Annotated in this window: 38 protein-coding genes (1 of these 38 running past the window's edge); 17 read left to right on the plus strand and 21 right to left on the minus strand. The window is 33.4% G+C overall.

Annotated elements, in window-relative coordinates; translation table 11 throughout:
- Positions 1–263: 263 nt before the first annotated feature.
- Positions 264–1,412: a glycoside hydrolase family 26 protein gene (locus PL77_RS14700; RefSeq protein ID WP_052444438.1), complete on the minus strand. Its 1,149-nt coding sequence runs from the start codon at positions 1,410–1,412 to the stop codon at positions 264–266.
- A gap of 295 nt (positions 1,413–1,707) precedes the next feature.
- On the opposite strand from PL77_RS14700, the gene PL77_RS14705 reads away from it, so the two are divergent.
- Positions 1,708–3,009, plus strand: coding sequence for a glycoside hydrolase family 2 TIM barrel-domain containing protein (locus PL77_RS14705; RefSeq protein WP_052444439.1), 1,302 nt, complete (start codon positions 1,708–1,710; stop codon positions 3,007–3,009).
- Between the two features lie 71 nt (positions 3,010–3,080).
- Here PL77_RS14705 and PL77_RS14710 read toward each other — a convergent pair whose 3' ends face one another.
- From PL77_RS14710 to PL77_RS30635, 6 genes are all read right to left on the minus strand, one after another.
- Positions 3,081–4,265, minus strand: a complete 1,185-nt coding sequence (locus PL77_RS14710; protein ID WP_044206757.1) for a T9SS type A sorting domain-containing protein — start codon at positions 4,263–4,265, stop codon at positions 3,081–3,083.
- 271 nt (positions 4,266–4,536) lie between these two features.
- Positions 4,537–5,829: a glycoside hydrolase family 26 protein gene (locus PL77_RS14715; RefSeq protein ID WP_052444440.1), complete on the minus strand. Its 1,293-nt coding sequence runs from the start codon at positions 5,827–5,829 to the stop codon at positions 4,537–4,539.
- A gap of 92 nt (positions 5,830–5,921) precedes the next feature.
- Positions 5,922–6,890 (minus strand): PKD domain-containing protein, encoded by a 969-nt coding sequence (locus tag PL77_RS14720; protein ID WP_044206760.1) that lies wholly within the window; start codon positions 6,888–6,890, stop codon positions 5,922–5,924.
- A 161-nt stretch (positions 6,891–7,051) separates the two neighbouring features.
- Positions 7,052–8,584, minus strand: coding sequence for a RagB/SusD family nutrient uptake outer membrane protein (locus PL77_RS14725; protein WP_044206763.1), 1,533 nt, complete (start codon positions 8,582–8,584; stop codon positions 7,052–7,054).
- A gap of 27 nt (positions 8,585–8,611) precedes the next feature.
- Positions 8,612–11,728 carry a TonB-dependent receptor gene (locus PL77_RS14730; RefSeq protein WP_172665866.1) on the minus strand — a complete coding sequence of 1,039 codons (3,117 nt, stop codon included), beginning with the start codon at positions 11,726–11,728 and terminating at the stop codon, positions 8,612–8,614.
- 1,503 nt (positions 11,729–13,231) lie between these two features.
- Positions 13,232–15,226, minus strand: a complete 1,995-nt coding sequence (locus tag PL77_RS30635) for a sugar porter family MFS transporter (protein WP_156152373.1) — start codon at positions 15,224–15,226, stop codon at positions 13,232–13,234.
- Positions 15,227–15,439: 213 nt separating this feature from the next.
- Between PL77_RS30635 and PL77_RS14740 the strand changes: the two genes are divergently transcribed.
- The 3 genes from PL77_RS14740 to PL77_RS14750 all read left to right on the plus strand — a co-directional run bounded on the left by PL77_RS14740 (position 15,440) and on the right by PL77_RS14750 (position 20,633).
- Positions 15,440–18,310: a LuxR C-terminal-related transcriptional regulator gene (locus PL77_RS14740; protein ID WP_044206770.1), complete on the plus strand. Its 2,871-nt coding sequence runs from the start codon at positions 15,440–15,442 to the stop codon at positions 18,308–18,310.
- Between the two features lie 381 nt (positions 18,311–18,691).
- Positions 18,692–19,708 (plus strand): alpha/beta fold hydrolase, encoded by a 1,017-nt coding sequence (locus PL77_RS14745; RefSeq protein ID WP_044206774.1) that lies wholly within the window; start codon positions 18,692–18,694, stop codon positions 19,706–19,708.
- A 259-nt stretch (positions 19,709–19,967) separates the two neighbouring features.
- On the plus strand, positions 19,968–20,633 hold the full coding sequence (locus tag PL77_RS14750) for a hypothetical protein (RefSeq protein WP_044206777.1): 666 nt from the start codon (positions 19,968–19,970) through the stop codon (positions 20,631–20,633).
- Between the two features lie 101 nt (positions 20,634–20,734).
- On the opposite strand, the gene PL77_RS14755 is transcribed toward PL77_RS14750, so the two are convergent.
- Genes PL77_RS14755 through rbsK form a run of 3 tightly spaced genes read right to left on the minus strand, consistent with a single transcriptional unit; the run spans position 20,735 to position 24,007 of the window.
- A complete protein-coding gene (locus PL77_RS14755; RefSeq protein ID WP_044206780.1) occupies positions 20,735–22,090 on the minus strand; it encodes an ADP-ribosylglycohydrolase family protein in 1,356 nt (451 codons plus the stop codon).
- A gap of 18 nt (positions 22,091–22,108) precedes the next feature.
- Positions 22,109–23,092, minus strand: coding sequence for a nucleoside hydrolase (locus tag PL77_RS14760; RefSeq protein WP_044206783.1), 984 nt, complete (start codon positions 23,090–23,092; stop codon positions 22,109–22,111).
- Between the two features lie 18 nt (positions 23,093–23,110).
- The gene (rbsK, locus tag PL77_RS14765; protein ID WP_044206785.1) at positions 23,111–24,007 is read right to left on the minus strand and encodes a ribokinase; all 897 of its coding nucleotides are present in this window, start codon (positions 24,005–24,007) and stop codon (positions 23,111–23,113) included.
- A 306-nt stretch (positions 24,008–24,313) separates the two neighbouring features.
- On the opposite strand from rbsK, the gene PL77_RS14770 reads away from it, so the two are divergent.
- Entirely contained in the window at positions 24,314–24,679 is a 366-nt protein-coding gene (locus tag PL77_RS14770) for a nuclear transport factor 2 family protein (RefSeq protein ID WP_044206787.1), read from the plus strand.
- 387 nt (positions 24,680–25,066) lie between these two features.
- Positions 25,067–26,965, plus strand: coding sequence for a biotin/lipoyl-containing protein (locus tag PL77_RS14775; RefSeq protein WP_044206789.1), 1,899 nt, complete (start codon positions 25,067–25,069; stop codon positions 26,963–26,965).
- 78 nt (positions 26,966–27,043) lie between these two features.
- On the opposite strand, the gene PL77_RS14780 is transcribed toward PL77_RS14775, so the two are convergent.
- From PL77_RS14780 to PL77_RS14800, 5 genes are all read right to left on the minus strand, one after another.
- Positions 27,044–27,478, minus strand: a complete 435-nt coding sequence (locus tag PL77_RS14780; RefSeq protein WP_044206791.1) for a UPF0158 family protein — start codon at positions 27,476–27,478, stop codon at positions 27,044–27,046.
- Complete coding sequence (gene mutT, locus PL77_RS14785; RefSeq protein WP_044206793.1) at positions 27,475–27,888, minus strand: 8-oxo-dGTP diphosphatase MutT; 414 nt, start codon at positions 27,886–27,888, stop codon at positions 27,475–27,477. Before mutT ends, PL77_RS14780 begins: the two co-directional genes overlap by 4 nt.
- Before the next feature lie 4 nt (positions 27,889–27,892).
- On the minus strand, positions 27,893–28,516 hold the full coding sequence (locus PL77_RS14790; RefSeq protein ID WP_044206795.1) for a class I SAM-dependent methyltransferase: 624 nt from the start codon (positions 28,514–28,516) through the stop codon (positions 27,893–27,895).
- 110 nt (positions 28,517–28,626) lie between these two features.
- The gene (locus PL77_RS14795) at positions 28,627–29,109 is read right to left on the minus strand and encodes an arsinothricin resistance N-acetyltransferase ArsN1 family B (RefSeq protein ID WP_044206797.1); all 483 of its coding nucleotides are present in this window, start codon (positions 29,107–29,109) and stop codon (positions 28,627–28,629) included.
- A 140-nt stretch (positions 29,110–29,249) separates the two neighbouring features.
- Positions 29,250–30,107, minus strand: coding sequence for an AraC family transcriptional regulator (locus tag PL77_RS14800; RefSeq protein ID WP_044206799.1), 858 nt, complete (start codon positions 30,105–30,107; stop codon positions 29,250–29,252).
- Between the two features lie 195 nt (positions 30,108–30,302).
- Between PL77_RS14800 and PL77_RS14805 the strand changes: the two genes are divergently transcribed.
- The 3 genes from PL77_RS14805 (at position 30,303) to PL77_RS14815 (ending at position 32,364) form a co-directional block, all read left to right on the plus strand.
- A complete protein-coding gene (locus tag PL77_RS14805; RefSeq protein ID WP_044206801.1) occupies positions 30,303–30,605 on the plus strand; it encodes a DUF1330 domain-containing protein in 303 nt (100 codons plus the stop codon).
- Positions 30,606–30,687: 82 nt separating this feature from the next.
- Positions 30,688–31,488 carry an SDR family NAD(P)-dependent oxidoreductase gene (locus PL77_RS14810; RefSeq protein WP_044206803.1) on the plus strand — a complete coding sequence of 267 codons (801 nt, stop codon included), beginning with the start codon at positions 30,688–30,690 and terminating at the stop codon, positions 31,486–31,488.
- Positions 31,489–32,364 carry a radical SAM protein gene (locus PL77_RS14815; protein WP_044206805.1) on the plus strand — a complete coding sequence of 292 codons (876 nt, stop codon included), beginning with the start codon at positions 31,489–31,491 and terminating at the stop codon, positions 32,362–32,364. It abuts the gene before it with no gap.
- Positions 32,365–32,432: 68 nt separating this feature from the next.
- On the opposite strand, the gene PL77_RS14820 is transcribed toward PL77_RS14815, so the two are convergent.
- Positions 32,433–33,098: a hypothetical protein gene (locus PL77_RS14820; RefSeq protein ID WP_044206808.1), complete on the minus strand. Its 666-nt coding sequence runs from the start codon at positions 33,096–33,098 to the stop codon at positions 32,433–32,435.
- A gap of 1,015 nt (positions 33,099–34,113) precedes the next feature.
- The gene (locus PL77_RS14825) at positions 34,114–36,045 is read right to left on the minus strand and encodes a hypothetical protein (RefSeq protein WP_044206811.1); all 1,932 of its coding nucleotides are present in this window, start codon (positions 36,043–36,045) and stop codon (positions 34,114–34,116) included.
- Positions 36,046–36,932: 887 nt separating this feature from the next.
- On the opposite strand from PL77_RS14825, the gene PL77_RS14830 reads away from it, so the two are divergent.
- A complete protein-coding gene (locus PL77_RS14830; RefSeq protein ID WP_044206906.1) occupies positions 36,933–37,694 on the plus strand; it encodes a S9 family peptidase in 762 nt (253 codons plus the stop codon).
- Positions 37,695–37,954: 260 nt separating this feature from the next.
- On the opposite strand, the gene PL77_RS14835 is transcribed toward PL77_RS14830, so the two are convergent.
- A complete protein-coding gene (locus PL77_RS14835; protein ID WP_082026547.1) occupies positions 37,955–39,040 on the minus strand; it encodes an aldose epimerase family protein in 1,086 nt (361 codons plus the stop codon).
- A 380-nt stretch (positions 39,041–39,420) separates the two neighbouring features.
- On the opposite strand from PL77_RS14835, the gene PL77_RS14840 reads away from it, so the two are divergent.
- Both PL77_RS14840 and PL77_RS14845 read left to right on the plus strand, forming a co-directional pair.
- The gene (locus PL77_RS14840) at positions 39,421–40,224 is read left to right on the plus strand and encodes an SDR family NAD(P)-dependent oxidoreductase (protein WP_044206814.1); all 804 of its coding nucleotides are present in this window, start codon (positions 39,421–39,423) and stop codon (positions 40,222–40,224) included.
- 20 nt (positions 40,225–40,244) lie between these two features.
- The gene (locus tag PL77_RS14845; protein WP_044206817.1) at positions 40,245–40,820 is read left to right on the plus strand and encodes a Crp/Fnr family transcriptional regulator; all 576 of its coding nucleotides are present in this window, start codon (positions 40,245–40,247) and stop codon (positions 40,818–40,820) included.
- Between the two features lie 97 nt (positions 40,821–40,917).
- On the opposite strand, the gene PL77_RS14850 is transcribed toward PL77_RS14845, so the two are convergent.
- Positions 40,918–42,717 (minus strand): long-chain fatty acid--CoA ligase, encoded by a 1,800-nt coding sequence (locus PL77_RS14850; RefSeq protein WP_044206819.1) that lies wholly within the window; start codon positions 42,715–42,717, stop codon positions 40,918–40,920.
- A gap of 223 nt (positions 42,718–42,940) precedes the next feature.
- Between PL77_RS14850 and PL77_RS14855 the strand changes: the two genes are divergently transcribed.
- The 5 genes from PL77_RS14855 (at position 42,941) to PL77_RS30645 (ending at position 53,111) form a co-directional block, all read left to right on the plus strand.
- Entirely contained in the window at positions 42,941–43,540 is a 600-nt protein-coding gene (locus PL77_RS14855) for an outer membrane beta-barrel protein (protein ID WP_044206822.1), read from the plus strand.
- 13 nt (positions 43,541–43,553) lie between these two features.
- The gene (locus PL77_RS14860) at positions 43,554–46,034 is read left to right on the plus strand and encodes a M1 family aminopeptidase (protein WP_082026548.1); all 2,481 of its coding nucleotides are present in this window, start codon (positions 43,554–43,556) and stop codon (positions 46,032–46,034) included.
- A gap of 324 nt (positions 46,035–46,358) precedes the next feature.
- Complete coding sequence (locus PL77_RS30640) at positions 46,359–49,253, plus strand: T9SS type A sorting domain-containing protein (protein ID WP_052444442.1); 2,895 nt, start codon at positions 46,359–46,361, stop codon at positions 49,251–49,253.
- Between the two features lies 1 nt (position 49,254).
- Complete coding sequence (locus PL77_RS14870; RefSeq protein ID WP_052444443.1) at positions 49,255–52,170, plus strand: glycoside hydrolase family 2 TIM barrel-domain containing protein; 2,916 nt, start codon at positions 49,255–49,257, stop codon at positions 52,168–52,170.
- 380 nt (positions 52,171–52,550) lie between these two features.
- Positions 52,551–53,111: a hypothetical protein gene (locus tag PL77_RS30645; protein ID WP_156152375.1), complete on the plus strand. Its 561-nt coding sequence runs from the start codon at positions 52,551–52,553 to the stop codon at positions 53,109–53,111.
- Between the two features lie 249 nt (positions 53,112–53,360).
- On the opposite strand, the gene PL77_RS14880 is transcribed toward PL77_RS30645, so the two are convergent.
- Positions 53,361–56,336: an efflux RND transporter permease subunit gene (locus tag PL77_RS14880; protein WP_044206829.1), complete on the minus strand. Its 2,976-nt coding sequence runs from the start codon at positions 56,334–56,336 to the stop codon at positions 53,361–53,363.
- Positions 56,337–56,341: 5 nt separating this feature from the next.
- A protein-coding gene (locus PL77_RS14885; RefSeq protein WP_044206831.1) for an efflux RND transporter permease subunit crosses the window boundary here: on the minus strand, positions 56,342–57,671 show its 3' end. Its footprint extends 1,706 nt past the window's final position; only the last 1,330 of its 3,036 coding nucleotides appear in the window; its start codon lies off the right edge, out of view; it ends in the stop codon at positions 56,342–56,344.

Raw genomic sequence — 57,671 nt, forward strand, 5'->3', positions numbered from 1 at the left:
AATCATAAGAGAAATGAAGAAGAAGGAAATTTGAAAGTAAAACCTATAAATGCTTGTTGAAAAGCTAGTTGAAAGTTGACTATAATTTAGTTTACAATGTAGTGTTCTCATAAAATAAAAGACACACAAAGGACATTAACCCCTCATGTGTCTTATGGAAAATCTGTTTGTTAGTCTTTGCAAGAAGACTATGAATCGATAAGCATTACACTACTTAAAATGAATTACCTGTTATTTATAAACCTTATTGAATCTATTATTAACTACTTTACTGTGTATTTTTTGTATAAATCTTCAGAAGACATGATATATCTTTTGTCTTGAAGTTTTGCTTCCCATTTTTTCTTGAGATTCTTATTCACTTGCAATCGAGCGTCAACCAATTTGAACGTTGGATTATCAAACCACATGGGGTGCGATTTCCAGTTACAGTTGATGTATGAAAATGCTTTTACAACATCATCGTTTTTCTCAATTGTATCAAAGAAAGGAACAAACCATTCGTTCCATGCTAATTGAGCCTCGTCTTCATTATTTAAGTCCATTGGTAATGTTTGGTTATCAAACTTCATAAAAGGACCTGAGACAGTTGGTGATGCCTCCGCAATAAATACAGGCTTACCTTTCGCTCTTGCAAATTCAATCATTTCTTGCTCTCGCCACCTTGCAAAAAATGAAAAACCACACCAATCCACATATTCATCCCCAGGATACCAATCTTCCAATTGACCAGGAGTAGAAACAAATCCTGTAGACTGCCATACGTATGCCACGTTTTCAACATTTTCTTTGTCTAAGACATCTTTTACTCTTCTATATGCCTTAAGATAATCTTCTCTCTTGTAATGGTTCCATAAGTGACCATCAAACTCGTATCCTACTCTTAAAAATACAGGACGAGGTGCAATGGACTTTATAAACTTACCTAATTCAATAATCATCTCATCATGTTCACCATTCGCAACTTTTGTTTCATGGTTTACCATTCCAAGACCAATGGCCAACATCATATTGTCATAATCAGAATCCGCCAACTGAAGACTCGCATTATAGACACTATCACCCCAGTTGTCGGAACTATAAATACCATCTAATCCTTTGTGTACAAATCCAAATGTGGTATCTCCAGGTGTTAAGAAAGAGTAAGAAGTAAATCCAGCAGGACGCTCCTTGAAATGATCTAAATACCCATCATTATATTCCTCTAACCCACCAAGGGCTGAAATTTCTTGTCCAATAAAAACCAAAACTTTCCCATCTTCGGGTTCATATTTTGCTAAAGGTCTATCCACTTTTGCCGATGTATTAGGAGAAGCAACAGCACTTTTAATAAACGTTTTATCAGTTGTCTGTTCTACACACCCTATTAAACCTAAAGCAAAAGAGACAGCTATAAAATAAACTGTTCTCATTATCATACTTGTAAAAATTAAAGGATGACCAATCCAAAAAATTTACTCTGTTTAAAGTAAATAGTCTGCAATATTCTTTCTTTTCGTTGAGTAAATGATCAATGGTTTTGAAAGACAAAACTGTTGTTCAATTACCTATTTCAAAGGTCATTATTTTTTTTAATATGTAAACTACTACAACTACTCTCGACACTACTTCACAACTACTTCAAACCGCCTTTTTGATATCAAAATCAGCATTTTATAAATGAATAAAAGTACTTTTGTTTATCAACAAACATAATTGCGATTAGAAATGAAATGTAAATTAAAATCACTCTTCTTTTTGTTACTTCTCTTACCCTATATAAGCCGTGCTCAAGGCAATGAGAGGTTGAAGTTATTCAACGAAGAGCACTTCTTCATTAAAGGTGTAGGCATTGATAATAATGTAGGTCTCACCAAATTTGAACTCTTGGCTCAATCAGGTGCGAATGCATTTAGAACTTGGAGTACACAAAATGCAGAAGCAAAATTTGACTCCGCCCAAAAGTATAATCTTAAAGTCGCTTTAGGAATTGCAGTTGAACAAGAATTGCATGGGTTTGATTATAATGACAAAGAAGCTGTAAAAAAGCAATTGGAAAAAATCAAAGCTCAAGTACTAAAGTATAAGGACCGACCCGAATTAATGTGTTGGGTTGTAGGAAATGAATTAAACCTTCTTTTTGACGAACATGGACAGCTTGCTCTAGTAAATCCAAAAGTTTATGATGCATTGGAAGAGATCATTCAATTTATCCATAGTGTTGACCCTATTCATCCTGTAACGACAACATTTGCCGGCATTACGAAGGAACATGTCGTTCGAACTTTAGAAAGAACACCAAGCTTGGATATCATCTCATTTCAAGTGTATGGTGATTTATTAGTTTTACCTCAACGTGTAAAAGAACTTCACTTGAAAATTCCTTATATGGTCACTGAATATGGGGCAGTTGGACATTGGGAAAGACCTATCACACCATGGAACAGAGAAGTAGAAGAAACCTCATTTGAAAAAGGAGAAGGCCTAGCAAACCGAATTCAAAAAGGCATGGTTGAGAATCAAGACCCGCTATTCCTAGGTTCTTTTGCTTTTTATTGGGGACAAAAACAAGAGAGAACACCTACATGGTATGGCCTCTTTACTGTATCAGGAGAAAGTGACGCTCGCATTGATGAGCTTACTAAATATTGGTCTGGAAAATACCCCGAAAATAGAGCTCCTTCCGTAAAAAGCATACAGCTAAACGGAAAAAAGGCAAGCGATTTTATTGTCATAAAGGATGAAAAAATACTGACTTCCAATATTGAGCTATCGGTGCCAAAAGCAGAGAATTTAAGTTTTCATTGGGAATTAATGGAAGAAGTGAAAGTTAAAAGTCAAGGGGGTGCTTTTGAACAAACACCTCCCAAAATAAACCTCCAAATCATTGAGAATAAAGAAATTGAAATCACCTTCAAAACACCTCAAAAGGAAGGAGATTACAGGCTTTTTGTTTATGTCTATGATGGAAAAGGAAAAGTAGGAACAGCCAATATCCCCTTTTATGTCGGAGACTTGAAAGATATGTAATAAAACATCCCCTATCCATAAAAATATGGTATAGGGGATCTGTATATATTAAGTGCTGTATAATAGTTAGATTATTGTTTTACGAATTTTGAAGATTTACCATCTATAGTTAGTATATAGATGCCTTTATCTAAATCAGCAACATCAACTGAAGTTTTGGATGTAAATGATTTCGACTTGACTTCAATGCCATTAATAGAATGTATTTTCAAAGCTACTTCTCCTTCCGAAGGATAGGAAACATTTAATACAGATGTTACTGGATTAGGAAAAGTAGAGAAAGTTACATTTTCTTCAACCGAAGTATTACGAGTTCTTGCATTTGAACCTACATAATAATATGGAGTTCTATGAGAGTTTCCATAATTATCACTATAAATCATAAAGTATTTATAAGAAGGTGTGTAAGGATAACTTGTATACTTTACCACATTTGGCACCTTACTGATTGGATACGTTGCTATCGAACCTCCATAATTAGGTGAAGACCAGTAAATCGTCACCGTACCTGTTCTGTCTGTATTATTTTCAGTGAATTTAAAAGAGGTGTTAGAATAAAACTTTGAAATGACTACGTTATCAGGATCTTCAAACGGAGGTCTAAGTTTTAGCTTATGAACCTTTACAAATTTTTCACCACAAGTATTAATGGCTTCTGATTCAAACTGAAGTTCAACATCTTTTAAAGAACTATTATAATTTGTGTTTAATATTAGCTCATCTCTATACACTGTTAAATACGGCGATAAAGATTTAAACTTAAAAGATGTCACTGCTGAAGATGAAAAACCTCTATATTCAACTTTAACTCTGTCATTTTTGTAAGTCAATGAACTGTTTAACTCACTTTGGTTTGTGATATAGACATTGAGATTGTAGTTAATTGTAGTACGTTTAAGGTTGATTTCATCTTTACCACTACCACTGTATGAAACTTCAATTCTAACTGGTTTCGTACTTGTTACATAAGGAAATAGTAATAAAATCTTCGAAGAGGTATCATTATACTTATTAATTGGTGTTTCCCTTACTAACGTCTCAGTATAAGAATCTACTTCATAAATTCTTGCATAATAAACGTAAGTATTTGGCTTGTTGAATTTTAAGTAAATGGAGCTTCCAACTTGAACTTCACCTTTACAGTTTAATCCAAAAATAGTAAAGTTTCCTTTGTTAGAAGTAGCAGTGTTAGCTTTTGATGAATTCACACCTAGTACAAGTGTGAAAAAAATAATTAGTAATGTTAGCTGTTTCATTTTTATTTAAATTAGTTATTAGCACTTAACATATATATTTATCGCTTAAGTCTCCTTATTTCTATTGAATTGGAGCTAATTTGGAGCCCAGGCTCTAAGAGTGAATTTTCTATATTTAAAGTTGAGTTAAATAGTAGTTTACAGGGCATTGTATTGATAGACGTACTTTATCTAATCATTCACCATCAGAAAGGCTCCAAAAAACTCTAAACACTAATCGCATTTTAAGAGAGGACACACCAAAATGAAGTCCTCCTAATTTTCACACTTATTATTTCTTAGTGTGTAATACTTTTTTGATGATTTGATTTCCTTTATCATCATACATTATGATTGAATATAAACCTGAATCTATTGGTAAATCTATAGTTTGGGAATGCTTTTCCATTTGCATTTCTTCCACAATTTTACCGGATCCGATTTCGATAATCATTAGTTTTGAAATAAAGATAGATTCCAATAATTCTATCCTTAAACCAGCATTACTAGAATAAACTTTGACTTTACTTTCCAATTGTTCATCTTCTAAAGCAGTAATTGTTGCAAAACAATCTTCTTCTGTTGAAAAAGGATAACCAATAGAATCAAACAAATTACTTGTACTTTTCAACCAAGTACCATCATCGATTGCAGTCTTCCAATTTTTAGTAACTACTGCATTAGCCTGTATTCTTGAATCTCCCCAATTGATATCACTATCTCTCCACATGGGTTGTGCATTCCAGTCGACATTGATATAGGCTAACGCTTTTATAGATTCATTATTATTGATAAGATCGAATAAAGGTTGAAACCAAATTGACCATACATTTTCAGTCGTAGCTTCCAAATCATATCCCATAGGAGTGGCTTCAGCAATCATAACAGGCTTACCTTTTTGTTTTGCAAAACTAATTAAAGAGGCTCCCGCTCCTCTTCCAAAATAAGAAAATGCCATCCAATCTACATACTCATCGCCTGGGTAATAGGCATTTAAAATATTTGCGGCATGTACGCCATCTGATTGCCATACAAAATCGCAATTTAAAACTCTTTCTTCGTCAAACACATCTACAATATGTTGGTACATCTTCACGTAATTTGATGGGTTGTAATTATTATGGGGACCATCAAATTCATACCCTATTCTCAAATACACTGGACGATTAGTGTTTTTAATCCAATTCGCTAATCTTCTGATATTATAATCTCTTGTTCCCTCAATTACAGCTGTTTCCTGCCCTACCAAAAACAAGCCTAAAGCAATTGTGGAGTTTGTAAAATTGCTATCATCGATATATTGTTGTGCATTCACATCACCTGCACCATAGTTGGCTTTACTCATTAAGCCCTGTAAATTCACAATGTTTGTATAAGAAGTAACACCTGCTGGATAATATTCAAAAGCATCAACATATCCATCCGTATAATTTGATAACCCACCAACAGCACCTAGGTCCTGCCCTATAATTAGTAATTTTTCTCCATCAGAAGGAACAAATTTGGCATTTCCACCAAAACATGCTGACCTTTCCTGAGCGTATAACTGATGAGTTAATAAAAAAATAAATAAAAAATATCTCATGGAGTATTGATTAAAAAGTTACAAAAAGGGAGGTACTCCTCTAAGAGAAATACCCCCTTCTCACATTTGTTTAAGAATGCTATTTCTTTGAATTACTCAGCTGCAGGAGCTGGTTCTTCTTCTACAACATCTTCTTGAACGAACTTCAAGTAACGGTAGTTTATACCATTTTCTGGTTCGTTTTTATTAAGTACATTCAAGTATCTAACGTACAATTCTGTTTCTGTAAGAGATACAATCTCATATTTAGAATTTACAACACCATCTACTGTTTGCTTATAACCAAGGAATCCTCCATCCATGATTTGAAGAAACATTGCACCATCCTCCTCAATTATAGATACAGAGTAAGAGTCTTCACCCTCATAAACTGATTCAAAATCTTCGTAATCTTTTGCTGTAATATCTTCTTGCCAGTTATTGATTTGATGTGTTGCTTGTACTTCCATTACATTAGGGAAGAGACCAAAAGTAAAACGAGACTTAAGTGCTTCAGGCATAGAAATACCTTCACCGTTGTTACCACCCCAGTGGTTGTATTGTGAACCCCACCAAATTACGTTTTGATCAGGATTCCAATCACCATGCTCAGGACCAGGACCTACTTGGAAAGCACCTGGAGCAATAGAGAATTTCCATGTTTTTCCTAGACCAGGACCCCCGTCTTGACAACCGCCAGTCAATAATTGGTAGTAATTATTATTACAAATTACATCTGACTCTGCATCAGTTACAGTTAATGTACCTGTTACTTCAGAAACACCTTGAGCTGAAGTTAGTACTACACTTACAGTAAACTCACTATTCCATAAGTAAGTATGTGAAGCCTCTGGACCTTCAGAATTTACAGTGTTTCCATCTCCAAAAGAGAATACATAAGATAAAACTCCTGTTGCCTCTTCAACTTCAACAGTCACTTTTGAATTATCATCTGAATCCTGAGTTATTTTAAGAACAGCTGCAGGAACATCTACAGTAGATGAATCATCATCAGAACATGATCCGAAAGCAAGGGCAATTAAACCTAAAATTAATAATTTTAATAAATCGAATTTTCTCATTTCATTAAATTTTATGAATGTAAAAAGAATAGTGTGTCTCTATTGAGAGCGTTAAAAAATAGGCAGTAAGGTGCCAGCTTGGTAAAAAACTACCAACGAAAGAAAGAAATATCTTGAAGGTGTCAGCTAATACTGAATATTAGCTGACGATTATTTATATACTAGTTGCTAGGATTTGGTTTGATGATACCATTTGTCAAATCAATTTCTGATTGTGGTATCGGGAACTTTTCGTGAGTTCCTTTCACAAAACCTTCATCCAATAATCTTTGTGTGATCTGGCCTGTTCTTACTTGATCGAAGAAGCGGTGACCTTCCATTGCTAACTCCAAACGTCTTTCAGCATATACTTGATCCAATGTAGGTGCACCAAGTGATGGTAAACCTGCTCTAGTTCTTACTGCATTAAAAGGAGTTGCAGCTTCACCCGCTTTACCTACTTTAATGGCTAACTCCGCTTGGAATAAAAGTAAGTCTGCATATCTAAACATTCTGTAGTTAGAAGGTCCATTACATCTATGGTCACCAATTGATGATTTTGTTTGCTCGCTAAGTGGTAAGAAATACTTTTGAGAAGCTAATCCTTCTGTGTTATTCCAGTTGTCTGACGGTTCACTTGGAATTTCCATTGCAAACCCATCTTGAGGGTACACCACTTCACCATCGTAGATCAACGTTTGCTCTCTTCTGATATCATCACCCGCAGCTCTATACAATGCATCTAGTTCTTTGTTTGGAATATTGAAACCCCAACCTTCACCAAATTCACTGTCAGTACCCGCTCTTACAGAAGTCATCATGTTAGAGTAAGAACCTGTTGATTGTAAATTCCAGTTATGGAATGCTGAAGGCTCAAATTGTACTTCAAAAATAGAATAATCACCATTTTCGTTTTCAAGTCTCCAGATTTTCTCAAAATCAATCAGTGCATATTGACCTGAAGCAACAACCTCTTTTGTGAAATTATAAGCCTCATCATAATAAGCCGTTTCATTAGAATATAAAGCCGCTTTAGCAAAGTACGACTGCGCCATACCTTTTGTTGCTCTACCTAAATAATTACCATCGTACTCCGCTTTTAATTTAAGATGAACTTGTGCTTCTCTGAAATCAGTTAAGATAAAATCATATGTTTCTTTCTCTGTAGCACGAGCAATTTGAGTGATGTTGATATAATCATCTTCTGTTTGAAGTAATGGCACTCCACCAAACATTTTTGCAAGTTGGAAATAATGCCATCCTCTTAAAAACCTTGCCTCAGAATATCCTTGATTGTAATCCTCTTCTGAGATTTTATCTTTACTCGTTTCTAATGCAAAAAGTGCGTTATTTGCTCTAAAAACACCTGCAAAGTGCTTTTGCCAAACTAATTCATACATTGGATCACTCGCATTCCATTGGAACTTTTGGACAGATTGCATGTAGCCCAAGTCACCTTCAGTCAAACCTCCTTTTGAAGCATCATCAGAAGCTATATCACCAAAGATGAAATAATTATAGAACTGAGATTGTTGAAAACTCCATAACATCGGATTGTAAGCTGCAATCAACATTCTATCAATATTAGCTGGATCAGATACGAATACAGAAGCAGTTTCTCTTGCTAATGGCTCTCTTTCTAAGAAGTTAGAACAACTTGAGGTTCCAATTCCTATTAAAGCTCCTGCAATTAATGATTTATATATTTTTTTCATTTGAAATTTCTTTATCGTTTTACAAAATTAGAATCCAATATTTACACCTGCTGTATATATTCTAGGTACTGGGTAGTTACCTCTGTCAATACTGAAATCAATTGTTTGTCCTTGAAGGTTTTGTCCAATTTCAGGATCAAAGCCAGTGTATTTTGTGAAAGTATAAAGGTTTTGACCTGCAATGTATACTCTGAATTTGTTGATGCCCATTTTGTTCGAAATGTGCTGAGGAATTGTGTAACCCAATTGAACATTTCTAATTCTTAAGAAATCACCGTCCTCTAAGTAATAATCAGAATATTGTCTGTTGTTTTCAGTACCCGTTACTTTTGGATGCTCATTTGTTGAGCCTGGGCCTGTCCATCGATCACCTTCAAATACTGATGCAAAGTAATTAGAGTTGGCTTTGTTTGAGTTGAATCGGATACCATTGAAGATTTTATGCCCCCCCATACCTTGTAAGAAAAGAACTAAATCAAATCCTTTGTATGCAAAGTTAGCTGTAACACCATAGTTGTAAACTGGTAGAGAGTTGCCTAAGATCTTACGGTCATCGCCATTGATTTTCTTATCTCCATTTTGATCAACATAGATTAAATCACCTGCTGTCACTGAGTTGTTCAATGGTACATCACCTGCTGCACCGTCAGGGTCTTGCTGATAGATACCGTTCGTTTCATATACGTAGAACGATCCAATACTTTCACCTTCTGTAGTTAATAAGATATCTTGTCCCCAAAGAGTTGCTGTGTTGTAAGGTGTTTTAGCACCAGTATCTAACACTTCATTTTTGTTGTAAGAGAAGTTACCTGTAACTCCGTAAGAAAAACCGCTTTCTCTTTCATCATTCCAACTTAAAACTAATTCAATACCTGAGTTTCTTACAGAAGCACCGTTTGTCCAAGGGTTTTGAGTATATCCTGATGAACCTACTACATCTGCTTGGAATAACATATCAAGTGTTGTTTTTTGATAGAAATCGATCGTTGTTGTTAATCTGCTGTTCAAGAAAGAGGCATCAACACCTACGTTAAGTTGTTCTGATGTTTCCCAAATAAGATTTGTTGTAGGACCTGTAATCAATGAAGCACCATCTTGAATAACTCCTGCTCCACCAACTGGGTAACGAAGACCTGTTGTAATTGTTGAAACTGTCGGGTAGAAACCTAAGTTATTTGGCATTTTGTCATTGGCAACTTGTCCCCAACCACCTCTAACTTTTAAATCTTTTACAAAGTTCACATCACTCATAAATGCTTCATTTGAAACTTTCCAAGCTAAGGCGAACGATGGGAAAGTACCCCAACGGTAGTCTTTCGATAATCTTGAAGAACCATCCATACGGAATGAAGCAGTTAGTAAGTAACGATCATCATATCCATAGATAAATCTACCTAAGTAAGAGAAAATTCCTGCGTCTTGTGCAAAGTTAGCTGGAGCAATATCATCTTCCGTTGCAATACCCGAATCCAAGTATCTTAAGTATTCATCATTTGGCATCCCTGATTTACCACCGTTAAAGAACTCGTGATATTCGTTGTATAATGATACACCTCCTAAAACTGTGAAATCGTGTTTGTTTCCAATGTTTCTTTTGAAAGTGACTGTGTTATCCCAAGTGTAAGAGAAGTGTTTTTCTTGGAAGATACCCATTCTTGCTGTTTCTCTTGTCAACTTCACGTTTCCTTTATCGATAAACTTAGGGTTGAAGATTTTTCTCTCCTGATACTGTCTATCCATACCGAACATTGTTTTGAAAGTCAAACCTTGAATTGGCTCATACTCTGCAAATACATTGGCTAAATATCTGTCGATGACAATTTCATCGTTGATCAAGGCCAGACGACCTACAGGGTTTGTAAATTCATCTGAAATTGAAGAAGTAGAATAAACATAATCAGGGTTAGTTTCTGACAACTCATGATATACAGGATCGGTAGGTGAAGAACCTACAGCATGCATAATCGGATCTTCGTACTCATTGTTTTGAGGAATCACACTCTGATTCGATCTTGTCATCACCAAATTTGCTCCTATTGCAAACTTCTCACTTACTTGTGACTTTACATTCAATCTACCTGATAATCTATCATAAGCAGATGGTGCAATAATACCTTTTTGGTCAAAGTAGTTCAAACTCATCAAGAACTGAGATTTTTCATTACCACCACTTGCTGTCAATTGATAGTTTTGAATTGCTGCCTCACTTGGTTCTGAGAATATTTCTCTTTGCCAATCTGTCCCACCTTCTTGTTGGAATTTTTGCAATTGTTCAACACTATACTTGTTTGAATGTCCATTGTTTCTCAATGATTCATTTCTTAAGAAGGCATATTGATAAGCATCTGTAAGTTCAATATAATTCCCTACTTGTTGTACACCTGCATATCCATCAAATGTAACATTAACTTGTCCACCTTCTTTTCCTTTCTTCGTTGTAATGATGATGACACCATTTGCACCTCTTGAACCGTAAATTGCTGTTGCTGAAGCGTCTTTTAAAACGTCCATTTTTTCAATATCAGCGGGGTTTAAGAAAGAGATATTTTGTGTCAAAATTCCATCCACTACATATAATGGAGTCGCATCACCGATTGTACCTTGACCACGAATAGTGATGGTAGATGCTGAACCTGGTGAACCTGAACTTTGTGATACTGACACACCTGCCACTTTACCTTGCATGGCCATTTCAGCACTTGATTCCACTGCTACTGTCAACGATTCATTGTCCACTGAAGCTACAGAACCAGTTACGTCTTTTTTACTTTGTGTACCATAACCAATTACAACAAGCTCTTCCATTTGAGTAGTCTCTTCTTGTAATACAAAATCAAAAGAAGTGAGCTCGCTTACGGGATGTTGCTCTGTCTTATAACCAATATAAGTAATCACCAATACAGCATCGTCAGTTACAGAAAGTTGATAACGACCGTCAAAATCAGTTACAGTTCCTTTTGAAGTACCTTGAATCGTGACATTCACACCAGGAATTGGTCCAGTTCCGTCTTTAATAGTACCTTTAATGACTTTTTCTTGAGCAAAACTTTCTGCTAGAATAACTGAGAAAAAAGTACTGATCAAGGCTACTTTCCTTAGTATATTAAGTAAAGTAGAATTTGAATAGTTTATAGTATATTTCATTGTCATACAGTTTTCTTCAATAGATTAAAATTTAGTGTAGATCAAAGAATAATAGATAGTGCTTACCGGTTAAAACTTCTATTTATAAGGTTTTACCCTTGATTAATGAAGCTGGCACTTTCATAAAAGTTTTAACCTTTTGCATACCGCAATTAAGGAATATTTACACTCAAACATCAAAAAATAATATACTTCAACACTACTTCAAGCGTCACGCAAACTTACTTCACGTGTATTTTGGACACTTTTATACACTACATCAGATACTTCAATACCTCAATGGATGTACTAAAGCACAAAACACCCTCAATTTGTATGAATATTTTGGTACTTAATGAGATAAATAATTGATTTACTATGGTTTATTTCAGGTTATTGATAGTTGATATTATTCTTTAAAAGGTTCAATTCCATTCACCACCATCTCCAAACACTACTTCTCAGAGCAGTTTTTGAACTGACTTTTATTACAGCATTATAATTTCGGAAAGGATTTCATGTTTTCTCGATCTAAAAATGAATCAAACCCCTACTTATATCATTTTAACACCTATTTCCTCTTTTGATCTGAAAGTTTGAATTATTTATACTACATATTTGAAGCGTTAGATATGGAATTTAGTTTTGGGTTTCTAAGTCTAGATCTTTATATTTTACTCATTTGATAATACCTAAAATAAAGTAAAGGAGAACATAAAAAAGCATATCAAATTATCACTTAATCGTTAATTATAATACAGATTAATATGTAATGAAAGAATTATTTTAAACATGAAATGAAACTTAAGGGCATAAGAGATTTACATAATCAGAAACGTTAGATAGCATAAAGATGTAGACGCTACTCGATAAGGTTATTGTATAATACAAGTACATTGTAAACTAAGTTTTCGTTAATTCATGTAATTCCTTTTGTGAAGGAGAAATGGTAGTGTATTGTGGTTCGCGAGGTCGTTGCAATGCAACGACCCTACAGAACTGCTTTTAGAAAATGAGTATAAAACCTTAGTCTTTTGACATGTAATCAGGCAATCATTTAGTAGTAACACCCCCGGCCTTGAAGGGAAAAGCGTTCAGAATTCCATGTATTGAGCCGTTAAAAATGATTTTGTTGTTTGAGCATCTCAAAACGATGAAGTTTTGATCGAGTTAGCCTTTCAATAGGCGAGAGAAATGGAATTTAGCTTTTGACTTCAAAGCCTTGAATTTTTTGCTTCGTTTTTGTTTCAAGACAAAAATGAAGAAGAAGGAAGTTTGAAAGTTGATCCTATAAAAACTGGCAGAAAGGTTGATTGAAAGTTGACGATAATTTAGTTTACAATGTAGTTAGTTATGATTTTGTATTTGAGTCTCTGAAAACAATGAAGTTTTGACTGGGTTATCCTTTCAATTTTGGGAATAAAAAAAACGGAAGAATCGATCTCCCGTTTTTAAAACATAAAATTGTCCTTAAATCTATATTAAATCTGAATGAAACTTTGTTTTTTAATAATCTATAAGAATTTAATGTGCTAGTGGTGCTACAACGTCAGCAGTATCATCATCACTGCTTACTTTTTCACCAATTAACTCTTCTTCTATTTGCTCTAATGACTTACCCTTTGTTTCCCTCACAACAAAAACTGAAAAGGCAAAACACAATAGCATACATATTCCAAAAATCACAAATGTAGTTCCTGCTCCAAACAATTCTAATTCCAGTGGAAAAACAGTGGCCACTAGAAAACTTGTTGCTGAGTTAACACCTCCAATGATGGAAATACCAATACCTCTCAAATGATTTGGTAAAATCTCAGGTAGCATAGCCCACATAACGGGTCCTACAGAAATTGAAAATCCGGCAATAAAACCGAGGATACCAAATAGTACAAAAAATGAGTTAATATGAATACTGTGGTTCAACAATATGGATTGATATTGAGACGAGAAGGTCGCATTTATAGATTTCTGAAATGCTTTTTTATAATCACTTCCCTTCAATAAATCATTCTTTGCTGCTAAGAAAAACGGATCTCTTTCAGTTTGAGGGCTAATGGCGTGTTCATTTGGAAATAACTGAAGGAAAAGATCGCTTTTCACCTCTTTATAAAGTTGTAATTCTGAATCAAATTTAAAGCCTACTGTTTTATTAAGGCTTACTTTAAGCATACTCACCTGGGCTAATTCAGCAAAGATTTTTTCATTCACCCCACTAGCAGATTGAGTAATATTTCCATTTTGTAACAATTGTAACTTATCGCCCATAATTTTGTATTCATCAAAAGGCAATAATTCTATATTCATTCTTTTGAATTCTTCTGCTAAAATACCCCTCTCTAAAGAAGTGCCAATCTCAGAAACGTTTTCTTTAGTTATACTGTAAGTCGCATCATAAAAATAATAGGCTGTAAAAAATAGAGAAAGGGTCATTACAGAAGTACCCATAATCAACAGTGGTTTTCTTCCCAACCTATCAATTAAAAGCATAGAAATAATGGTCATTACCACGAATACAATACCTATGATAATAGATTGCATAAATGCACTATCTTGCCCCTCACCTGTCATTTCAAAAATCATTGGAGCATAATATAAAATGGCATTGATTCCTGAAGTTTGTTGGAAAATAGCCAGACCAAAGCCAATAAATAATACTAATTTCATCCTTTTGTGGAATAATTCCCCTCTCAATGCTTTTTGATTGGTAGATTTAGATTGTTTTGAGAGTGATGAATTAATAGTACGCAACTCTTCTTGAGCATACTCCTCTCCTCCAACTTTCGCCAATACTTTTAATGCTTCTGTCTCTTTTTGTTTCTGTAACAACCACCTTGGGCTTTCAGGTATGATCAATAGTAAAAGAGTATATAAAAGTGCTGGTATAGCTCCTACTCCTAACATCCATCGCCAATTACTATTCGGATCTTCCACTAATTGTAAAATATAATAGTTTGAGAAGTACGCAATAGAAAGCCCTAATACAATATTTAATTGGTTGAAAGTAACCAACCAGCCTCTTTGCTTTGGTGGTGCAATCTCAGAGATATACATTGGTGCCACAAGGATTGCAATGCCAACTCCAAGACCCGCAATAAGCTTACATAATATAAAAACGAAAATATTAGTAGCCATAGCTGTTCCTAAAGCCCCTATTGTAAACAAAATGGAAGTCAACATTAAACTAGGTTTTCTACCGAATCGATCACTAATAGACCCTGCCGTAAGATTACCTATAAACGCTCCTAATATGATCATACTACTTGAGATACCAATCAATAAAGGTTGATCTGATATTCCAAAAGTGTATTTATAAAAAGGAATTGCCCCTGAATTGACAACGCCATCAAATCCTAATAAAAATCCTCCAATTGCAACAATTGAAGCAACCATTACTGGATAGTATACTTTTTTGATTTTCTCCAACATAATAATTAATTCATTTATTTCATCACATCCAATAAAAATTAGTAGACGACCTACTCTTGCCAGCTCATTTTTGTGATATATCGATATTAGCACTTTTGAATGTCACAAAAACACTAAAACATGCGTTTCAAAAGCTTTAAGTAGGTGTTGAAGTATATTTGAAGTAGTCCAAAAATACATTGACGTAGTACTCTATACGTTATTTTAACGATATTGCAGCTACACGTTAAATAAACGCTCTACTACTTCAAGCATGCAAAAAACCTTTATGTATGCCGACTTTTTGAAACACTATAAAACTATCTTATGAAATATCAATTATTACTTATTTTTATAATTAGCAGTTATTTCAACATTATTTTAGCAGAAAACTTGACCGTTGGAATTCCAATTGTAAATACTTTTCCTGCTACTACGTATAAGGCGGGTTCACAAAATTGGAGTATAACTCAGAATCAAAATGGGTTTATTTATATCGCCAATAATTTCGGCCTTTTAGAGTTTGATGGTGTATCGTGGAAAACGTACACATTGAATAAAGGGAACAATAATTTAAAAAGCGTTTATGCTCTCGGCAATAGAATTTATGTAGGAGGGCAAAACGAATTCGGTTATTTTGAAAAAAATGAAAAGGGACAATTGTCTTATCAATCCCTCCGAGGAACTATTGATGAAAATGTCAGTTTTGATGAAATCTGGAACATTTATCAAGGGAAAAGAAGCAATGAAGTGATCTTCTGTTCTCATAAAAGAATCTTTGTCTATTATGACGGTAAAGTAGAAACACTTATCCCTCCAAAAAATATTCGATATAGTTTCTATATCAAGGGAGATTTCATTTCTAGTTCACCCACTGTTGGGCTGCTCAACTGGAATGAAAAAAGAATATTGCCACAATACGATGGTACAGAAATTCTACACGGGCATATCTTAAGATCCATCATCAATTTTCCCAATGGTTCTCTATTGGCCCTGTCGCATGATGGAAAATTGTTAATCAACAACGGTGAAGGGTTCAAACCTTGGATGCCCAATATTTGGTCTACCTTTGAAAAAGCAAAAATCAATCAGGCCACTTTATTAAAGGACAATACTATTGCCATCGCCACTCAAAATAACGGTTTATTTATATTAAACGAAAGCGGGGAAATAGTACTTCACCTCAATAAGAAAAACGGGTTGGCGGATATGACCGTTTACAATATCTTTCAAGATCAATCTGAAAACTTGTGGCTTGCACATCGCAATGGATTATCTTATGTAGAGTTGCACTCTCCTTTCCGATTAATTAATGAGAAAATCGGCATCGAAGGTGGAGGTTATGCTGCTACCTCCTTTCAAAATGAACTTTATTTGGGAACCACTAATGGAGTATATAAATACAGCCCAAAACTCCCTTATAATGAACCGCACTACCAACGTTTAAACATTGGTCACACTTACAATTTGACGGGCATAGGCAATCGCCTTTTTCAAGGACAGCATGAAGGTTTATATGTTATCAATGACGAAAAAATAGAACCCGTTTCTTCCATCAAGGGAGCTTGGAATGTCCTTCAAGTCAATAAAAGGAAAGATATATTCCTTAGAGGATCATATGATGGACTATACATTCATGAAAAGGTAAAGGATCAATGGATTACACACAAAATAGATGGTTTTGAGGAATCCTCCAGACTTCTAGCACTCGTCAATGATAATACATTATGGATCAGTCATGGTTTTAAAGGGGTGTATAAACTCACAATTGATTTTGATAATTACAAGGTGAATTCTGTTCAATTTTACGGAAAAGACAAAGGCTTTTATTCCAATGTTTTAATCAATCTTTTTCAAGTCAACAATGAACTCCTATTTTGTGGTGAAAATGGTATTTTTAAATACAATGCCAAGAAAGACGTTTTTGAAAGAGACCAAAAGTTCACTGACATCTTGGGAAGAGATAGAGTGTCTTGCCTGGTCAACGACATACATGGCAATATCTATTTTATTCAAAATAACAAAGTAGGATTAATTTATGACCTCAACTCTGACAGTCCCTATGTGGAGAGACAACTTTTTGAACGCATCAATAAATATATCAGTGATGACTTAGAAACAATCATCTGCATTGATCCCTCCAATGTGTTGATTACAGCAAAAGAAGGTTTTATCTTATTTAACCCTAGGTTCAAAAGAGGTGTCCAAAAAAGTATTCCTTTGTCAGTAAGAAACTTTCAAAACACCAATGGAATTGAAAGTAATACCATTCATATCAGTGATGAAGAACCCATTGAAATGCCTTATGAATTTAATGATGTAACCTTCTCCTATTCCACTCCTTATTTTGATGGCTTGGAGTATAATACTTACCAAACTTTCTTAGAAGGATTTGATAAAATTCCAAAACCTTGGACTACTCAGAATGCAAGTGTTTATACCAATTTAAAAGAAGGGAATTATACTTTTAAAGTCACGGCAAAGAATATTTATGGAGAAGTGAGTATTCAAAAAGAAATACCATTTGTTGTACTACCACCATGGTACAGAAGTCCCTTTGCCTATCTTTTTTATATCATGATGACTTGTGGGTTTACTTTTGGGATTGTAAAGCTTTCAAAATTAAGATATTCGAAAAAGTGGTTGAGTATTGTTGGACAAAAAGAACAACAGATTGTGGACCAAGATGACACCATCAAACAACTTGTGCAAGAAAAACACGATCAGGAGATTAGTTTTAAAAATAAAGAATTAGCCTTGTCTACATTCCATTTGACACAACGAAATGAGCTTCTATCAACCATCAAAAATGACCTTATAAAAGTATCATCAAAGGCTGAAAATGTAGCGGTTGCCAAAGAAATACAACACCTTGCCAACCGAATCAGTAAAGATATTGATGATGAAAAAGATTGGGCAAGATTTAAGGATCATTTTAATTTAATTCACTCTGATTTCTTTGAATATTTTAAAGAAAATTACCCTCAATTGAGCACTCAAGAATTAAAAATATGTGCCTATATAAAGATGAATATGTCAACAAAAGACATTGCAAATGCACTGAATCTTTCGGTCCGAGGAGTGGAAACTTCAAGGTATCGATTAAGAAAAAAACTGAACCTTGATAAAAACACTCAACTTACAGATTTTATCCAAAAAGTGGAAAATGAAGTAACGAGTCATTCAGCATTAAACTAGTTTAGTTCTATTCGTTAATCAAGAGTAATAATTCATCAATAAAGGGCCGTTATGATTATTTCAGTGATCACTGAAAATCATTTCTGCCCTTTTTTTATACATTAAAAATCACATAATTAATTGTTCTTTTAGTGATCAATTATATCGAAAGTACAAAATCAATGCTTTAAGAAACAAAGATCCGTTTAAAACTAGTCCTACCACATTGACAAATAATCACATATATTCACAATAGTATAACAAATTATAAAACAATACTTTATACCGTCTCTCTCTCTTCTTGTTTAAACACATACAAACTAACCACTTGTTCTTCTCTTACAGTATTTTATATTTGTTGAATACTTAAATCTTACTATCGATACTTATTTTTTTTTGATTATGAATTCAGCTAGACTTATCATATTTTTATTTACTATTTTCGTCTGTTCTTGCGACTATAGTAATAAAGAGGCTCGGCTTGTAAATAGTAAATTCTTTAAAGAGCCTGAGATTAAACTTTTAAATAAGAATATAAAAGGTGTAAGATATTATTATAGAACTGCGGGAAACCGTTTAAATCCTACACTCCTTTTATTGCATGGTTTTCCTACCAATAGGAATACCTTTGATCAGTTAATTCCCATGTTAGCCTCTCATTATTATGTAGTGGCGCCAGATCATTCCAATACAAAGTGGAATAGTAAGATTGATGCCCACAAAAACAGCTTTACCTTCTCAATGATGACTGACTATTTGGAGCATTTTTTAGATGAAATGGAAATTGATGATTACACACTTTATGTACAAAACACGGCTTTCCATATAGGTTTTCAACTTATGGAAAGGAAACCGAAAAAAGTCAATGCTTTAATCATCCAAAACGCTGAACTTTATATTGAAGCCCTTCCTGAAGAAAGAAAAGCATTGTATCAAAATATTGAAAGTGATAGTTCGAACGCTTTCATGGATTATGTATGGAAATTAAGCGGTGAAAATGCCGATATACATTCAGAAAAAGCTACAATTGAGGACAGTAGTAATTATAACCTTGGTGATTGGCAAGAGTACTTACAATTTGTACAAATGGATCGACAAAAACTAACTTTTAAACAACTCTTAGAAGATTATAATAACCTTGCTCAGCAATTTCCAAAATGGCAAAAAATGCTGAAAGACAAACAACCAAAAAGCTTAATTATATGGGGAGAAGAAGAAGATGCTGGCACTGATTTCAAAGGAGCCAAATATTATCTTAATGACCTTCCAAATGCTGAACTTTTACTTATCAATTCAGGAAAATATTCGAATAAAATGTTCAATGTGGAAGTGGCTTCCAAAGTATTAAATTTCCTGCAGCGCAACGGACATCAACTCGATGAAAAAGAAAATATAAAGCCTTACTTAGATGCATTGTAATCGTTTGGTTTTTATTTTTTTCGAAAAAAATATTGTCCCCTTCGCACTATGAGTTGTCATAGAAGAGAATTAGTTAAACAATATTTATCAATAATTGATAAATAAATTCCTTTAAAAACAGGTTTGATAACCCACTTTTAAAAGCGTGAATTTTATCTATTCAAAGTGATCAAATTAATTAAAAATTGAATGGGTAATCTTCATAAAAGTGGGCTAATACAAGCTATTATTTTATTCTCTTTTCAATTACAATAGTGTCATGAAAAAAACTACTAATGCTGTACTCTTTTTATTTATCTTTTTCCTGTCAAGCTCTAATTTACTGGCCCAGTGCATAGACAATAATTGGGATAATTTTTACTTGGACGCCTCTTTAGTTTATACTGGAGTGCATTACGAAGGAGATCAAATTTCAACTTCTGAACCTATGGAAGGCTGGCGTTTTGGGTCAGGGATGTATATCAATAATGGTAAACATTATTCATGGGAAATTGGAATAGGTATTTCCAAAAAGAGATTTGAAAATCAATTTACAGATGATCAGGGTGTGACGTCAGTGAGGAATACTGAAATTTTCTCATGGGATGTTCCTTTAATTTTTCACCCACAAATCCCATTAGGAAAATATTGGGCTATTGCCGCCGACATTGGTATGGCCTATGAAAACAGATACAAAGGAACTGCGATTACTGAAGGTGGTGGAATCAAACATTATGAAGACCTTCGTTTTGTCAAAAAAGAAAATGACGATCCTACTTCTGGCTTCAAAAAGCATGATGCTTATGCTATTCTTGGAGGTAGTATAAGATTTAGGAATGTAAAAATTAGTGCTCAGCACAATTTTGGAATTGTGGATATGGATGCCAATAAGTTCGAAAGAGCCTATATGCAAACCACAATGTTCAAATTAACAGGCCTTTTTTAAATCCTGATTTTTTTAACTATACCCAGAGTATAACATACTCTAAATAGAACTGTAGAATGAAAGGCTATGTTCACAACTTGTGCAACATAGCCTTCTCTCTTTTATTGTTCAGCAGGAATGTACCAAATATCTTTCTCAAGATCAATACCTCCTTTCATCTCTTCTTTCACAACTCTATCGACGATGAATACCCCTATTTTTGACATGTCATTAAAGTTATCTGTACTGTCTAATGGGAAATTTTGTCTTGTTCTATGAATATCAAACTGATCTGAAAGGTCTGTTCCAAAAGCTTGCTCCACTCCTGTTTTACCAATCATAAACCCAATCAAACCTCCCCATGTAGCAGTAGGGTTATCGGAATCCCACCCTGCCAAGGTTCCAATTTTTATGGTTTCCTTCAAGTCGCCTTCACCATAAAATAAACTGACCAAGCTTGCAGCGTAATTAATTCCAGCAGCAAAACAGCCATTACAATACAATTCTTTAGAAGTGATATGATAGCCATCTTCTTGATTGACTTGATATTTTTCATAGAGTGCATCTCTTACATCTTCCCATTTTGTACCTTTTAAGTATTCTCTTTTCACAAAATCATACATTTTTGTAACATAGCTTTCTTGCTCCATTTTCTCTCTTGCACGATCAGCCATCCATAAGATTTTTTCTTTTTGTGATTTTTGAGCGTCTACCAAAGAAGCCAAAGCATACATATTGACATAAAACGATGAAATTTGTGCAGCTTCATCTCTTGCCGTTGTAAGTATGGGTAGTTCTGCTAATTTCTGAGCAATATCTGTACGTGCAGGAGCAAAAAAACCAAAGATTTCAGTGGTCAATTGGGCATCAATCATATCAAAATGCTCATTGATTTCAGGGTTACTTGTTTCTGGAGGTAAAATACCTTCGTGCATCAAATCGAAGGCTTTTTGATTGGATACCCAAAGATAATTCTCCTCTTCTTTTTGAATGTGTTTTAACCAACCATCACGTATATCTTCTGGAGTAAGGATACTTTTTTGTTTTGTATAAAGTAAATGCTGATAGATATATTCAATATCTGTATCATCATCTGCTCCCCATATTTCTCCTTTTTTCCTCACCACAAAATCAATGGTTTCTGACAAATCACTTGGTACTCCTTGTCCCCAAATACTAGGTTCATCTTTCTTTCCCCAATCTTCCCTTGTATAAAAAGGACCTGTTTTGATTTCTCCAATATTACCAATTTTGTCCATCTCAGTGACAAGTCCCGTCCAGTTCGCAATACATTGCCCCAACCAAAAACCATACAATCTGTCTTTGTATTCAACTCTCGATATGACAATATCTGTCGGCTGAGGAGTATAATCTTGATAAATCAAGCTAGGGTGCTTAAGAGAATTACTCTCTTCTTGTTTTGATTGACATGAATAAAAAAATACGGATAAAAAAATGCCAATAATAATTTGTTTCATTTCACTAAAATTAGGTTGTTATTTGTTGTCTCTTTGTATATTCTGAAGTAATAATCTTTTCATCATTCTTCTTAAAAATTCCTCTTCATTGATATGTAGAGCAATTCTTGAATTGGGCGATTTTGAAGTGTTTATTGAGGTAATTCCTTTATCATTAACCTCTACAAATCCATCTTCAAAATGAAAAAGTTTTGGCCAAAGAATAGCACCAATTGCTACTGCATCATAAACAATAGGGATATAATTTAAGTCTTTCGCATAATCCATAAATCTCCACAACACATAATTAGCACAAATGGCATCGGTCAGTGTTGAATTTCTCATTTGTAAGAGATTCATATTTTCTTGATTGACTTTTACAAATGCAGTTACATCCAATGGAATATAAGTAATTTTGTGGTCTTTATCTGCTTTTATAAATGCCTTTGAAGCCTCAATATCGGCGACCACATTCCATTCAGGACTTGGGGTTGGGGCACTATTATAGCCCATATTGAATGATCCAAACATAGAATAAATGTGTTTTGCCTTTTTCAAAATTGAAGGATCCTTCGCTAAGAGGTCTTTCATATTCGGAACTGGACCTACTGTCACCAAATTTACTTCATTGGGATATTTCTCTAAAGTTGTAGATATAAATTCAACTGCATCCATTTTTGAAGGCTGCAATTGATTAAAACCTTCAGACCATATGTACTGAGGTGAGTAGACATCACTCGTTTTACGACCTATGACCACTGGAATATCATCTAAACCTAACTCATAGAGCAGTTTTAACGCCATTTTACCCCTTTCAGGAGTATTAGCAAAATCCATGACAATGCCCATTATCTCAATCTCTGGGCTTGATAACAATAAGGCTAAAGCATACATATCATCGATGTCATCTCCTAAATCACAATCAAAAATTACTTTTTCTCTAGGTGTTGTATTTTGAGTATATCCAGACAATGTGTTGAACAAAATACTCAATAAAAGAATTGGTTTTAGTATAAATTTCATTTCAAATCAGTTTGTTTATTATAATTCAGATAGAGTTGGAATGGATTCTTGGGCTCCATTTTTTGTCACAGAAATAGACGCTGCTTTTAATGCAAATTGTACTCCCTCTTCCAAAGTTTTTCCAATGGATAAAGCCGTTGTCAAAGCTCCATTAAAAACATCTCCGGCTGCAGTTGTATCTATGGCATGCACTTTTGGAGCTGAATAATATTCTTGGGTTTCTCCATCAGAAACAAAACAGCCATTTGCCCCTAAAGTGACTATGACGGTTGGTATTCCCTTATCATGTAAAAGATTTACTGCCTCTACTAAAGAGGATTTATCACCTACTTTAATTCCTGTCAGCAATTCTAACTCCGTCTCATTAGGGGTGATGATATCTACTAATTTCAATGTGTTATCGGAAATACTTTTCGCTGGAGCTGGATTCAAAATTATCCGCGCTCCATTTGATTTTGCCATGCTCACCGCATACTCAATAGTAGGTAAAGGTACTTCCAACTGTAATAATACAATTGTTGATGTATTAAAACGACTTGCAACTGCATCAATATGTGTGTTGGATAAAGTATCATTCGCACCTGGGACCACAACTATACAATTTTCGGCATTGTCATCCACGTTAATCATTGCCATACCAGTAGATGCATCTACTTTATTGATGAAAGCAGTATTGATACCTTCTTTTTCATAAGATGCTATGGCTTTATTTCCATAATCATCATAGCCAACGTTGGCAACAAAAGTAACCTCTCCGCCCAACCGTGCTGCAGCTACCGCCTGATTTGCCCCTTTTCCACCTTGGTTCTGAAAAAAAGTTGTACCCATTATTGTTTCTCCGGCTTTGGGTAAACGTGGACTTCGCACCACCAAATCAGTATTCGAACTACCTATAACAATAATTTTCTTTCTCATATATTAAAAGAGTAATTGAACAAAAGTATGTTCTTGTCAAGAATAATTAAGTTGATGCTTTTAAAACTAAAAAGAAAAAAGAGGATAAACTACCTCTTATGATTATTTGACAAATGCCATTTATGGTTCTCCATTGAAGTGAATAGTATTATAGTCTGTTTTCAAAAAATTGTATACCCATTAGGCCTACGATTTTTAATGCGATATTTTTATAATACTGAATTTGCGGTAGTACTTTATTAAAAAAATCAAACTATATTCAATATGTCAAACAATTTACACTCATTATATACCAAAGATTAACTTATGACAATTAAAGAAATTGCTCACCGTTTAGTAGAATTGTGCCGAATTGGCGAATTCGAAAAAGCACAAACAGAATTATTCGCTGACGATTGTGTCAGTATTGAGCCGGATGGTGCTCCTGTAAAAGAAGTCAAGGGTCTTGATGGGCTTGCTGAAAAAGGGAAACAATTTATGGATATGATGGAGCCACATGGTTTTTCAGTATCGGATCCAATTGTTGCAGACGACTTCTTTTCTTGTACTATTATGATGGATGCCACTTTTAAACCTACTGGCCAAAGATCAAAAAGTACAGAAATTGCCGTTTATGAAGTAAAAGATGGCAAAATTATCAAAGAAGAGTTTTTTTTCAGACCTCAAGGTTGATAAATCTCTTTTTCTTCACTTTATACTTAAGCTCATCGTTAATTCATGGGCTTATTTTTTTACTTACTGAAAACGAGCGATTTAAAACCATAAAAAGAACTGCACTTTACCACTATTTCCTATTCACATTCATTTATTTAATGACAACCCTCACTAAAAAAAATAGGGGTCTCCAAAAAAGGTGTACAAAATCAGCATTTTCTAACAAGGGATATCACTTCATTCGTCACAAAACTATCCCAACTTTGAAGTATAATATTAATTAACCTTTGTAATTAATGTTTTACCGGAACAGATGTATACAATGTTCCATCGAAAATGAATTATATCCGCTTAATATTCGACAAAATATTATTGGACAAACAGTGTAATAAACCATAAGATAAGATGTCAAAGAAACTATTAATTAGAGATTTAACGCTACGTGACGGGCAACAATCATTATTTGCTACAAGAATGACTCAAGATCAGGTTGATTATCTTCTTCCTGATTACCAAGACGCCAATTTCTATGCAATGGAAGTTTGGGGTGGTGCTGTTCCGGATTCAGTAATGCGTTATTTAGGAGAAAACCCATGGACTCGTTTAAAAACTATTCATGACTCTGTAGGTAATGTAAGTAAATTGACTGCCTTATCTCGTGGTCGTAACTTATTTGGTTACACTCCTTATACTGAAGAAATTATTGAAGGTTTCTGTAAAACATCTATCAATAATGGTTTAGGTATCATGAGAATCTTTGATGCTCTTAATGATACTAACAACATTAAGTCTACTATTAAATATGTAAAAAAATACGGTGGTATTGCTGACTGTGCGGTTTGTTATACAATTGACCCACACTTCTCTACAATGGAGAGAATTAAAGCATTCTTTAAAGGTAAGCCACTTCCTAAGCCTGTATTTACAGATCAATATTTCCTTGACTTAGCTTTAGAAATGGAAAAGTTAGGTGCAGATATGATCTCTATTAAAGATATGTCTGGTTTGATTCCTCCAATGAGAGTTGCCAAACTAGTAAAACTATTTAAAGCAAACCTTTCTATCCCTGTTGATTTCCATACACACTGTACTCCAGGTTATGGTTTAGCAGCAGTATTATGTGCTGTAATGAGCGGTGCTGATATCGTAGATACAAACATCTGGAACTTCGCAGGTGGTTCAGCAGGTGTTGCTTTAGAATTAATCTACCTTTTCGCTAAGAAATTAGGTATCGAAATGGACGTAAACATGGAGGCTGTTGCGAAAATCAACGCTAAATTGGTAGACGTTCGTAAAGAATTGAAAGCATTTGATGCTTATGATAGCTTCCCTAATCCTTTCAACCCTCTTACAGATACTCTTCCTCCACACGTAGACAAGTTATTTAATGATGCTATCGCAGCTGTAAACGCTGGTAACGAGGATACATTATTAGATATCTGTCACCAAATCGAGGATTACTTCAACTTCCCTAAACCAAATACGAAAGTAAAAGAAGCTGAGGTTCCAGGTGGTATGTACTCTAACATGGTAGCTCAATTGAAAGCTTTAGGTTCAGACGAAATCTTGGACGAAGCAATGAAATTGATCCCTCAAGTACGTATGGATGCTGGTCTTCCTCCACTAGTAACTCCTACTTCACAAATCGTTGGTGCTCAAGCAGTAAACGCAGCGATGAGCTTAAAACAAGGTAAAGAAATGTACTCTAACACTTCTAACCAATTCCAAAGTTTAGTGAAAGGTGACTACGGTAAGACTCCAATTCCTGTTAAGCCTGAGTTTAGAAAGCAAATCTGTGGTTTCGAAGACGAAAGACCATTCGATACTAGCACTTACAAGTCACAAGACAATCCTACTCTTGCTGAGTTTGGTGGTGTGAAATTGGCTGAGAACTACGAAGAAGAATTACTATTAGAGTTATTCCCATTAGTAGCGAAAGGCTTCCTTAAGAAATTAAAGAAAGAGCAATTCGAAGCGAAACAAAAAGAAGCTGCAGCTGCTCAAGCAGTTGAAGAAGTAGTGGTAGAGGAAAAAGTAGCTAAGCCTATGAAAATGGGTAAAAAAGTTCTAGCTCCAATGCCAGGTAGAGTAATCAGCGTACTTGTGAAAACAGGTGATAAAGTTGAAAAAGGTCAACCAATCGTGATTTTAGAATCCATGAAAATGGAAAACAATATTGTTTCTGATTTCAGTGGTTTCGTAAACCATATTATTGCTGAAGAAGGCGAAACTATCGCTGCTGACTCAGTAATGTTGGATATCGTAAACTCTGAAGATGAAATCTCTGCATTAAGCCCAGCTTAGTCAGAAAAGATTTTCTTTACAATCAATCGAATCACCTTTCTCTGAGAAGAGTCAGGTGATTCTTTTTTAGGTCATGGTTTAATCTAGAAATTCTTCTTCATTCATTTCTACTTCCTCCCTTACGTATTCAACTCTTTGTTGTTCTTGAAATTTAAACCATTTATTTCTGTACTCTCCAGAGTTATCAATAACCCATTTAAAGTTTCTAAAAGGACCTTTCTTGTTTAAAGCTTCTACCAATTCATCTTGAAGTTTAGCGTCATCAACTGTTTCGACAAACGCCTCCATATCTCTATAGGAGTCTCTAGAACCCTTTTTTTTGAATAGATAATAGTCATCTTCATTCTCCTCTACTTTTTTAATATCATCTTCCCAATCTTCAAAATCTCCATCATAAAAATCCTCCATGTCAGGAATTGAGATAAGTTCTCCAGTTTTGAAATGAAAGTAACATTGCATTCCAATTTCATGTTCTTCTGCAATTTCCTTTAATTGTTCTTCTGTAGGTTTCATTTTATTTCTAATTTAGTTTGAAAAAAATCTTTTATTTTTTCTGCGATTGGAATATCTGCAGGAGCCAAATCATAACGTTCTAATGTATCAATACTTACCCACTTCATGTCAATGTGTTCTTCTAAATGAATTTTACCATTTATAATTTTAGAAAAATAGGCAAATAGTTCTATAGCTACACTTCCGTAATCGTGCTCACAAGAGTGAACAAAATCCTCTACTTTAATCGTAACGTTCAACTCTTCTTTGATCTCTCTCACCAAAGCCATTTCCTTTGATTCTCCTTTTTCAATCTTCCCTCCTGGAAATTCCCACAATCCTCCTTGTGATTTATGCAAAGGTCTTTGAGTGATCAAAATTTCTTGTTGGTCATTAATGATGATTGCAGCAACTACTTGGATGGGTGTCATAAGCTTATTTTTGAAAAACGAGGGAAATAATTCTTGGTACTTCGTTTTCCGCTTCCCCATCAAACCACTCTTCCACTTCTTTTAACATAAAACCATTGTTTTGTGCAGAGTGCACAAATTCTGAAAGATGATGGATGTAAACCTCTAATTCTTTCACACCTTCTTCCGTTTCATATCTTGCTTTTGTCCCAAGATATTGTTTGAAAGGATGTAATTCACTGATAAAAAAGAGACCACTCTTTTTGAGTTTAGTATTCGCTTTTGCAAAAATCTGATCCAGGTTTTCAATATGCTCAAGGCATAAACTTGCTGTCACTAAGTCTGCAAAACCATCTTCTGCATCCCACTCTTTATTTAAATCAGTTCTTCTAAAAGAGACGCGTTTATCTTTGATTTTAGCCTTTGCCTTGTTCAACATTTCTTCAGAAAAATCAAGGCTTACCACTGATTCTGCCTTAGACAAAAGAAAAGGAGTGTTTTTCCCTGTTCCTGCCCCTAGTTCAATGACATTTTTAAAATCATATTTTGATAAGGTCTCTACAGTAGCTTTTGCATCTAAATCTCTCGTCTTGTTTTGGTTCGAATCATAAATATCGGCCCAACTATTATATGCTTGTTCTATACTCATCGTGGCAATAATAAAATAGAAAATAGGTTTCTTAATGATAAAATTAATATACAGACACAAGAAAACTATTATTAGAAGGGTGATTATTATGAATCAATGTTCTAAAAAGGCTATAATATCAATTCCCAATACCCCACATCAATCCATTGGTCAAATTTGTAACCCACTTCCCTAAATTGAGCAACTTTCTCGAACCCAAGTTTTTCATGTAACCTTGTACTCCCATCATTTGGTAATGCAATACCTCCTATGATAGCATGAACATTTGTCTTTTTAATACGATCTATTAATTCAGTATAAAGTAAGGTTCCAATGCCTTCTTTCAGGTTTGTATTTTTGAGATAAACTGTACTTTCAATTGAAAATTTATAGGCACATCTCGACTTCCATTCAGATGCATAAGCATAACCTACAACTTCTCCATCTTTTTCAAATACAATCCAAGGTAGATCTTCTCTCTTTGCTAAAATTCTTTGTTTGATTTCTTCGGCACTGACCGCCGTTTCTTCAAAAGTTACTACTGTATTTTCGATATAATAGTTATAAATATCGGCTACTGCTTGAGCATCGTTTAGTGTAATGTCTCGTATCATTTTTAAGTCATTCAATTTTGTTTGTTGCTTTCGTTTTAAAGAATAATTTCGATTAGATCTGTGAGTCTTATTCTTTATAACAAAGTAGTCACTACACTAATTAATAGCAAATTTTGTAATTCATATTTTAAAGCTTTAAACTATAAATCACATTTCAATTTTCCCATCTGTTTAAATTCTTTCACTGTACTTCCGTAAACTTTCTTAAAAGATCTAGCTAAATGACTACTGTCTGTAAAATTCAACTGCCAAGCGATTTCTTTTAGGCTTAAATCGGTATGCAAGACTTTTGTTTCCACAATTTTTAGTTTTGATTTCAGTATATAGTCCCCCAAACTTACTCCTGCTTGTTTTTTGAAGTATTCGGAGAAATAGGACTTTGAAATACCAAATTGTTCAGAGAGATGGTTCAATCTTAGCTTTTCATTATCAAGAAGATTCGTGTTGATATATCGTAATATTTCACCAAAACGACTATCTACTTCATTTGCCTTGTCCACGTATCTTTTTTCAATACTTCGGGCTAAAATATTGAGAATGGATGCAATAACCCCCGTAATAATCGATGTTGAATAAGCATCCGCTAAAAGATATTCTTTATAAATAGATTTGATATTATTGATAATAAACTGACGGTCTTGATCTGTTGAAATAATATCTCCTGGCACCTTATTGTAATTAGCAATTACATAAGCTACTCTATCAAACCACGCCTTATAATCCATCAAACTATCTTTCTGAAGGAAATAGTGATCAGTAAATCTTATAAAATAAAATTTAGAGGGTTCTTTTATTTTAAAAGAATGACAATCCATTGGGGGAAGAAAAAAGATATTCCCTTCATTGTATTCAAATTCGTGATCATTGATACATTGTCTCCCACTTCCTTGTTCAACATATACGATCTCAAAAAAGTTATTTTTATAAGGCCTTTTGATCCATGTGTCTAATTCTTCCACATGAATTTCTAGTAATTTATTGATTGATTCAACTTTCATTGTATATATATCGGATTAACAGCATTAATTATAGCATAAAATTAGTATAAACCTCTATAAATAATACCATTAGGATCAATATTTTCTTTCATTTCCAACATTCATACAATTCTTACCAATATATATACAACATAATCCATATATCCACCAAGTATCTTTGTAATGTTATTCATCACCACTTAAAAAATAAATGTTATGGCTTACTACTCAGTATTAGATGTTACACCAACAACAGATGTATGGATTGCAGATTATTTAGAACCTGCCAACAAGTTAGTGGCAAAGCATGGAGGTAAATACCTTGCTAGAACTGCTAGCCACGAACAATTGGAGGGTGAAAAAGTAGATACAGCACTTCGCATTTTAATTGAATGGCCTTCTAAAGATGCTGCTTTAAACTTTATGAAAGATCCAGGCTATGTTCCTCATTTAAAGGAAAGAACAGCCGGATCTATTAGTCATCACTTCTTAATTGAAGCAAAAGACGATTTATCATAACAAATAAAAATTAAAACATCATGCATCAGCTTTTAAAAACGTTGATGCATGGTGATCAATTAAAAACAAAAAGGAGAAACAAGTGGAAAGAAAAAATATATTAATTACAGGTAGTACAGATGGCATTGGTAAAATTGCCGCCGTAACATTAGCACAAAAAGGACATCACGTGTTTGTTCATGGAAGAAATCAATCTAAAATTGACGACCTTATTGAAGAAATTAAATCATTAACCAATAATGAAAATATAAAAGGCTTTGTAGCTGATTTCTCAAATTTAGAAGAAGTGAAACAGATGGCCAATGAGATAAAGACAAACGTTGATTATATCGATGTCCTTATCAATAATGCTGGTGTGTTTCATGGTAGTTCTTCAAATAATTTGTTGGGTTATGATCTCCGTTTTACCGTTAATTATTTAGCTCCCTATGTACTTACCAATGCATTGATTAAAACATTAAGCAATGCTCAGCAGTCTAGAATTATTAACCTAAGTTCTGCTGCTCAGGCGGGTATTAATTACAATCAAATAGAAGGAAAAGCGGTATTGGAAGTGAATAATGCCTATGCTCAAAGTAAGTTAGCTTTGACAATATGGAATACATTTTTATCAAAAGAATATAAAAATATTGTTTCAATCGCTGTTAACCCAGGTTCCCTTTTGAGAACAAAAATGGCATTAGATGCGTATGGTCAATTCTGGTCACCTGCTGAAAAAGGATCTGACTTATTAGTTGAATTAGCATTAGAAGAAAAACACCTTCAACATAGTGGTGATTACTATGATAATGATTCGGGTAGATATACCAAAGCACATGCAAGTGCTTACAATGAAAATGAAATCGAAAAGCTTATCGCTTTTACACATAAAATATTAAAATAAATGAAATATACAGGACAAGTTTACAGACCGCCTTATGAAGGCAACACATTATTATTAGAAGTTACAGTAGGTTGTGCTCATAATGAATGTACTTTTTGTACCATGTATAGAGAAACGAAATTTTCGGTCTCATCAATGGCACAAATTGAGGAAGATTTAAAAGAAGCTCAGTTATTATATCCAGATGTTAAGCGAATATTTTTAGTTAATGGGGATGCCTTTGTACTTTCAGCCAAAAGATTAAAAGCAATAGCAGATATGATCCATCAGTACCTTCCAAAAGTCGAAGTAATCACGATGTATGCATCTATCAATAATATCATGCATAAATCTGATGAAGATTTGGCTGAAATAGCAAAGGTAGGAATTGGTGATTTATGGATTGGAGTTGAGACAGGTTTGAGTGATGCTCTTGACTACCTTAACAAAGGGGCTACCTTACAAGATACAGAGGAACAATTAGAACGTTTAAATAAATTTGGTATTACATTCTTTTATGGCTTTATGTTTGGGGCTGCAGGAGGTGAAAGAGGTATTGAAAACGCAGAGGCAAATGCTCGTTTGATCAACAAGGTAAAACCTTTAGGGATCGTACCAACTACCCTAAACGCCAATAAAGGTACCATCCTTGAAAATGATGTTGCCAAGGGAACTTTCAGCATATCTACTGAAAGAGAAGTTTTAGAAGAACAAATCAAAACCATTGAACTAGTCAATGTCCCTACCCTTTATATGGGCATACACGCCATCAATTCTGTAAGTTTTGATGCTCAATTACCTAGAGATAAATCTTTGATTGTCGAAAAATTAAATGAGGTCATCCTGAATACAGATGACGCCTTACTAGACAGTGTTCCATTTAGACATGCAATTTAAGAATAGTTAGTGTATTAGTTGTGATGATTGAATGGGTAGGATTCCACCTATTCAATTCATCACTTTTTTTATTCTACTTTAGCATCCGACCTAAAAGGGAAAACAGGTAACCCTGAAACACCAAATAAATTGCTTTTATGGAAATTCTTAAAAGCATATCGAACATATTTAGGTTGTTTTACCTGATCACTCCATACTAATACAGCTATTTCTTTATGCACTATTTTGGCAGTTGCAGGATAGAATTTAAAGTCATCACCAGCTACTTCGAAACCTGTAATGTCTTCACTGAAAGATGTAATTCCATTAGGAGCATTGAAATTATTTGCATCAGTAATTGCTTCTTTTGAAAACAAGACGGGTTGATTTACATACCCTTCCAATGGCATTTGCATATTAGACTGACCAGATGCCAACCAAACTTCTCCAATCAACACATCCTTAATCTCCACTAATGATGACCCCTTAATTTTAATTTCTTCTGGTTTAAAACTTCCACGGGGCGTTTCAAGCAATGTCTCCCACCTTCCCTCTTTACTTGTTACTACTTTGGCTTTAGCACCCCATGATGTCCTGATATTAATACTTTGGTTCGCTTTATCCCATCCCCATAGTTTTACTTCAGTTTGTTGTTGTAATACCATATGGTTAGAAAATACTTGACTGACTTTAGTTTGTGCTTGAAGAAAAATGCCGTAAAAAATAAAGCACAGAGTTAAGAAAGATTGTTTCATTGTAATCACAAATTATCATTATAAAAAATGAAGCACTTCATCATTAAGAAAAAGTGCTTCAAGGTTATTGTAAAAGGAATAAAGATTCCTTTACTTTTTTCTTGTCAGAATTTGTACTGTCGGGCTCCAAATTCCAACTATCTTTAAAATCATAGGATGTATACAAAATATATTGTAAAAAATATCTTTGTAATAATTCATAAAAAGATGATATACACTACCTACGATATCTTTCTATCCTTAATGAAATACTTAAACATCAACGTCGTTTTCAGAGGATGCTATACTTGGTAACATAAGGATTTTAGTGGTGAAACAACCATTGTTGCCGGTCACCTTTATATCTCAAGTCTTTTGTTTTAAAAGTAAGTTTGTTCTACAAAATAAAAATTGGATGATTTTGATGATGCTGACAAAACAAGTACTTGTCGATGAATCTGTTTCTACTTCGTATTAATTGTAGTGAAACTTTTGGGTGAAATATCATTTAAAGGGTAATGTCCTCATCACTTTTATTTCCCGATTCGCACTGTTTTATTAAGTAGTACAGGTTTCATGATACTTACTATACTACTTCCATTTTCATACACAACCTAGTTGATTTAAAAAATAACAGTAAACATTCTTACTGATTCTATTCATAAAGGTACTTTGTATAAGTAATCAATTTCATCTAAATTCCATTTTTTGCAATAAACATCACATTCGTAATTTTCGCAAATTTACTACCATTTAATTGAACTAAAACCTTACCAACATACCTCTATGTAGTGTTTCATGTGATAAATCAATTAGAAATACATTTTTTCAAACCTATCTTTTAACGCTCTTTTTATGAATAAGTAGCTGACCATAATTAAATATAGTTTATAAATGTAGAATGATTTGATCTCAGGTAAGGCAAAATTTACAGCCATAAATAAGACGGAAAATTTTAACGAAACCTGAGTTTAATTCAAATGCATTTTAGCTATAGATAATTTTGAACAGGTACTTAATTAATTATAATTCAACCTTAAATATCGTCCTTATCCAATGAGCTTTCACCTTCTAATAAAAGATCATTCATAGGATCAATAACATTTGATATTCCTTTATTTTTTGAAGCATTTTCTTCCATTTCCAACCAAACTTTAAATTGGAAACTATCTAAAATTGTTCTAATCGTTTCTCTGTATTTTTTATCGATTTTTTTACATACCGAAAGGAATTTTTGAGGTGTTTCACCATAAACATAAAGTGCATTCAACTTTTCAAGATATCTTTTTTGAAGGGCATTTCTCCATATTTTTTGATTTGCTTCTGATACAATAAAACGTCGATACATTTGTTTTATCTCAAAGTCTAACACAATATTCTGATAATAAAGACCGATTTTTTCATCCAAATTGGTAAAGCTGTAGGTCATCCAATCCATTTTTTCAGAATTATTTTTAATTACCTTTGGGGTAGAGTATTGTATTATTTCCTTTGGACCTCTTTTTAGTTCCACACTTACTTCTCCCTCCTGATAAGGAGCATAAAAAGCATGTATTCCGGCAGGTGCTTTCCCTAGTAATTTTCCATTACAATATACCTCTCCCGGTTCTCTCAAAATAGTCAACACTTCAATACGATCTTCCTGTTCGTCTTTATCTAAATTTTGAATAGTACATTTTACTTCAGGTCGAGCTTTGGAAAGGTGTTTTGAAGATGTTGCTTTATAAGAAGTCATCAATAACTCTCTATTAATGTTTTGGTCTTCCTCATCCAACCATATCTTTTTATAATACCTTAATAACATCCCATATCCAAATCCATGATGTGCTTCAGGAGCAATATGTGAGCCGTTATCAAAATAATTCCATGACATTAAATTGATCATGGCGGCATCATTGTCAACCGCAGATTGAAGTAAACTCCTATAAGTATGAGTGAGCTTTAAATCTTGGCCTGCAACGTATACATCATTTAAAGATAGACCTTTGGATTCATCAGAATTCTCCTGTACTAACTGATCATTTTTCTTCAGTCTCATTTGAGAACTTAAGTGATCGGGGTAGACATTTTGAATGAATGGTTTATTATTCGATTTACAAAGGTTTTTCAAAGCCGCCACATTTTCTTCCAATGCCATGGACCTTTTACTCTGAGAAATTGCAGGGAAAAGTTTCAAAACTTCCTCATTAAAACGTTGATTAGAGGGATATTTTGTCTCAAAAACATAGGTGAGTTTTGTATTTAAGGAAGAAGATAAACTGTTAAGAGTACTATGAACCTCCTTAATCATCTCAGGGTGATCTGTTAATTCCTTTTCCTTTGCCACCCTTGTTTTATCCAACACATGAAGTGGAGATTTCGTAAAAACTACAATTTTATTATCACTACTTCTTAGCCACTTGTCTGAGTATTTTGTGTTTTGAAAAATTTCCTTTAAACGTGTTTGTAATACATCATACATCAGGTCTTCTGACATTGACGCTGGATCCCTCTTTAAAATTAATTCAATTGAAAATGTGAAATCGAGTTTTCGATTCACTGCAGAAGTCACGTAATAAGTAATGTTTTTTACAGCACGATCCATATATGATTGATCAGCATCAATCACTAGAGGAAACTTAAAACCATCAACCCCCATTTCCTTCGCTACTTTTATTTCATAAGCTACTGCATCATCTGGGGTCATCGGATTCACCATAAAAGTAATATTAGGCTGTTGAGTACTGTATCGCCCATTAAGGTGACTTTCTTTATTTCCAAAAAGCGTCTCATATCTCATTTTTTGGAGATTTCCAGTTTCAGCACTTAAACTCAAAAGTGGATTATTTAGGGCTAAAACTATCTTTTGATTAAGGAAGGACTGTGGTTTTTGTGCTGTACTTTGGTAACAAGGAAGGGCAATTAATAGTGATAGTATTAAAGTATAAATAATATTCATTTCAATTCGATTTGTAATAGTGTATTTCATTTCTCCATTAAATACTATTCGACAATGCTACTAAAACCAAGAAAGTAAACTGTATTTGATCATTGCACTTATAAAACCTCAATAATACAATGAAGGGTGTGAGTATTTTACTTCTATTTTGTACAGAAGCTTAATGTTGTTGATGTGGTTAAATACAATTTTGATTTCAGTTATATAATAGGACAATCGATAGTTTGATTTCTGATGATGTTGATAGCTATAACTTTAAGTAAAGAGCTTTAAAACATTTCTTATGAAAAAAAGTGAGCATTCTTTAAAGCTCATTTTAATTATAGGAATCAATACTAATCCTATCAAATGGGGATAACTTCTGATAAATGATATTTAGATAATACTATCAGCCTAGTGTGTTTTTTTGTGTTTGTCATATTGGTTAGTGTTTAAATTAAGAATGAACGGAATCACAATTTGGAGCTTTTTAAAATAAGAGGATTTAACCTTCAAAAAATATAGATTCAAGACTTGCTCCACTAATATTAATAACTTACTAAAGTCACAACAATCTAATCAATTTATTGTAATATTTCAAGGATATGGTTTTCCTACTTCAAAAAAATTAAACAAAGAATTCTACTTTTATTCTTCAATTCTTTTTTCACTAAAAAACGCTATACTAATTACGATTTCTCTTCCTTTTAGTCTTTATACAAAAGAAAGTGCATAGTTATTACAGAGGCATTTTAATACAACGCTCATACGAATTGGAATAGCAATCAAAAAGATATCATTGAAGTCAACTGCAATTATAGATAATTATGATCAGCTACTTACAGGCTTTTATTTCACTATTCAATAAGTATTAATTCACCGTTTTTTTTAAATTACTATATTGAACTTCAATAGTAAAAACCCAAAATATAACCTTTATGCAATCCATTGATCTGAAAATTAAAAATAGTAAAGGAATAGAATTAGCTTCCAAGCTAGAGTTACCTGAAGAAAATGCAACGACAACTTATGCAATATTTGCACACTGCTTTACTTGTTCAAAAAATTTGAATGCGGTCGTCAACATTGCAAAAGCATTAAACGCTATGGGAGTAGCAGTTTTGCGATTTGATTTTACTGGTTTAGGTCAAAGTAAAGGTGAATTTAGTGAAACTGATTTTAGTTCGAATGTACAAGACTTGATAGATGTTGCTGAATATTTATCAAAAGAATACAAAGCCCCAAAACTTATGATTGGGCATTCTCTTGGAGGGGCAGCTGCTATCTATGCTGGTAAACAAATAACTTCGATTGAAGCCATCGCAACAATTGGTGCCCCATCAGCCCCTCACCATGTTCAGCATCTTTTTAAGCATAGTATTGATGAAATTAAAGAAAAAGGGAAGGCTCTAGTAGAATTAGGAGGTCGACCATTTACGATCTCAAAACAATTTATTGATGATATTTCTTCTACTGATATGGAACAAATAATGGCCACATTAAGAAAACCAATCCTAATCACTCATTCACCACAAGACACTACCGTGGAAATCAAAAATGCAGCTGAAATATACGGTTTTGCACATCATTCTAAAAGTTTTATTTCATTAGATGGAGCTGATCATTTATTGACTAAAAATAAATATTCTTTATATGTTGGGAGAATGATCGCTCAATGGGTTTCGATTTATATCGAATAGGAACATCCTTTTTCATCCAACCAATAAAATTTGAAAGGGAAACTATAATATTATTGTTTCCTAAATACTACTTTTTTAATATGGTATACAATGTAAACTAAGTTTTCGAATATTTATAGGGTTTAGAAATCAGGAGATTTCTTACAATCTGAAGGACACGAATGCCGCTATCGCTTAACATTCGCGCCAGTGAGCTTTCTACCATTTTAGTTTGGTAATACTCCACCCCGGCATTGAAGGGAAAAGCGTTAAGATTTAGTTTACAACGCACTTACTTTATAGATCGTAGAATGCTTGTACTCTTCTCCAACTTCCAAAATAACACTTGGAAAATTGGGATGGTGAGGTGCGTTTGGATAAAATTGTGCCTCAAAACAAATAGATTCCCTTGCTTTAAAAGCTTTTCCATCATCACTCCTATCCTTTCCCGAAAGAAAATTAGCAGTATAGATTTGAGCCGCTGGTAATGTTGTTTTCATTTCCATTTTAATTCCAGATTGAGGATCAATGGCAGTTATAAATGGAATATTGTTATTTTTTTTGATAAAATTATGGTCTAACCCATTTGCTAAGTTAATCTGTTCATTTTGGCTATCCATCACCTCTCCCACCGGTTTCAAAGTTCTAAAATCAAAAACAGAATAATCAACTGCTCTAATTTCACCCGTTGGTAATCCTCCTTTCTTTAATGGTGTGAATCGGTCTGCGTTCACCATCAACTGAAGATCGAGTACAGATCCATTCCCGGCCCCTTTCAAATTAAAAAAAGCATGATTCGAAAGGTTCAAAACCGTTTTTTTGTCAGTTGTCGCAAAGTAGTTGATCTCCAATTCATTTTCATCCGACAACTTATATTCAACCGAAACTTTAAGGTTTCCAGGAAAGCCTCCTTCTTTATCTTTAAACTCGTAACCTAATTTAACTTTATTGTTGGTCACATTCTCCACCTCCCAAAATTTATCATGACAACCTGACTTTCCGCCATGCAAAATATATTCATCATTTGTCAGGTTAATTATCTCTCCATCTAGTTCAAAATTTTGTAAGCGGTTAGCATATCTACCTATAATTGCACCATAATAAGGAGCTCCTGCTTCTTGATATTGCTGTAAAGTAGAAAAACCTAAAACGATATTTCTTAAGCTGTTCATTTTATCTTTTACAAACCATGCTACTATTCTTGCCCCATAGTTAGTGATATCCACTCTATTTCCACGATTATTTTTTAAAGTTATGATCTCAAATGTAGTGTTTTGTATATTTCTATCTTTTACTTTTTGATCAGAGGTTGATTCATTACAACCGATCAAAAATAACAATGTAACGACCAATAATTTTCTTAGCATAACTCTAGTTTTTAATGTAAATGAGTTGAGCTTAAAACTAGCTTATGTGGCAATAACTTAAAGGTGAGGAATCTGTTTGAATAAAGAGGCATTTTTAGAATTTCTAGCTTTCTGTTTTTATCATAAAAAAATGTCCCCTTTATTATTGTATTTTTAAGTAGGGTTATGATTCTACTTCAATAGTATTTAGATTTAAAACAATTTCAATCACAAATTGTAATTAGGCTAAGGTGAAGTTTCTGATTTGGTAAAATATTCGATTCAAAATATGAAATAGTAAGACTCTTAAGAAATAATAATCATTTCAACCTGTCTCCAATAGAAATTTTTCATGCTTTTAAAACAACTCCCAAACTCACTTATAATAGAAAACCTTAACAATGAAGTACTACAACAACAAAAACATATTTATTACTGGCGGAACAAGTGGAATCGGTTTAGAAATGGGAAAACAACTCTCCTCATCTGGGGCAAATATTGTTCTTTTTGGTCGAAAGAATTTAGAGGAAGCCTGCGAAATTGTTCAAAGTAAAGGGGGAGATAACAGTGTTCATTCTATCTTGATGGAAACGACCGATTTATCGTCTGTTCAGTATGGTTTTGGTGAAGGAGTAAAGGCAATTGGAACCCCACACATTATCATTCACTCAGCGGGGATTGGCAGGTGTGTACCATTTACCGATTTTTCCAAAGATGATTTCGAACAAGTTATCAATGTCAATGTATTTGGCTCTCGTAATGTCGCCGAGGTCTCTTTCGAATACCTAAAAAAGACTAAAGGACAGCTCATGTTTATCGTTTCATTAGCAGGTATTATTACGAATTACGGGTACTCTGCTTACTGTAGCTCAAAGTATGCTACTCTAGGTTTTGCAGGCGTGTTAAGGAGCGAATGGAAGCCTTTTGGTATTCATATCACTGCGGCATGTCCTCCAGAAATTGATACACCTTTGGTAGAAATGGAAAAGAAAGAGTCTCCTAAAGTGTCAAAAATACTGAAGAATTTCGCTGGGAATTTACCATTAGATTATGCGTGTCGATCTATGCTAAAAGGACTTTCTAAGAAAAAATATATTGTAATTCCGGGTTTTAAAGCTAAGTTTGTAAGTATCACACAACATCTTGTACCAAAACTCAATACTCTTATCAGTGATTTTATTATATCACGATATATCAAAGGCTAAATTCATTTCTTTTTTTTATTATGCTACAACAACTCATAGAAGAACTCAATTGTATTTCTAAATTAACTGACAAAGAACAAAAACTGATCAAAAACCTCATAGCAGTAAAACATTTAGACGAAGGAGATTATTGGTATTATGAAGGAAAGGTTACCGATCAAGTTGCTTTTGTTGCAAAAGGTTATTTAAGAAATTACTACTTAATAGAAGAAGAGGAAAAAACGGAATGCTTTTATTTTGAAGGTTCATTTACAGGAGATTTACCCTCTATTATTTCTGAAACCCCTTGTAAGTCGTTTAATATTGCTATGGAGTCGACTACATTATTAACGCTTTCATATCAAGAACTCAACGAACTCGCAAAACAGTCCATCAACATTGAACGTTTACTTCGTAAAGTAACTGAACAAAGTTTTGTGATGTATCATGAAAAAGTGGCGTCTTTTTTATTACAATCACCAAGAGAAAGGTTTGAAGATCTATTCCTGAAAAGACCAATCGTCTTTAAAAAAGCATCCGCAAATCATATTGCATCTTATTTAGGCATCACTCCTCAGCATTTTTCGAGGTTAAGAAGTATTTATCAAAAACAGTAAATTAAAAGGGTTGGGTCTTTGAAAAATTGAAGCGAAAATTCATAAAAAAACCACTACCTATAAAAAGATAGTGGCTTGATTTGAAATGCATTGCAAATTACTTAGTGTACATTGCTGCAATTTCATTTTTATAATTTTCGTTGATTGTCTTTCTCTTCAATTTCAACGTTGGAGTCATTTCCCCTTTATCTTGAGAAAATTCTTTTGTAAGAAGCGTGAAGCGTTTCACTTTCTCGAAAGGAGCCAAATCATGTTGTTGAGCTTCTACTCTCTTTTCAATTAATTTCTGAATATCATGGTGATTTACTAATTCTTCTACTGAACCATATGAAATACCATTTTCTTGAGCGTACTCTTTTAAGTTTTCATAAGTTGGAACAATCAAAGCCGAAACGAAGTTTTTACCATCTGCAATGACAGCAATTTGCTCTACGAAGTGGTCTTTACCAATCTTACCTTCTACAACCTGTGGTGCGATGTACTTACCATTTGATGTTTTCATTAGTTCCTTAATTCTATCAGTGATCATCAAGTTACCATCTTCATCAAATTTACCAGCATCACCTGTTTTAAAGTATCCGTCTTCAGTAAATACCTTGGCAGTTTCTTCAGGTTTGTTATAGTAACCTTTCATTACTACATCACCTTTTACTAAGATCTCGTCGTTCTCACCAATTTTCACATCAACATTTGGCATTTTTGTACCAATTGTGTTTGGATTGAAAGCACGATCAATATACCATGCCGTTACAGTAGCTGCTGTCTCAGTAAGACCGTATCCTAATACTACAGGAATACCAATAGCATGGAAGAACTCACCAATTTCTGGATCCAATTTAGCTCCACCTGCTGGCATAAACTTAATGTTTCCACCCATCAATTTTTGGAATTTACTAAACACCAATTTGTTTGCAATCTTATGTTGGAATTTCAAAAATCCTGATGGTGTTTCATTATTTAGTTTATGGTGGAATACTGCTTTACCCACTCCGATAGCCCAGTGAAACAATTTCTGTCTTGAAGGAGCTGCTTTGGCTACTTTTTCGTGAATTGTTGAGTAGATTTTCTCATAAAAACGAGGAACAGCACACATCACATTTGGTTTTACTTCCACTAATGCCTCTTTGATCAGCTTCGTATCTTCCAAATAATTATTGACACCACCTTTATATAAAACATAAGTTGACCATGCTCTCTCGAATACGTGAGATAATGGAAGGAAACTTAAGTTGATATCTTTATCTGTAAATTCAATGAATTCATCATGAGCATCAAATTGCTTTCCGAAGTTATGATAATCCATCATTACACCTTTAGGTTCACCAGTAGTACCCGAAGTATAAATCAGCGTCATCAAATCAGTCAATGATGCATCCTCTACTCTTTTCAATAATTCAGCTTCTTGAGATTTTTCACCTTTTTCAATGAAATCATCCCAAAGAATACCCAATTTATGTCCTCTTCTATGAATACTAGGCTTCATTGCTACAATCCATTCTAATGATGGACATTCTTCCGCAATTTCAGCAGCGTTGTCGTATTGTTCTTGATCTCCAACAAAAAGTACTTTAATCTGAGCATCGTTAATAATGTACGCTGCTTGCTTTGATGTACTTGTAGCGTAAATCGATACACTTACAGCTCTAATTTGTTGAGATGCAAAATCTGCAATTGTCCAGTTCGGCATATTTTGAGCGTAAATACCTACTTTTTCCTGAACACCTACACCTGATGACAAAAGACTTAATGAGATTTTATCTATTTCTTCTGAAAAATCATTCCATGAGATACTTTCCCAAATTTGATCTGCAACACGAAATCTTACTGCATCTCTTTCTTTATACTTTGAAGCTTGTTGGCGAATTTTATGTACTAAATGTACTGTCTCTTTTGTCATGTGTGTGTTTGTATAAAATATAATTATTTAAGTAATGAATTCTAATCAATTCATCCGACACCTACCTAAACAAGCTTCGCTTAGGTTTTGTGACAAAAACAAGAAATAATATTCTGAATAAAATTAAATAGCATTATTTTAAGATAATTTATTGTTTTAGGAATATTTATTTTACCTTTGTCAAAACTATTTGCTGAATGCTTAAATAAGCCTAATTTTAAATATGAACCGTAAATTCTTAATTCTACTAACAATTGGGGTTTTGACTTTTTTCGCTAATTGCACAATTGCCCAAGAAAATAAATTTCTTTTTTCTTACAGCAATTCACAAGGTGTAAGTGATTTAAGATACCTCGAATTGAATGGATTCCAGTTGGAATGGCAATATCATTTCAAGAAAACACCTCTATCAGCAGGTCTTTCTGTAGGTTATCATTATTCAAAAGATAAGGAAATTGTAGAAATTCCCGTGCTTTATGGTGTTAACAATCAACAGATGACAAATGTTAAATCCGTTCCGATTTTAGCACATCTTAAATATTCCTTTTTTGAAAGTAAATATTTGAAACCTTATGTAGGAATTGGTTTTGGTATGTATCATCAATCACATGGTATTGTCATCAATACATTTGATTATCCAGGTAAGATTATTACCAAAGATTTTACAGATTGGCATTTTGGCTTTGCTCCTGAAGTAGGTATTACTACTGATCTTTTCCCCAACATAGGGGCTTTTATAAGTTTAAAATATAATTGTATCGGTAGTGATAATAAACATCTAAATTATAACAATGTATCATTTAACTTTGGGATTATTTTTTAACTAAAATGTTCAAATGAAAAAACTATACATTATTCTAGGCTTATTTTTAATGTTTTACTCATGTCAATCTCCAGAAGACTTACCCCTTAAATCAGGAGTTTCTCAACAACTAGCACAACAGCGATTCAATACCATTACAAATGTAGAATATGATTTACATCTTGTATTACCCGACTCTCCCATCAAAAGAATTCAATCTACATTACATTTAAGATTTAACGTTAACAGCAATTCTGAACCTATCGTTTTGGATTTCAGATCAGATTCTACACGAATTACAAACCTTATTGTCAATAATCAGCCCTCAAAGCATTATTATAAACAGGAACATATTATTATACCAACTGATCACCTGAAAAAAGGTGAAAATAGTATATCCTTTCATTTTATAGCCGGTGATCAATCACTTAACAGAAAAGAAAATTACATGTATACGCTTCTTGTTCCAGATAGGGCAAGAACGTTATTTCCATGTTTTGATCAGCCAGATATCAAAGCAAAGTATATCTTAAGTTTAGATATGCCCGAAAATTGGGATGCCATTGCTGGAGAGTATGGTGTAACAAAACCAACTGAGAAAGGACGAAAAGTCATCACTTTTGGTCAAACGGAACCCATCTCTAGTTATTTATTTTCATTTGTGGCTGGAGAATTTAAGCGTATCGAGAAATCAGTAGGTGGTAGAAAATATGCCATGCTTCATTTGGAAGAAGAGGATAAGATACAAGCTAACCAAGATCAGATTTTTGAATTGCATGCAAATGCAGTCCAATGGATGGAAAATTATACATCTATTCCTCTACCTTTTAACAAGCTGGACTTTGCATTAATCCCCCCATTTCAATATGGAGGAATGGAACATGTGGGTGCGATCCAATACCGAGCTTCTTCATTGATTTTAGATGAAAATGCCGGTCCTTCAGAAAAACTCCGTCGAGCTCAGCTTATTGCTCATGAAGTAGCCCATATGTGGTTCGGTGATTTGGTGACCATGAAATGGTTTGATGATGTGTGGTTAAAAGAAGTTTTTGCCAACTTTATCGCAGCAAAAGCAATTACCCCTTCTTACCCTGAAATTGATCACAATTTACAATTCTTCCTTTCTCATCAATACAGGGCCTATGAGATTGATAGAACTGCTGGTAATCACCCTATTCAGCAAAAACTTGAAAACCTTAATTTGGCAGGAACACTTTATGGAGCTATTATTTACTGTAAAGCTCCGGTTGTAATGGCTCAAATCGAATTATTAGTAGGTGAAGAAAACCTAAAAAAATCTTTACAGATTTATCTAGAAAAATATGCCTATAACAACGCGACTTTTGATGATTTAATTGAAGTCATTTCTACGACATCAAATGTAGACCTAAAAGATTGGGCAAATCTTTGGGTAAAAAATGAAGGAATGCCTCATTACATTCTTGAAAGAAAGAAGGATAAACTCTTTATCACTACTCAAGATTTTAAGAAATCTCAAAAGGTAGTCATTGGCGGTAATGAAGTTTTATTGGATCAAGAAAAAGTCAATTTAGAACTCCCTAAAGGAAGTTTCCCATTAGATCAGAGTGGAAAAAATTATGGTTACTTTGAGTTAAGTATTGGGTTGATTAATGAAATAAAAAATAACATCAAAGAATATTCGCCTTTAGAAAAAGCGATTGCCTATAGTACACTTTGGGAAAACTTTTTAAGAGACAACCTTTATTTAGACGGATACATCAACTTCATTTGGGAAAGAATGATTTTGGAAGAAAATCTGCTTCTAAAAAAACAGTTGTTAGGTCAATTCGATCAGTTATATTGGTATTATATTACTGAAACGGAACGAAAAAATATCAGTAAAGCATACTTTCATTTCCTTGAAAAACAAATTAAAGAAAGTAAAGAAAAAGCACTGCAGTCATTCTACTTTAATGTCATCAAGATCTTACAACATCAAGAGGAGCAATTCGACTACCTAAATACATTTTTAACTTCAAAGAATACGACTCCAACACTCAATGACAGAGAGAGAATTAATCTTTTAATGAAATTGCGTCTGGAAAATCGTCATCAATCCAATGTTGCTGTAGAGGCTGTAAAGTCTGCGTTAAGCTCTAATTATTATAAAGAGTATTTAGAGTTTATCTCCCCAGCCAGCAGCAATAATGAAATTGAAAAAGACGCCTTTTTTGAAGGATTAAAGGAAGTTGGAAATAGGTCTAATGAGCCTTGGGTTGAAAGTGCACTTCGCCTTTTAAATCATCCTTTGAATGCAAAACATTCATTAAAATACGTGAGACCAACATTAGAACTATTACCTGAAATTCAAAAAACCGGAGACATTTTCTTTCCTTATAATTATTTGAAAAGTACTATTGGGAAACGTAAAGAACAACAAACCATTGATTGGGTCAATAGCTATCTGGAGAAAAATAATATTGATATAAAACTTAAAAATAAGATTTTACAAAATTTGGATCCCGTGATTAGAAGACAATCAGTCGCCAACTAAAAAAGTAAAAGCCATAACCGTATAAACTAAAGGTTATGGCTTTTTCATTAACACTCTTAAAAGTCAAAATGTATATACCTTAATATTGGTTATTTTTAATCTAAAAAAATGATTACTGGTACTTTCATTCCATTTATACCCATAACCTAGAGCACCCTTAGCCCTAAATAATATAGACCTCTACTGGTGAAAATCTTTATTTTTAAACAGCCCAAGCCTCACAATTCAATAATTACCCCCTCAATTTCACTAAAATTATACCTTCCTTCCCCTCTGTGATCCTGTATATTTGGAATATGAATTATTACTAATTAGCAATCTAAGATGAAAAGATATTACAAACCTATATGCAAAGTTTTGGCATGTGTTTCGGTACTTCTGTGTGCACACGAAGCATCTGCTCAAACTGCAATCTCAGTTGACTTCCAAACACAGCGCTACTTAGAAAATGTATCAGAACTCGATCGAAATAAATTCTTCAATCTACATATGGTTGCCAACAAAGACCATACTGATGAAGACATGGAAGTAGTCAGTCAATGGGATATAACACAAGGCAGATCATTTTGGGGTGCTTTTGGCAGATATAAAGATTATATCACTAAAAACAATGTTTTTCCACAAGCATCGCAAGTAGAAAAAGAAGGTGTCAATAACATAAAATACGTCCAAGAGCAAAATTACTATAAACATATATCACGTCAGCTAGTCGTAACAGACCACCCTGCCGCAATGATCCATATGGATTTGGACACTAAGCAAGCTGGACAATTTGCTGCTCAATATTTCCAACATTTTTATGAGGATCATACTCGTCCTCACTTTTACGAACCGGTCAATGAACCTTTTGTTCATGCCGATGAATACCAGGAGAACGGTAAGTATACAGAAGCTGAAGTAAGAAGAAAAACTGCAGAATACTTTAAAGAAATCGGTAAAGCTTTTGATGAACAAGGAGTAGACACAAAAGTGATTGGCTATTCATCCGCCTGGCCTTCTATGGAATTATGGGACTTTGGTCATTGGGAAACCAGAATGAAGATGTTTATGGATGTAGCCGGCGATTATATGGACGGTTTCTCTACACACCTTTATGATGGAATCAATGTTACGGGTCAAGATACTGAAAGATCGGGCAGTAATGCAGATGCAATTCTAGATTTGATTGAAACCTACAGTTACATTAAATGGGATGAGATTAAACCCCACGCTATTACAGAATACGGTGGCATCTCTAGCGGATATGGTGACACCTACACTGATGTGGAGAGTATTCAAACGGTGCGCTCTATCAACCATATTATTTTTGGTTTGATGGACAGAGAAGACCGACTGATGATTTCTATTCCATTTATCACAGGCAAATCACCATGGCACTGGGGCTCAAACTTCGAACCTTATGGAGCGGATTTATGGCGTCCTGTAAAAGAGTCTATTGTAAATGGTAAACCTACAGAATTTTTACTCACAGCAAAAAAAGACTTCTTTAATCTTTGGGATAAAGTACAAGGTAAACGTGTTCGTTGTTCCTCTTCTAATCCTGATATTTTTGTTCAGGCATTTGTAGATGGAAAAACAGCATATATCTGCTTGAATAATATTGACACAGAAGATCAAGAGGTTGCTCTTCAATTTGTTTCATCAATGGGCGACTTCCAAAAAGTGAATAAAAGAAGTTTGAAGATTTATCAGAATGACGATCCCATTTACAAAGATGAAGACTTAGCAGAGGTCCCATCTAGTGTGACCATAGAACCACATGAAACAGTTGTACTTACATATACGCTTGACCGTGAGGTTACATTTAGTAAAAAAGCGGTTAGAAAGGAGTACTACTCTAAGACGTACATGCAAGAAATTGAAGCCAATAAAACCATGAAATTTGTTTTCAATGATGTTGCTGAACTTTCTAATGAAGGTGAAGCGAGATTGAGAATGGCCATTGGTAGAAAGCATGAAATGTCTAAAAAACCAATGGTAAAAATCAATGGAGTAAGTATCAATTCTTTGGAAAACTGGAAAGGATATGATCAAGCGGATAGAGAAGATTACTTTGGGGTAATTGAAATACCTGTCCCTTACCAATTACTAAAAGCAACAAATACTGTTGAGTTAAAATTCAATGATGACGGTGGTGCAGTGAGTTCGGTTATTCTTTCAGTCAACAGCATTCATAATCTAGGTAGTAGGTTCCCATTTAACGGCAGTAACTATCAATTACCTCAGAAAATTGAAGCGGAAGATTTTGATATTGGAGGTCAAGGTATAGGGTATCATTCATTAGATGATATCAACAATTCCAAACAATACCGTTTATCTGAAGGTGTCAATATTCAAAAGAATACTGAAAACTTTGAAATCGTTTTACAAGAAGGTGAATGGACTTCTTACAGTATTGAAGTGCCTGAAAATGCAACGTACACGCTTTCAATTGCTGGAAAAAGTACTACTGAAAATGCAAAAGTAGCCATCACATCCAACAATGAGATGTTGGGTGAAATGATCGAACTGAGTACTACCGAAAACCCAACGGTACAAACTACTGTAGAACTTTCAGCTGGAAAATATCCTATTCAGGTTCATACTGAAACTGGTACTGCAGTCATCGACTTTTTAGAGATCAATAACGGCCAAACTTTGTCAGATGCTATCGCATTTGCTTCCAATCCAACTGAAATCAAAATGGGAGAAGTGAACACCTTTGACTTAGAATATACAGCTTCAGCAGATAGAGATATTCTTGTTGAATTATGGGGAGATGCTTTCCTACTTGGTCAGGCTAAAGTGAAAGTAATGAAAGGCACTGATAATGTCAGTGTAGACTTGAATGTTTTTGCAGAGCCATTAAACTACGAAAATGTAGAAGTTGTAGCGAAGGTGGTAAAATCAAATAGCCTTACAAGTCTTGCAGAAGTTGTTATCACTGAATTTGAATTTGATCCGGTGCTTTCCATTGGTGATGAATTAACAGAAGAAGAAAATATCACTGTTTTCCCTAACCCTACTCAAAGTCAACAATTGATGGGAATTAAAGGAAATAGTAAAATTTATAAAATCGAGGTCTTGGATACGAAAGGAAAATTGATGGATCATTTTGACTATGCAATTCCAAGCACTCAAGTAAACTTCAAACTAACAAACCACTACTCTAAGGGGATTTATCTGATTAGAGTGCATGGTGAAAAAGAAAATTTCATTAAGAAAATTCTAATACAATAAAATGAAAACAAACAACCCCCTAGGATTTTTCAGAGGGATGCTACTAATCGGTAGCATTCTTTTCTGTTCTAACCTTTTTGCACAAACAACTATTGAGCTTCAGCAAGCTAGAGTAAAGTTGGACATTAATGAGCAGTGGTCTTTTTATAGAGGTGAAAAAGATGAGAAAGTGGTCACTGCTACATCTTTTGACGATTCTAAATGGGAAAAAGTCAACGTTCCTCATAGTATGAAACTGTCTTCCAATGAATTGGACAATAGTACAGACTCTTCATTCCAGGAGACATTCCATCGTTATATTGGATGGTATAGAAAACAACTGAAAGTAGAAGCTAATGCAAGTCAAAAAGTATTTTTAGAATTTGAAGGTGCACATCAACATACTAAACTTTGGGTCAATGGAAAGTATGTAGGAGAAGATATGGTAAGTGGCTTCACTCCTTTTCATTTTGATGTAACGGATTTTGTGCATAAGGATGGAAAACCTAATACCATTGTACTCAGCGTTGACAATAGATTAAATCCTAATATCCCACCCGATGGTGATCGTAGAGATTATATCTTATTTAGTGGATTATACAGAGATGTATATTTAGTGGTAAAAAATCCTTTGAATATCACATTCAATTGGGAAGATAAATATGCAGGTATTTTTATCACTACACCGACGGTATCTAAAAATAATGCAACTGTTAATATCAGATCTACTGTTAGAAATGAGCAAAATACTGCCGTTTCTGCAAAAGTAGAACAAAGAATTATTGATAAGGATGGCTATGTTATCGCTAAAGCAATAGAGCAACATACTATTTCTGCAAACAGTGATCATACTTTCCAACAAACGACGGGTATTACTGAAAACCTTCATTTATGGTCAATCGATGATCCCTATTTATATAGAGTACAAACATTAGTTTACCAAGATAATCAGTTGATGGATATGGTTGAAAATCCATTGGGAGTAAGAAAGTTTGAATTTATTGATGGAAAAGGTTTCGTATTGAATGGTACACCTGTTGAATTAATCGGTGTCAATAAGCATCAGCAATATCCATTTGTAGGGGATGCAGTCGCGAATAGTTTACATCGCAAAGATGCAGAGCAATTAAAAGAAACAGGATATAATGTAGTACGTTTAGCACACTACCCTCATGACAACTCATTTATTGAAGCGTGTGACGAGTTAGGTATTTTATTGATTGAAGAAGCACCTTCATGGATTCATTTTGTAGAAGGCGAATGGTTTGATAATTTAGAATTAGCCACTCGAATTATGATTCGTAATCATAGAAACAATCCTTCTATTTTAATGTGGAGTGGTGGATTGAACCATAGAGGTCCAGTAGAAAGGTTACATTACGCATGTAAAGAAGAAGATCCTACAAGAATGACAGGCTCAAATGGTGCACCTTGGACAGGTCCAGTTCATTCGGGTATTTGTGATATCTATACACCAATGGATTATCAAAATATGCCTGTTACAGAAAATGATTTCTCTTTCTTATGTGAGCATGGTTCTTCTTATGATGCTTTGAAAAACCAATTTGAAGTATCAAAATCAAAAGCGTCTGCTAACCGTTTTGGAGTAGCATTATGGACTGCACATGACTATTTCTCTTTCCAAAAAGATTGGGGAATGCAACCAAGAAGACCTTTCTCTTTTTATAGAGTACCAAACCCAGTCAACTTCTGGTATAAATCAGAGATGACAACAACACCAATGGTTTACATCGGTGATGAAAGAGCAAGTAGAGACAATAAGGTAGTAGTATTTAGTAACTGTGACGAAGTAGAACTTTACAATAACGGTAAATTAGTCGCGAAACAAAAGCCAGATGACGACCCTAACAGAAGTCACTGTAATTCTCCTTCTTACACTTTCCTTTTGAATGAAGAAAAAGGTGATTTGTATGCTAAAGGACTAATAAGAGGTGTTGAGGTTGCAGATTTCACACTGAACAAATACGGTAAAGCCTATCAATTAAAATTAGAAATTGAAGAACAAAATACTCCTATCCTTGCAAGTGGTTCAGACATGAGAATGGTTAGAGCATATATCTTGGATAAAAATGGAAATCATGTTGTAAATAATGAATCTATGGTTTCTTTCAAGATTGAAGGGGAAGGTATTTTAGTAGGAGACGCTGAAATTGGTGCTAATCCAAACAAAGCCTATTGGGGTACAGCTTCTATCGTTTTAAGGTCAACTTTAAAAGAAGGTGCTTTTAAGATCACTGCAAAAGCAAAAGGCTTAAAACCTGCAACAATTGAAAGTAAAACAGTCGCTTACAACAAAGATATCCGTCAACAACGAATCAAAGATGCATTAAACTATCCTATTGTAAAAGTGGATATGGGTGCTGATGATCAACTGTTACAATTTGGATGGAACCGTTGGGATGGTACTTCAAAATCGTCTTATACTCTAAAAGACTACAATAATGCGGAGGTATTAGTAAGTGCTAAAAACGGTAAGTTGGAGTGGAATACTGCTTTTGGTTTACTGGGTAATCAACCTTACTTAGCCATGGATGCGGTGAAAGTAAAAGGTGATGATCAATTGGATGTGACTTTCAAAAACTTACCTAAAGGAACTTACGAAATTGTTACATATCATCATTCAATTAAGGTTTTAGCAAGAGTAAAAGGAACTGCAATTTTGGAGAAAAAATTAAATACTTATCAAATTGTAGCCAACGACAGTAAAGGTAAAAGAACCGTTGTAAACGCTATTGAACCCACAAGCGGTACCAAACTTGGTAACCTCTACCCTGCCAAGGCAAAATTTGTGATTTTTGCTGATGGTAACGGTGATGTAAAATTGACTTTGCAGAATCATGCTCAAGATGTTCCTATTGTCTTAAATGGTTTTGAATTAAGACAAATCAAAGCGAACACTTCAGAAAAAGAATTATAAGAAAAATAGTAATAATATTTCATTTCATAAAATGTGTTTCCCTCCTGGACTTTTAGATCAGGAGGGATTTTTTATTCCTTTGAAGTGCATATAACTGTTGTTCGTTTTTGGGTAGATATGTTGAAATTTGGATTTAGCTTGTGGGGCTTGGATTTTTTTATGATAAATTGGAACCTTAAAAAATTGATCAGTTCTAAGTCCTAAGGAACACCTAAAACTTGATAATCAGAACAGTGGAATCTCATCTTAGAGTGAAATGTTTTCATTAATTAATAATAGCATTTTTTCGTTATCAATTATTCACATTCTCCAGTGGTGGCATTTCTTTAGATAATAGTCTAAGGAGTGTTTTTTAAGTTGAACATAATTCTTTTTTAATCATGAAAAAATTAATAATATTAATTTTAATGTCATTTATTTATTGTCAAGTAAATGCACAAATACAGAGTGATACCACTAAGGTTCATAATGCACATTACAGAATTAATATTATAAATCCTTCATTTGGTATTGAAAAGTTTATAGCTAATACAAAACTCTCTTTATCAGCAGAAATTGGTTATGGAATAAATGCTAGTGAATTTCAACTTGATAATACATTTGAAATGTATAAAAATCAAGCAAGTCTATTTTTAGATGTTCAATTAAAGCATCACTATAACCGTAATGTAAAAAGGAATATTAGCCATTTCGTTTCATTTAGATCTTTAAATGAAGCAAATTTTAATGTACCAAAACATTATATCTCTATAGATAATCAAAATGATACTTATACGAAGTATACATTTGGTATTGGCCCAACTTGGGGAATCCAGAAAGTAGTAAATAATGTTTTTTATATGATGTTTGATATAGGTCCAATGGTATTTTTTGATGTAGATGGTTATTACAGGTGGACTCCTGTTAATTTACAGATAAACATTGGTTTTAACATTAAATAAAATTTTTAAAATCCTTAGGTCATTTCTTGGCTTAAGGATTTTTTTATGGCACTTTGTATATATTTCATCATCCTTGTAAATTCGAGTGTCAACAAAGAAGTCTATTTCCTCTTGTTTGAAATTATCTATGTTTGTATTTAAATCTTAGGTTTTAATATTTAAATGTCTCAAACAAACCTCGATTGACCTCTAATACTGCATGTTAATAAAATTCTATGTCCGATTTTTGTATTTTTAGTAACAGGGGTGTTAATACCTTAACATTTTTAGACAAATTGGTATCATTATTACTACTCCAAGTATAGAACTTATTAACCCACTTATTGTACCTATTGCTAATGAATACCAAAAATTATCTTCGTATAAAAGAAAAGGTATCATTCCGACAATAGTAGAAATAATTGTCAGCAAAATTGGTTTAAATTTAATGAGTAGAGAAACGAAAGTTTTATTTCTAGAATTTATGCCTTTGAGATTATTAAAAGCATCTATAATATAAATTGATGAGTTAACACTAATTCCCCCTAAAAGAATTAAAGATGCAAAACCTCCTTCATCAAACTTGAAATTAAAATTAGTGAACACAAAAAATACACCTATGAATGAGATTGGAATTATAGAAATTATGATTAGTGGCTGGTAAAAAGATTCAAATAAAATAGCACAAAACATATAGATTATAACCACAATTAAAACTATAAATATTTTTTGGTGATAAGAGAGTTTTGAATACTCTTCTTTCTCAAAAGTCAATGAATAGCCTATAGGTAAATTTGCATTAATATTTTCTACGATTTGAGTCAGTTTACTTACAGCTATTTTATATTTACTTTTATAAGATAGACTGATATTTCTTATATAATTTCTATTACTCTTTTTTATCTTATTTTCTGTAGTCTCTTTTTTAAGTTTGATAATTGATTTTAAAGGATAATTATTGAAATTTAGTTGCGATAATTGATATGTTGTAAAAGCCTCAGCATCCTTATTTTCAAATGAATAATCAAAATATTCATTATCTATCAATATTGAATTATAATGCAGAAGAGGTGAGTATTTTTGTATTTCATTAAACACTTCATATGAATTAAAATGTTCGTTAATTGATATTTTCAATTTCTCTTTTTTCGTTGAATTATCCCACCAATTTCCAGAAGAAAACATATTCAATTTATATATTTTCTTATTCTTGGTTAGTATATTTTCTATAGAATCAGAAATTGTATTGAGATCATTCAGATTGAATCCTTTCAAAGAAAAATAAAATGTAAGTGGAATGATATTATTATTATTCGTAAAACTTTTTCCAAATCCATAAATATCAAAGTTGGTTTGCTTGTTCAATTTTGAGTAGCTAATAACTTCTTGTTTGATCATAAATGGAACACTTTCAGCAATATTCTTACTAAAAGTCAATTCAACTTTAGATTGTTCTAGATCTATGTTGGTTTTTACCTTTTCAATAGAAGATTGATGACTATGTAATAGGTTTTCTAATCTTCTTGTTACAGAATCTAAGGTAGTTAAAGTAGTACCAAATGGAGGAGTCATAACGATCACAAGCTTATCTTGCAAGTCATTATCAACAGTACTGATTTTTTCTTTCTTTAGAAAAGCAGTAATCAAACCTCCAAATAGTTTTTCTACTTTCGATATCTCATGAGATGTAAAAATTGTATTCTTTGCTATTTCATTCTTGTAGGGAATTTTGAAATTGGGAATACCAAAAGTGAATATCAGAATAAGAAAAAGGTAGACTTTCTTTTTATAGAGGAAATCAATACCATGTTGAAAATAGTATTTTAAAACAACAGATTGTCTTTTTGACTTAAGGGGTGTCTTAACTTTTTTGATCTTCAATAATTGAGAAAAATAGGGAATAAAGAAGCAAGAAACTATTAATGAAATCAAAAGGTTAAGGCTTATGATAATTGAAAAATCTTCAATTCCTTTTCTTTCTTCTTCGGGTAAAAGTAAAACAAATAACAATGTAATGATTGTTGTTAATGAAGTAATAAATAATACAAAATTTACTTTTTCATTTTTCTGTTCTAATGAATTAATTGAAATTATAAAGTTATCAATGATAAAGCCTATTGAAATTGATATACCTACAATGGTATAAATATTAATATCAATCTGAAATATATTTACTAGTAATAATAATACTGCACTATTTACAATTAAAGAAGTCATCAATATTATGATCACTTTCACCTTTTGATAAACTAACCAAGAAAAGAGAAAGAGGATGACTATAGCTAGACTTGATCTTTTCAATAGTTTATCAATTTCTTTTTTTATCAACTTCGATGAATCACTTTCAATAACTAATTTGATATTATATTGGCTTCTTAATGTTTCTAACTTTTTTCGAACAGCATCAGAGACTTCTATTTCATTTGCTTTTTTCTGAGTATAAATATTTAGATAGATCGTATTTTCACCATTGATTCTAAATAAATGATCTAATCTTTTCTGTTCTAAATTAATTGACGATACATCTCCTAATCGAATAATCTGATAACCTTTTCTATAAATTTCTAAAGCTGCCAAGTCTTTTATACGAGATAAATTATGCCCAACATTTACTTTATAGATAGAAGCCTCATAATTCACTTTTCCTAAGTGATCATTTTTAAAATTAGAAGAAATTTTATTTTTTATATCCTTTAAACTTAAACCATATTGATCTAATAAATCTTTATGATATTTAATGACATATACACTATCCCTTTCCCCTTGAATTTCAATCTTATTGATTCCTTTTAATTTTGATATTTCCTCTTTAATTTCTTCAGCATAATTAGGTTTATTAAGACTAATAGAAAGTAATTCATTTTGTATAAAGTTAGGGTTGTAACGGCTAATTGTTGGGTAGGAACAATGTTTAGGAAGTAAATGATACACTTGTCTAATCATCATCATTACTTCAAATTTCTTTTGAACTTTGTTCGCATTAACATCAAATTCTAATTCAACTTCACCTGAATTGTAATATGAAAAGGAATTAATATTTTTAAGTTCATTAATTTGAGAAAAGGCTCCTTCAAGAATAGAAATAACATCTTCCTCCATTTGTCTTGGAGACGTATTATCCATATTTACAGTAACCCTTATTTTATTATCTTCCTTTTTAGGTTTGTAATTTATCGTAAGATAAGGTAATGAAGCAAAACCTAGTATACTCAATATAAATGTTATAAGTAAAATTCTAAACCCCATATTCCTTACTTTTTATTGATAAACAATATTATCAAGGGTACAAAAAATAAGGCTGTTAGTGTACCAAAACCAACCCCGCCAATAATTGATATTGCCATAGGCTTTTGTAGATCAGACCCAATACTATCACTAAATAAAATAGGTATAACCGCTAACATTGTTGTGAGTGATGTCATCAGAATAGGCTTTAATCTGACCATACTAGCTTGATATACTATTTGCTCTAACGGTAAAGTTGAATTTTCCTTTTTGAGTCTGTTGACTGTATCCATCTTCAGAATTGCATCATTTACCATAATTCCCAACATCACTACAATTCCAATCATTGAGATAATATTTAGTGATTGTTGGAATAGCAATAAAAGTATTAAACTACCTGAAATACCTATTGGAAGTGTCACTACGATTATTAGAGGTTGAGTGATTGATTCAAAATGAGCAGATAATATCATATATAAAACCAGAATAGATAGAATTGCAATAAAAAGGACATTATTAAGCTGTTCATTTATTTGAAAAAACTTTCCTTCTTTCGTTACATTCATAGTAGTATTAAGTGCTTCAACATCAATATCATTATGAAAATGATCTTCTGTTAGAATAAAATCATGATAAATACCCAACTCATCTGCTTTTATATTTTTATAGCTTTCATATTTCTCTACTTCCACTACTTCAGAAAGTGGTATTCTATGTTGTTTTCCATCTATTGCGATATAATTGTTATATAAGATATTTGTCAATCGAGTGCTACTTTTTTCCTTTACTACTACATCAATAATCTCTGTATAATTATTAATTTTAGTTGTTTTTATTCCGTTTAAAATAACCTCTAATTGCTGTTTAATATCAGATAAGTTTAGATGATAATAATTCAGTTTGCTTTCATTGATCTTTAATTTAATTTTCGTTTCAGCAATTGATCCATTTCCTGCGATAAAGAAAGGGTTTAATTGCAGAAGTTTATTTTTCAAAGTATTTAATTTCTCCATCTTTAACGGAATCTGACTGTTAGTATTCCTGAATAATAGCTTATAATAATCCTCTTTTATAATTGATATCAATTGATTTAAAGGATCGTCTGATTCTGTAAACTTATAGGAAGCATTTGGAAATCGTTCTTTAAAAATGGCGTCAAATAGTTGAATAAACTTTCCCTTCCCATCAAATGTATTAAAATTAAGATAAGAGTTTACAGTTTGTAGGTCTTTCACCCCATGATCAAGTTTGTATTGACTAACACCAATATCAGTAGACGAATAAAAAACAATCCCTTCTTTTTTAATACTGTCGATTAGTTTTTCATATCTAATTTTCGAATCAGGTAAATCAATT

This window comes from Flammeovirga sp. OC4 (genome assembly GCF_000812565.1).
GTDB lineage: Bacteria > Bacteroidota > Bacteroidia > Cytophagales > Flammeovirgaceae > Flammeovirga.

Bases quoted from the DNA above. Each gene is read 5' to 3' on its own strand.
- PL77_RS14700 (WP_052444438.1), bottom strand. From the start codon at position 1,412: ATGAGAACAGTTTATTTTATAGCTGTCTCTTTTGCTTTAGGTTTAATA.
- PL77_RS14705 (WP_052444439.1), top strand. From the start codon at position 1,708: ATGAAATGTAAATTAAAATCACTCTTCTTTTTGTTACTTCTCTTACCC.
- PL77_RS14710 (WP_044206757.1), bottom strand. From the start codon at position 4,265: ATGAAACAGCTAACATTACTAATTATTTTTTTCACACTTGTACTAGGT.
- PL77_RS14715 (WP_052444440.1), bottom strand. From the start codon at position 5,829: ATGAGATATTTTTTATTTATTTTTTTATTAACTCATCAGTTATACGCT.
- PL77_RS14720 (WP_044206760.1), bottom strand. From the start codon at position 6,890: ATGAGAAAATTCGATTTATTAAAATTATTAATTTTAGGTTTAATTGCC.
- PL77_RS14725 (WP_044206763.1), bottom strand. From the start codon at position 8,584: ATGAAAAAAATATATAAATCATTAATTGCAGGAGCTTTAATAGGAATT.
- PL77_RS14730 (WP_172665866.1), bottom strand. From the start codon at position 11,728: ATGAAATATACTATAAACTATTCAAATTCTACTTTACTTAATATACTA.
- PL77_RS14740 (WP_044206770.1), top strand. From the start codon at position 15,440: ATGAAATATCAATTATTACTTATTTTTATAATTAGCAGTTATTTCAAC.
- PL77_RS14745 (WP_044206774.1), top strand. From the start codon at position 18,692: ATGAATTCAGCTAGACTTATCATATTTTTATTTACTATTTTCGTCTGT.
- PL77_RS14750 (WP_044206777.1), top strand. From the start codon at position 19,968: ATGAAAAAAACTACTAATGCTGTACTCTTTTTATTTATCTTTTTCCTG.
- PL77_RS14755 (WP_044206780.1), bottom strand. From the start codon at position 22,090: ATGAAACAAATTATTATTGGCATTTTTTTATCCGTATTTTTTTATTCA.
- PL77_RS14760 (WP_044206783.1), bottom strand. From the start codon at position 23,092: ATGAAATTTATACTAAAACCAATTCTTTTATTGAGTATTTTGTTCAAC.
- rbsK (WP_044206785.1), bottom strand. From the start codon at position 24,007: ATGAGAAAGAAAATTATTGTTATAGGTAGTTCGAATACTGATTTGGTG.
- PL77_RS14770 (WP_044206787.1), top strand. From the start codon at position 24,314: ATGACAATTAAAGAAATTGCTCACCGTTTAGTAGAATTGTGCCGAATT.
- PL77_RS14775 (WP_044206789.1), top strand. From the start codon at position 25,067: ATGTCAAAGAAACTATTAATTAGAGATTTAACGCTACGTGACGGGCAA.
- PL77_RS14780 (WP_044206791.1), bottom strand. From the start codon at position 27,478: ATGAAACCTACAGAAGAACAATTAAAGGAAATTGCAGAAGAACATGAA.
- mutT (WP_044206793.1), bottom strand. From the start codon at position 27,888: ATGACACCCATCCAAGTAGTTGCTGCAATCATCATTAATGACCAACAA.
- PL77_RS14790 (WP_044206795.1), bottom strand. From the start codon at position 28,516: ATGAGTATAGAACAAGCATATAATAGTTGGGCCGATATTTATGATTCG.
- PL77_RS14795 (WP_044206797.1), bottom strand. From the start codon at position 29,109: ATGATACGAGACATTACACTAAACGATGCTCAAGCAGTAGCCGATATT.
- PL77_RS14800 (WP_044206799.1), bottom strand. From the start codon at position 30,107: ATGAAAGTTGAATCAATCAATAAATTACTAGAAATTCATGTGGAAGAA.
- PL77_RS14805 (WP_044206801.1), top strand. From the start codon at position 30,303: ATGGCTTACTACTCAGTATTAGATGTTACACCAACAACAGATGTATGG.
- PL77_RS14815 (WP_044206805.1), top strand. From the start codon at position 31,489: ATGAAATATACAGGACAAGTTTACAGACCGCCTTATGAAGGCAACACA.
- PL77_RS14820 (WP_044206808.1), bottom strand. From the start codon at position 33,098: ATGAAACAATCTTTCTTAACTCTGTGCTTTATTTTTTACGGCATTTTT.
- PL77_RS14825 (WP_044206811.1), bottom strand. From the start codon at position 36,045: ATGAAATACACTATTACAAATCGAATTGAAATGAATATTATTTATACT.
- PL77_RS14830 (WP_044206906.1), top strand. From the start codon at position 36,933: ATGCAATCCATTGATCTGAAAATTAAAAATAGTAAAGGAATAGAATTA.
- PL77_RS14835 (WP_082026547.1), bottom strand. From the start codon at position 39,040: ATGCTAAGAAAATTATTGGTCGTTACATTGTTATTTTTGATCGGTTGT.
- PL77_RS14840 (WP_044206814.1), top strand. From the start codon at position 39,421: ATGAAGTACTACAACAACAAAAACATATTTATTACTGGCGGAACAAGT.
- PL77_RS14845 (WP_044206817.1), top strand. From the start codon at position 40,245: ATGCTACAACAACTCATAGAAGAACTCAATTGTATTTCTAAATTAACT.
- PL77_RS14850 (WP_044206819.1), bottom strand. From the start codon at position 42,717: ATGACAAAAGAGACAGTACATTTAGTACATAAAATTCGCCAACAAGCT.
- PL77_RS14855 (WP_044206822.1), top strand. From the start codon at position 42,941: ATGAACCGTAAATTCTTAATTCTACTAACAATTGGGGTTTTGACTTTT.
- PL77_RS14860 (WP_082026548.1), top strand. From the start codon at position 43,554: ATGAAAAAACTATACATTATTCTAGGCTTATTTTTAATGTTTTACTCA.
- PL77_RS30640 (WP_052444442.1), top strand. From the start codon at position 46,359: ATGAAAAGATATTACAAACCTATATGCAAAGTTTTGGCATGTGTTTCG.
- PL77_RS14870 (WP_052444443.1), top strand. From the start codon at position 49,255: ATGAAAACAAACAACCCCCTAGGATTTTTCAGAGGGATGCTACTAATC.
- PL77_RS30645 (WP_156152375.1), top strand. From the start codon at position 52,551: ATGAAAAAATTAATAATATTAATTTTAATGTCATTTATTTATTGTCAA.
- PL77_RS14880 (WP_044206829.1), bottom strand. From the start codon at position 56,336: ATGGGGTTTAGAATTTTACTTATAACATTTATATTGAGTATACTAGGT.